The organism is Pseudomonas sp. Leaf58, from assembly GCF_003627215.1.
In the GTDB taxonomy this organism is placed as follows: Bacteria; Pseudomonadota; Gammaproteobacteria; order Pseudomonadales; family Pseudomonadaceae; genus Aquipseudomonas.
In genome coordinates this window covers 3,767,417-3,825,087 of sequence record NZ_CP032677.1, presented here as the reverse complement: position 1 = coordinate 3,825,087, position 57,671 = coordinate 3,767,417, and the positions used below count along the sequence as shown (strand labels likewise).

The following is a 57,671-nucleotide window of genomic DNA, read 5'->3' as shown; positions in this document are numbered from 1 at the left end:
ATCGAGGTGGGCGAGCAGAAAGCCGGCTATGCCGATTTCATCTGGGACGGCACCAACAACAGTGGCGAGAAAGTCGACCCGGGCACCTATACCTTCACCGCCAGCACCACCGTGGATGGCCAGTCGGTGCAGATGAACACGCTGTTGCCGGCCAAGGTAACCAGCGTCAGCTTCAGCGCTGCCGGGGAAATGGTGCTCAACCTTGCCGGCGTTGGCAAAGTGTCCCTCTCCGACGTGCAAACCATCGGTATCTAAGGCCCGCTAAAGCGGCAAAAGGAGCGAATTCATGTCTTTCAATATCGGCCTTAGCGGTCTGTACGCGGCAAACAAACAACTGGATGTCACTGGCAACAACATCGCCAACGTCAATACCACCGGCTTCAAGTCGTCGCGTGCCGAGTTCGCCGATGTCTACGCCGGCTCCAACCGCCTGGGCGTAGGCAAGAACCAAGTGGGTAACGGTGTGCGCCTGGCCGCCATTTCCCAGCAGTTCAACCAGGGTGATGTCAATACCACCGGTAATGTGCTGGACATGGGTATCCAGGGGCAGGGCTTCTTCGTGCTGTCGGACAACGGCACGAAAGTCTATACCCGTGCGGGTGCCTTCCAGGCCAGTAAAGACAACTATGTAATCACCTCTGATAACCTGCGGCTGCAAGGCTATGCCGCTGATGCGAATGGCAAGATCCAGAAGAGCGGCCTGACCGACCTGAAGATCGATACCTCGGCCTTGCAGCCCAAGCCAACCTCGCTGATCGATCAGGGTATCAACCTGAACTCGTCGGCTAAGTCGATTCCATTCCAGGTGTACGACAACACCAAGCCGCCGAGCATGGCTGCATTCAACCCGGCGGACCCGAGCACCTACCAGCGTGCGACCACCAGTACCGTCAATGATGTCGACGGTAACCCGCACACCCTGCAGCAGTTCTACCGCAAGACCGACACCAACGAGTGGACCATGTACTCCCTGATCGACGGGCGCAACCCGTTCGAGCCGGGCAGCACTACGCCGCTTGCCGGCAAGATCGAATACAGCAGCGATGGCACCATCAGTTCCATGGTGGCGGACACCGCCGGTGTTCCCAGCGGTGCATCGTACACCGTGAAAAACGGTGGCTTCAGCATCGATGGCTGGGTGCCTGCTGCTCAGGACCCTACCTCGGGTGACTGGGTGGCCAGCGGTGTTGCCGGTACCGTCCAGGACCAGGGCGTGACCTCGCCGGCGCTGGTGGCGAACAAGTCGTTCGACCCGTCCGACGATAGCACCTATACCCGTTCGTTCCCGACCAAGGTGTATGACAGCCAGGGTAACGAGCACACCATGGAGCAGTTCTACCGCAAGACCGGGACCAACGAGTGGACCATGTACACGCTGGTCGATGGGCGCAACCCGTTCAACCCGGGCAGCACCGAGCCACTGACGGGCACCATTGCGTTCAACAGTGATGGTTCGGTCAACTCGATGACGGCAGACAATACCGGTCACCCCGCCGGCACCTCGTTCACCGTCGTCAACAATACCTTCAGCATGGTCGGCTGGGTGCCGGCGGCCGAAGATGCATCGGGTAACTGGAGTGCCAATGGTGCGGTGGGTGATGCCGCTGGCATGAAAATGTCGATGGCCAGCACCACCTCCTACAACACCGAAACCGCGCGCATGTCGCAGTCCCAGGACGGTTATGCCACCGGTACCCTGTCCAATCTGAGCATCGACTCGACCGGTATCTTGTTCGCGACCTTCAGCAACGGCCAATCGCGTGCGATCGGTCAGGTTGCCCTGGCCAGCTTCGCCAACGAGCAAGGCTTGCAGCAAGTTGGTGGTACCCGCTGGACCGAGACCTACAACTCGGGCATCCCTGGCATCGATTCGCCGAAGACCGGCACCTTGGGGGCCATCGAGTCCAACTCGCTGGAAGGCTCGAACGTCAACTTGACGCAGGAGCTGGTGGAGTTGATCAAGGCGCAAAGCAACTACCAGGCGAACGCCAAGACCATTTCGACCGAAAGCACCATCATGCAGACCATCATCCAGATGGCTTAATGGTCGCTGGCTGGCGGTAAGCAGGCGAACCCCTTTCTTGTGAAGGGGTTCGTCGTTTTTGCAGGAGAGGTCATGCGCAAGCTGATAGTCGCATTGCTGGCTATGTTCTGCCTGTACCAAGTGCAGGCAGGCCCTGCGCCTTGGTGGCGTTGGGAGAGCAAAGTGGACGGGCGCCTGGTGTGTTCGCAATGGTCGCCGGGCGAGGGGTGGAAGCGCTTTGCCGGGCCTTACAACAATGCCCGTTGTCGCGATCATCTGTAGCCGATCACCTGGCCCTGTGGGGGCGGGCATGCCCGCGAAGCATCCAGTGCGGTGCCTGGCACCGGCTGCGCCGGTGTTCGCGGGCGCGCCCGCTCCCACAGAGGGCGGCTAAATCAGGTGAATCCCGCGAAGCAAGCTAAGAGGCTGGCAGCCCTTTTGCCGCCAGCGGCAATACGGCGCCGGATATCCGGCGTCTGGCCTGCTGGAGGTTTCCTCAAGGCCCTGTATTCAAGGGCTTTTCACGGGTTTTTACAAGTTGGTTCGGAACTTGCTTCCTAGCCCACATAGCAACGGCGAGCGGCAAACGACCGCCAGTGCAATGGAGGATGACTGTGGACAAGATGCTTTATGTGGCCATGACCGGCGCCAGCCAGAACGCGCTAGCGCAGAAGGCACACGCCAACAACCTGGCGAACATTTCCACCAACGGTTTTCAGCGTGACCTGGAGCAGGCGCGCTCGATGCCGGTGTTCGGCGACAGCTTTCCGGCGCGTGCCTTTGCCATGACCGAGCGCCCGGCCACCGACTTCAGCGAAGGCCCAATGGTGGAAACTGGCCGCGAACTCGACGTGGCAGTGACCGGCAAAGGCTTCATCGCCGTGCAGGCACCCGATGGCAGCGAAGCTTATGTGCGCACCGGTAGCCTGAACATCGATGCCCTGGGTGTGCTGCGTGCTGGCAACGGTATGCCGGTAATGGGTAACGGCGGCCCCATTGCGATCCCGCCCGAGCAAAAAGTCGAAGTCGGCGCCGACGGTACCATCAGCATCCGCTCCATGGGTGAAGACCCGCGGGTGATGGCCGAAGTCGATCGCATCAAGCTGGTCAACCCAGATACCAAAGGCCTGACCAAGGGCCTGGACGGCCTGGTCCACACCGGCAATGGCCAACCGGCCCCCGCCGACGTCAACGTGCGGGTGGTGTCGGGCTTTCTGGAGGGCAGTAACGTCAATGCCGTGGAAGAAATGACTTCGGTGCTGGCGCTGTCCCGTCAGTTCGAACTGCACGTAAAAATGATGAACGCGGCCAAGGAAGGCGATGAAGCCATGGCGCGTGTTTTGCAAATCGGCTAACCACATTTGAACGGGTGCCGTAAATCAGGCGCACGAGGAGAACACTAAATGCTTCCGGCTCTTTGGGTCGCTAAAACCGGCCTGTCCGCCCAGGACACCAACCTGACGGTCATCTCCAACAACCTGGCCAACGTCTCGACCACCGGCTTCAAGCGTGATCGCGCCGAATTCCAGGACCTGTTGTACCAGATCAAGCGCCAGCCAGGCGCGCAGTCCACCCAGGACAGCGAGCTGCCTTCGGGCCTGCAGGTCGGTACCGGTGTGCGTATCGTCGGCACCCAGAAAAACTTCCAGACCGGCAGCCTGCAGACCACGGAAAACCCGTTGGACATGGCGGTCAACGGCCGTGGTTTCTTCCAGGTGCTGCAGCCGGATGGCACCGTCTCGTACACCCGTGACGGTACCTTCCACCTGAACTCCGATGGCCAGATCGTCACCGCCAACGGTTTCGCCCTGGAGCCGGCGGTGGTGGTGCCGAACGATGCGCAAACCTTCACTGTCGGCCAGGACGGCACCGTGTCGATCACCACCGCCGGCAACCCGGCTGCACAGGTGATCGGCAACATCCAGACCGCCGACTTCATCAACCCGGCCGGCCTGCAAGCCATCGGCGACAACCTGTTCCTGGAAACCGCCGCCAGTGGTGCGCCGCAAGTCGGCACCCCGGGCCTGAACGGCTTTGGTACCACCCTGCAGCAGACCCTGGAAAACTCCAACGTCAGCACCGTGGAAGAGTTGGTCAACATGATCACCACCCAGCGTGCCTACGAGATGAACTCCAAGGTCATCTCCACCGCCGACCAGATGCTGTCGTTCGTTACCCAGCAGCTCTAAGCCCGTAGCCCTGTAACACCCGTAGCCGTGAGGTAAGCGTCATGAAGCGTCTGTTGTCCGTTTTCGCCCTGGGGGGGGCGGTGTTGCTGGCAGGTTGCGTCGCGCCGACGCCCAAGCCTAACGACCCGTACTATGCGCCGGTACTGCCGCGCACCCCGTTGCCGGCAGCGGCCAACAACGGTTCGATTTACCAGTCTGGTTTCGAGCAGAACCTGTACAGCGACCGCAAGGCGTTCCGGGTGGGTGACATCATCACCATCACCCTCAACGAGCGCACATCGGCCAGCAAGAACGCCGGTTCGCAGATCCAGAAGAACAGCAAGGCCGACATCGGCCTGACCTCGCTGTTCGGCACCACGCCGAATACCAATAACCCGTTCGGCAGTGGTGACCTGTCGCTGGAAGCCGGCTACAGCGGCGAGCGCGCCACCAAGGGCGACAGCAAGGCGACCCAGGGCAACACCCTGACCGGTTCTATCACGGTGACCGTGGCCGAGGTGCTGCCCAACGGCATCATCGCCGTGCGCGGCGAGAAATGGCTGACCCTGAACACCGGCGAAGAGCTGGTGCGCATTGCCGGCATGATCCGCGCCGACGACATCGCCACCGACAATACCGTGCCGTCCACCCGCGTGGCCGACGCGCGCATCACCTATTCCGGTACCGGCTCGTTCGCCGATGCCAGCCAGCCCGGGTGGCTGGACCGCTTCTTCATCAGCCCGCTTTGGCCTTTCTGAGTACGAATGACCATGTTCAACGTGAGGCAGCTGATTGCCGCAACCCTGCTCCTGTCCTGTGCCTTCGGGGCCCAGGCTGAGCGCCTGAAGGATATCGCCAGCATTTCTGGCGTGCGCTCCAACCAGCTGATCGGTTACGGCCTGGTGGTGGGGCTCAACGGCACGGGTGACCAGACCACCCAAACGCCGTTCACCCTGCAAACCTTCAACAACATGCTGTCGCAGTTCGGCATCAAGGTGCCAGCCGGCTCCGGCAACGTGCAGTTGAAGAACGTTGCGGCGGTGTCGGTGCATGCCGACCTGCCAGCGTTCGCCAAGCCAGGCCAGGTGGTGGACATTACCGTGTCTTCGATCGGTAACTCCAAGAGCCTGCGCGGCGGCAGCCTGCTGATGACCCCGCTCAAAGGTATCGACGGCAACGTCTATGCCGTGGCCCAGGGCAACCTGGTGGTGGGCGGCTTCGATGCCGAGGGCCGTGACGGCTCGAAGATCACCGTCAACGTTCCGTCGGCCGGGCGCATCCCTGGCGGTGCGTCTGTCGAACGTGCGGTGCCGAGCGGCTTCAACCAGGGCAACAGCCTGACCCTGAACCTCAATCGCCCCGACTTCACCACCGCCAAGCGCATTGTCGACAAGGTCAACGACCTGCTTGGCCCAGGTGTGGCCCAGGCGGTGGATGGCGGTTCGGTGCGGGTCACCGCGCCAATGGACCCGAGCCAGCGCGTGGACTACCTGTCGATTCTCGAAAACCTCGAAATCGATCCAGGCCAGGCGGTGGCCAAGGTCATCATCAACTCGCGTACCGGTACCATCGTCATTGGCCAGAACGTCAAGGTGTCGCCGGCGGCGGTGACCCACGGCAGCCTGACCGTGACTATCACCGAAGACCCGATCGTCAGCCAGCCGGGGCCGTTCTCCAACGGCGAAACGGCCGTGGTGCCGCGTTCGCGGGTTAACGCCGAGCAGGAAGCCAAGCCGATGTTCAAATTCGGCCCGGGCACCACGCTGGATGAAATCGTCCGCGCGGTGAACCAGGTGGGCGCAGCGCCCAGTGACCTAATGGCCATCCTTGAAGCCCTGAAACAGGCCGGCGCCTTGCAGGCCGACCTGATCGTGATTTAAGGACGGCGCCGATGAACAGCAAGAGCTTGGTTTCTGGTAGCGCCGACAGCGGCGCCTACACCGACCTCAATCGCCTGAGCTCGCTCAAGCATGGTGATCGCGACAGCGACGCTAACGTACGTAAGGTGGCTCAGGAGTTCGAGTCGCTATTCATCAGCGAAATGCTCAAGGCTTCGCGCAAGGCCAGCGATGTGCTGGCCGCCGACAACCCAATGAACACCGAGACGGTCAAGCAATACCGTGACATGTACGACCAGCAGCTGGCCGTGAGCATGTCCCGCGAGGGTGGTGGTATCGGGCTGCAGGATGTGCTGGTGCGTCAGCTGTCGAAGAACAAGGGTACGCCGGCCAACACCAGCCCGTTTCCGCGTAGCGAGGGCAATGCCCCGGCGCTGTGGGGCAACAAGGTGGCCGAGCCGGTGCAGGCCAACCAGGCGGGCACCACCCGCAACGACGTCGCCGCGCTCAATTCGCGGCGCCTGGCGCTGCCGAGCCGGCTTACCGACCGCCTGCTGGCCGGCATCGTGCCGTCGGCGGCGACCAGCAACAGCGCTGCGGTGCCGGCCCGTGACGGCCAACAAGTGGCCAAGGCTTTCGCTGTGCCGGACAACGGCCTGCGCATCCTCGGGCGCGCCGTGGCCCAGCCACCCTTGGCACCGAAAAAGGCCTTTGCCGACAGCGACGAATTCGTTGCCACCATGCTGCCGATGGCCGAGCAGGCGGCCAAGCGCATTGGTATCGACCCACGTTACTTGGTGGCGCAGGCCGCCCTGGAAACCGGTTGGGGCAAATCGGTCATGCGCAACAGCGATGGCAGCAGCAGCCACAACCTGTTTGGTATCAAAGCGACCGGCAACTGGGCGGGTGGCGAGGCGCGGGCGATCACCAGCGAGTTCCGCGATGGCCAGTTCGTCAAGGAGACGGCGGCGTTCCGCGCTTACGATTCCTACCAGGACAGCTTCCACGACCTGGTCAGTCTGTTGCAGAACAATTCGCGCTATCAAGATGCGGTGCAGGCCGCCGATAAACCAGAACAGTTCGTGCAAGAGTTGCAAAAGGCCGGGTACGCCACCGACCCGAATTACGCCAGCAAGATCTCGCAGATCGCAAGACAGATGAAGTCGTACGAGCACTACGCAATGCTCGGTACCGCAACGAAACTTTAAGGGCATGGAACCATGGCGAGTCTGATCAACATTGGTATGTCGGGGCTTGGTGCCGCGCAATCGGGGATGTACACCCTCGGTAACAACATCGCCAACGCCGATGTCGAAAGCTACTCGCGCCAGCAAAACGTGCAGAAGACCAAGGGCGGCCAGCAGGTCGGCCAGGTGTTCATTGGCAGTGGCACCACCCTGGCAGACGTGCGCCGGGTGTACAACGCGTTCATCGAGAACCAGCTGCGCACCACCACTTCGCTGAGCAGCGAGACGTCCTCGTACCTGAATCAGATCACGCCGTTGGACACCTCGCTGTCGAGCAGCGACACCGGCATCACAGCGGCACTGAAAACCTTTTTCACCGCCATGCAGGATGCGGCTGCTAAACCGGCTGATGACTCTTCGCGGCAATTGCTGCTGTCCAGCGCACAGTCGCTGGCCAAGCGCTTCAATACCTTGTCATCCCAGCTCAACCAGCAGTTGAGCAACATCAACAGCAACATGGTGGGGATTGCCGATCAGGTCAACAACCTGACCAACACCATCGCCGAGCTGAACACCCAGATCACGCGCTTGGGTGCTACTGGCGGGCAGCCCAACGACCTGCTTGACCAGCGCGACGGCGCGGTACGCGAGCTGAACAAGCTGATCGGCACCGATGTGGTCGAGCGGGAAGGCAACTACGACATCTACCTCAAGAACGGGCAGGCGCTGGTGCTGGGCAAGACCACCCAGACCCTGGGCGTGGAGCCCAGCGCGGCTGACCCGACCCGTGCGAGCCTTATGCTCAACCGTGGCTCGACCAAGATGGACGTTACCAGCAGTGCCACCGGTGGCGAGCTCGGTGGCCTGATTCGCTACCGCAGCGAAACCCTAGACCCGGCGCTCAATGAGTTGGGCCGTGTCGCCCTGGCGGTGGCCGATGCCATCAACAGCCAACTGGCCCAAGGCATCGACAAGGACGGTAACTTCGGCGCCACGCTGTTCGGCGACATCAACAGCGCCAAGGCCCTTAGCGAGCGCAGTATCGCCAAGTCGAGCAACAGCGCTGGCTCTGGCAACCTGGACGTCACCATCAAAGACCCGGGCAAGCTGGCTACCAGCGACTACCAGGTAACCTTCACCAGCGCCACGGGCTACAGTGTGCGCAAGCTGCCCGAAGGCACCGAGATGGGCCGCTACGACCTGAGCGACGATCCGGCGCCGGTGATTGACGGCTTCACCTTGTCGCTCAATGGCGGCAACTTGAGTGCCGGCGACAGCTTCAAGATCACCCCAACTCGCAATGCTGCTGCGGGTATCGAGACCGTCCTGACCGACCCCAAGCGCTTGGCGCTGTCTGCCCCACTGACCGCTACCAGTGGTTCGGGCAACAAGGGTACCGGTGTGATCACCCAGCCGACGCTGACATCGAAGCTGGACATTTACGATGCCACCCAGCGTTCGCAGCTGCAGGCAGGCCTGAAGTATTCGACGCCGGTCAAGCTGGTGTTCGGTGACGACACCGCATCGCCTCAGGCCTACAAGATGTATGACGCCAAGGGCACGGAAATCGGTAGCGGCACCATCGTGCCGGGGCAGGACAACAAGCTGCAATTGTCGGTGCCGATGGTGGATGGCAACGGTAACTCGCTGGGCGGCAATTTCACCTTTGAAATGAGCGTAGCTGGCGCGCCGCAAAACGGTGACAGCTATACCGTGGCGCTGACCGGCGCAGGCTCGTCGGACAACCGCAACGCCCAGTCGGTGATCGACCTGCAGACCAAGCCTACGATTGAAATGGGCGCGAACGGCAAAGGCATCAGCTTTACCGATGCTTACGCCAAGCTGGTGTCCAACGTCGGCGGCAAGGCCGGCCAGGCGCAGATGGACAGCGATGCTACCAACGCACTGCACACGTCGGCGCTGGACAGCCGTAACGGCCTGTCGGGCGTGTCGGTCGACGAAGAGGTCGGCAACCTAGTCAAGTTCCAGCAGTACTACACCGCGTCGTCGCAGATCATCAAGGCGGCCCAGGAAACCTTTGCAACCTTGATCCAGAGTCTTTAAGGAGCCTTAGATCGTGAGCGTACGCATCTCTACTTCGCAGTTTTACAACACCAACCAGGCTAACTATCAGAGCAACTTTGCCAAGACGGTGAAGAGCCAGCAGGAGTCTAGCGATGGCATCCGCGTGCGCTCCGGCAAGGACGACCCGGTGGGCGCGGCGCGTTTGCTGCAACTTGAACAGCAGCAGAGCATGCTGAAGCAATATGCCTCCAATACCGTGAATGTGCGTAATGCGCTGGGGACTGCGGAAAGTACGCTGACATCGATTGGCAACGTCTTGCAGCGAGTCAACGAGCTTGCCATCAGCTCTGGTAACGGTGCCTTCACCGACGCTGATCGCAAGGCGAACGCTGATGAGCTCGCGGCGTTGGAAAACCAGCTGTTCAACCTGATGAACAGCCGGGACGAGAGCGGCAAGTACATCTTCTCCGGCTCCAAGGGCGATACACCTCCGTACGTGCGTAATGCCGACGGCACCTACAGCTACCAGGGCGATCAAGGTAAGCTGAACCTGCAAGTTGGCGACATGCTCAGCCTGGCGGCCAACGAAACCGGTTATGACGCTTTCGAGCAGGCGCTCAATACCAGTCGCACCCAGACCCAGTTGACCGCACCGGCAGCCGACGATGGCCGTGTGAACCTGTCCAATGGCCAGGTTTCCGGCAGCTCGACTTACAATGATCGGTTCCGTAATGGCGAGCCGTATACGGTCGAATTTCTCAGTAGCACCGAATACAAGATCACCGACACCGACGGCAATGACGTCACGCTCGAGGCCAGCCAGGGCGGCAAGTTCGACCCCAATGGCGATAACAGCACCATAAGCTTTCGCGGTGTCGAGCTGCGCTTGGATATCTCCTTCAAGGACGGCGACAAGGGCAACGAAGATGCTGCTATCGCAGGGCATACGTTCAACCTTAGCTCCACGCCTGATGAGGTTTCCGGTACGCGCAGCCCCGGTAATGCCTCGTCCGAGCACATTAAGGGCGCCACCATCACCGACCCAGACGCCTACAAGGCTGCCTTCCCATCGGGTGGCGCCGTGCTTAAATTTACCAGCAGCACGGCGTTCGAACTGTATGCGTCGCCAGTTACTGCCGACAGCCGGCCGGTAGCCGAAGGTACACTAGGGGGGGCTGGTGGTACGACAGCGACGGCCGCCGGTGTCAGTTTCGAGCTGTCGGGAGCACCGAGCGCAGGGGATTCGTTCGGGGTGAAGGTCGATACGCATCAGACACAAAACCCCCTGGACACCATCAGTAAGCTGCGTACGGCATTGAGCATGCCAATCGACAGCGATCCGGTTGCGCGACAGAACTTCTTGGCTGCGCTGGATTCGGCTACTGGGAACGTCGCCAGCGCTATCAGCCAGGTGGCCTCGTCTGTCAGCGCTATTGGTGGCCGAGGGCAGGCGTTAGATGTGCAGGCCGAAACCAACGAAGCACTGGGCGTCGAGAATACCAAGACGCAAAGTTCGATCCGCGAAAGTGACCCCGCCGAAGTCATGTTGCGCCTGCAAATGCAGACCAACATGCTGCAGGCTTCATTGCAAGCCTATGCCAAGGTTGCCGGCTTGTCGTTGGTCAACTACATCTGACCGAGGCTCCTTCAAGGGGCGGCTCGCGCGATGATGCCGCCTACTTTTTCTCGCGGAGCAACGCTGATGGGGCGTGGCTGAAAAGTCCTGGTCAGATCGACTAAATCGTTAAGTGAGCACTCGTGAACGCACATCCCCTCGTCACTATCGCCATTCCAGCGTTCAATGCCGATTTCTTCCCCGGTACACTGAGCAGTGCTTTGGCACAGGATTATCCGAATCTGGAAATCGTGGTTTGCGATGACAGTGCGGGCTCCGAGATCGAAGCAGCCTGCCAGTCGCTCGGGCAAACCTCATCGGTGCCGCTTCGCTATGTGCGCAATCCTAAGCGTCTAGGTTTTGCCTGCAACTTGGTAGCTTGCCTGGAGCATTCCCAGGGGGAGTTGATCAAGTTTCTGTGTGACGATGATACGTTATTCCCCTCGTGCATCAGCGAGCAGGCCAGGGCGTTAGGCAGCTCACAGCAGATCAGCATGGTTATCTGCCAGCGTCTGTTGTGTGCCGCGGATGACGTCTTGTTGCCATCGCGCGCACTGAACTTTGTCATTTCCTTGTGTAGCGCAGTGCTCAATGGCAATGATTTATTGGAAAGTATTACCGACGGTGCCGTTAACCTGTTTGGAGGGATCAGCCATGCGCTATTGCGGCGCGAGCAGGTTGCGGATTGTCTGCCGACTCTAGTGCAGGAGGGGCGAGGATTTGCGGCGCGTGTTGACTTGGCGCTCTATGCCTGTCTGCTACGTCGAGGGCACCTGTGTAGCCTGGAGCAGGTATTAAGTCTGGAGCGTGTTCATCCGGGGCGGCTAAGTCATCAGAGTGCAATGGTCGAGGCTTTCAAGGCTGAAACCGAATGGCTGTTGCAAATGCTCAGGGAGCGATCGAGTGAGCCCGCTCCAGCTGATGGGTGGGTACGTTTCCTGCCCTTGGCTAGCTTCCTGGATGACCCGCTGCAAAAGTGGGATGAGTATGATCTTCAGCGTTTCTTCACGGCACAAATCGCCAATTTCAGCCAGCAGGTTGGCGTCTCGAGCCTGAGCTTCACTGAGCTGTACGCCGAGTGGTTGGATTGCCGCAAATTGTCGCCTGGGCAGGAGCGATTGCTCCCAAAGCGTATTGGGCAGTGGCCAAGTCAACCTCGCATCGCGATGGTCGTGTTTTGCGATGCGGGTGACGAAAAGGCCTTGGACAATACCCTGGCCAGCCTGGATCAGCAATCATATCGGGCTGGAGTGGTTCTTGTACTGGCTCCGGAAAGTTTCCAACTCGCCCCACAACGTGGTGCTCGATATGTGGTGCGGCTGGGTACCGGCCTCGAGGCGCTCAACCAGTGGCTTGCCAGTGAACAGCAATTTGACTGGGTGTTCCTTGCGAGAGCGGGTGATCACCTGCACCCACACGCTTGTGTAATCATGGCCGAACGCATGGCTCTGCGGGCCGAAACCCTTTGTCTGTACATTGATGAAGGGACCAATGACAACCTTGCGCCATCGGCACCGATTTTCAAACCGGACTTCAACCTCGATCTGATGCGCAGTTTGCCCTACGTTGGGCGGTTGTTGGCATTTAATGCCTCGGCGGTACGTGAACTGGGTGGTTTCGATACAAGCTTTGCTGGTCTGGCGCCTCACGACTTGCTATGGCGTCTGGTCGAAACGCATGGCCTGCAGGTGGTGGAGCACATCGCCGAAGTATTGGTGCAATGCCGTCGTGGGTATGCCGAATGGCTGGGTGAAGCAAGTGGGCATGACCAGGCCTCTCGTGTCGTGCAAGCGCACCTTGGGCGCTCGGGCGTCAATGCGCAGGTGGAGGGCATCGAGGGCAGTTTGATGACCCGCGTGACCTATCTGCATGCCCAGCCTGCCAGTGTCTCGATCGTCATTCATGCCGGTAGCGATCTGACAGCGCTGATGCGTTGTGTCGAGTCTGTGCTTGAAAACACTGCATACCGCCATTTCGAAATCCTGCTGGTTGCCAATGCCTGTACGGCGACAGATGTGCGTGGCTGGTTGATCGGTTTGGCGAGTCTGGGCAGCGACCAATTGCGGGTCGTCGAAGTTGGTGCCCTGGAGCGAATCCAGAGTATCAATGAGGGGTGCCGCCAGGCGCGCGCTGACTTCTTATTGTTACTGGATGCAGGATGTTTCTTGTTCGATGCCCAGTGGTTGAGCGAACTGATGCACCAAGGGCAGCGTCCGGAAGTTGGCCTGGTTGGCCCTAAACTGTTCGACAGCAATGGTGCGGTTGTATCCACCGGCCTGGTCATCGGCATGCAGTCGGGCGCAAGTAGCGCCTTTCTCGGCTGCCCAGTGGGTGCGGATGGGTACATGAACAGGCTGCGCCTGGTGCAGAACTGGAGTGCGCTAAGTATCGACTGCCTGTTGGTGCGTCGAGAGTTATTCGATGAGTTGAATGGGCTGGATACCGCTAACCTGCAGGAATCCCTGTTTGACGTGGACTTTTGCTTGCGCGCTAGGGCGTTGGGTTACCTTGCGGTTTGGACGCCCTTTTCACTTGTGGCTCGGTTGCCCGTGGTGGCAGCGCAGGAAGTCACCGCACAGGGGCAGCAGGCTGACCGTGACATGCTGTATCAGCGCTGGTTGGCCTGGGTGGCGTTAGACCCCGCCTACAACCGGAACCTGAGCCTGAAGGTGCCGAACTGCAATTTCGACGCTGGGTTGCGCGGTGGGTGGGATCCGTTCATCGCCCGGGCCATGCCGTCGGTTTTGGCACTGCCGAGCACGACCTCGGCCATCGGGCACTATCGAGTCGTCCAACCCTTTGCCGAGCTGGAGCGAGCAGGCTGGATCCAGGGCCGTATCGACTACAGCGCGCCGGGATTGATCGAGCTTGAGCGAGAAAAGCCCGATGTGATGATCCTGCAGTGTCGCTACCTGCCGGCCAATGTGCGCGATATCGATCGGTACAAGCGCTTTTCCTCTGCCCGGCGAATTTATGAGCTGGATGACTACATCATCGACCCGCCAAAAAAGAACGATCATGCGCGCAACATGCCGGCGAACATGCGCGAGCTGGTAGCCGAAGCGATCGGTTTGTGTGATCGCGTGGTGGTCTCCACCGAACCGCTGGCCGACGCATTGTCCAGCATGCACCAAGATATTCGGGTGGTGCCGAACATGCTGGCTGCGCCTCTGTGGACGGGGTTGGTGAGTCAGCGCCAGACCAGTACCCGGCCGAGAGTTGGCTGGGCAGGAGGTACCAGCCACAGAGGAGATCTAGAGTTACTGCTCGATGTGGTGAAGACACTGTCGACAGAGGTCGACTGGGTGTTCTTCGGTATGTGCCCGAACGAACTGAGGCCGTATGTGAAGGAATTCTACTCAGGTATTCCTTTCGCTCTATACCCACAAAAACTGGCCAGCCTCAACCTTGATCTGGCGCTCGCGCCGCTTGAGCAAAATCTTTTCAACGACTGTAAGAGCAACCTCCGCTTGCTGGAATATGGCGCCTGTGGTTTTCCGGTGATCTGTACCGATACCAAGGCGTACGCTGGTTATCTTCCCTGCACGCGGGTGCGCGAGAACACAACCGCGCAGTGGCTCGACGCAATACGCATGCATCTTTCCGACCCGATGGCGAGCTACCGTCAGGGCGACGGTCTTCGCGAGATCGTGCTGCGAGACTATGTCCTCAACGAACATCATTTGCAGCACTGGGCGAATGCCTGGCTGGCCGATTGAACAATGACGCCTGGCGTCGAATGACTACTTTAACAGGTGCACTATGATCGAAACTGCAACCGGGTCGCGCAGTGATGTAACTGTCGTCCTGCTCGGGTACAGCGCGGGTGAGTCGCGTCTTCGCGCAGCTCACTATTATCGTGAGCGCGGCATACCGTGTCTGGAGGCTCAGCCCTGGCCAGCCGGTTCGGCAGCTATGAGCTATACGCAATGGGTGCAGCTGCTCGCGCAGGTCTCCACGCCGCTGGTAACGCTAGCGCTGGATAGCGACTTTGTGTTGGATGATGCCCTGGATCGTGCCGCAGCCTATCTGCAAGGTCAGCCGCAGGTGGGCGCCGTACAAGGTTACGCTCTGGGTTACGTCCCTGGTAACAGCCAGGTGGCTTATCACAAACTGGGCGCTGCGCTCTCAGGCGCGTTGCAGGATGACGCGCATGGGCGTCTGTCGCAGTATGCGCAGAGTGGTCAGCAGGCTTGGCGTGCGATAATGCGCGTTTCGACATTGCAGGCTGCGCTGGCCGTTTTGCCGGCAGATCTGGATTTTGCCGGCCTGTGTGTCGCGCTATCTTACGAGCTGTTGGCTGATGGCGCGATTGTTCGCCTTGATCAGACAGACGTTGTCTGTGAGTACGTGCCTTGCACACTCGCGCCAGCCGCACGCGAAGAACACTTAGTGCAACTGGTTCGGTCCTTGCACCTCTGGCTGCTCGAGCAAAAAGACGCGAGCCTGGACGAAGATGGCTTTGTGGTACTCAACCGCTTCGTCCGTGGAACCTATACCCAGGGAGATGCACCCTTGCTGGTGACCTCCAGCTGGGACAGCATCGTTGGCGATCCACAGCGCGCCTTCGAGCCGCGTCAGTATGTAGAGCTCCCTTATTACACGGGTGCCTTGTTCGCCCAGTTGAGCGCGCTGGAGTTTCTCTGCCATGCGTGGCCGACGGGGCAGCGTCACCAACATTTACTCGAGGGAAGCTGGGTTCGCCAGCGCGAACTGCTGCAGGTGCATCCTAATGACACCGCTGAAAGCCTGGTGCAGCGCTACTGGCAGGCGCTGGGGCTAGGCCTGTTCAGCCTCGAGGTCTGTCAGTTGTTGATGGCAATGCTGCGGGATGATTCTGAAGTTGAACGGGGCCGTGAGCTGGCGGCGTGGATTGACCGCTTGCAGCATGTACCGGCTCCCGGTACGCAGCAACAATTGCAAGGCACGCCATCAGGCAAGGTGCTCGCTCAGATTGCCTGCGCCACACCTAATGCAGCGGGACGTCAACGTGTACAAGCGTATTTGGCTAGACATCCAGCTACGCCACTGGCGTTTGTCGTGCTCGATCTGGAGGATGACGACCAGGCGTTGCAGGCTACTTTCGACAGCCTGCTTGCGTGTGGCCTGCGCAACTTCAAGCTGGTGGTGCTCAAGGGAGGCAAGCCACCAGCGATCACCACTGCTCGCGATGTGCTGCATTTCGTTCAGGTAAACGAAAGTAACTGGCTTGCTCACCTGAACCAGGTGTTGCTCCAACTGCCAAGCGAATGGTTGATGCTGCTCGATGCAGGTGATGTGCTGCTTGCCGGCGGTGTCCAGCGGTTGCTGGTAGAACTCGTCGATACTCCTGCCTGCCAAGCCATTGCTGCCAACGAAGTGCAGCGTGATGCCCAAGGGCGTCTATTGGGGGTGGTGCGCCCAGGGGCTGACTTGGATTTGTTACGCAGTCAGCCAGAGCTGATGTCCAGACACTGGTTGGTGCGTCGGCAGGTTGTAGTCGACCTGGGCGGCTTTAGCGAAACTTATCACCATGCCTTCGAGCTGGACCTATTGCTGCGCCTGGTCGAGGAGCATGGGCTGGGTAGCTTGGCGTACATGGGAGAATACTTGGTCATTGGTGAGCAACCGGGAGCGGCGCTGGCAAAGGAGGCAGCGACCATCCTCAATCGGCACTTGGCGCAACTTGGTTATCGTGGGCATGTCAGCGATGTGAAAGGCGCTGGCCTGACTATCGATTTCCGTCACCCTACGGTTCCTTTAGTTAGCATTTTGCTAGCTTGCGAGACTGACCAGGAGCAACTGCAGAGTTGCCTTACCTCGGTCTTGCAGCGTACTCGCTATCCGCGCTATGAGATCCTCCTGGCCTGCGCGGGCAGTGCTATCGATATCGGGGGCGCCGCGCTGCAGTCTTTCGCCGGGCGCGTGCGGCTGGTGACCGGCGAGGCCGATGCTCCGCGGGAGGTGCTGTTGGACCTGGCGGCGCAGCAGGCTCGCGGCGAGTATCTGGTGGTGTTATCCGAGCGATGCCAAGTTAATTCGCCAGCTTGGATTGAAGCCCTGATGAATGAAGCGCAGCGCCCTGAAGTCGGAGTTGTAGGGGCCTGCCTGTGCGATTTAGAGGGTGTTTTGGTGCATGCCGGTTATGAGTTGGTGGCCGGCCCACAGATCCATGAACCTTGGAAGGGCATGACAATCGAGCAGAGCGTTCAGTCGCGTTGGCCACAGTCTGTGCGGCAATGCCCGGCGATCTCGGATGCCTGTCTGATGGTACGCAAGGATGTCCTCGATCAATGCGGCGGAATCAAGGCTTCTGCCGATTTCGGTATTAGTCTGTCGTTGGCTGTGACGAACGCTGGAATGATGGCGATATGGACGCCTCGGGCCCAGTTATTTGTCCACGACCTGCCCACCCCAACTCTGACAGTGGCGATGGAGTTGGCGAAGACTTGGCCGTTGGCATTTGCTGGACAAGCCCGTTATGTGGCGACCGCCGAAGTGCCGTCAGAGGGCGAACCTAGTTGGCTTGCTCAGGTGGTTTAGTGGTTTAGCTGGCTTGGAAATTGCAAAAGCCGGGTTAAAGCCCGGCTTTTTCTTGCCCGATGGCGATTTATTGACAGGCCGCAAAGCACACTCCTGCGCTGCGCTCATGAGGTTCGGGATGCAAAAAAAAGTGGCTGTAGTCCAGTCAAACTATATCCCTTGGAAGGGCTATTTCGATCTGATTCGCAGTGTTGACGCGTTTGTTCTCTATGACGATGTTCAGTACACCCGGCGCGACTGGCGCAATCGCAACAAGATCAAGACTGCCCAGGGAGAGCACTGGTTGACCATCCCGGTGAAGAACCGTGGGCGATACGAGCAGTTGATCAATGAAGTGCAAATCAGTGAGCCCGACTGGGCAGCCAAGCACTGGAAGACCATCGAAATGAGTTATCGGCGAGCAGCTTGCTTTACCCAGATGGAGGCACCGATTCGTGCCCTCTACGAGCAGGCAGCCAGCATCGATAGTCTTTCTCGTATCAACGAGCTTTTCATCAGCGGTCTGTGCACCCTGCTCGACATTCATACGCCGCTATATCGCTCGGAGGACCTGGGGCACAGCGAGGGTAAGAATGAACGGCTGATCCAGCTATGCCAGGCACTAGAGGCCACCGAGTATCTATCGGGGCCTGCGGCCAGTTGCTATCTGGATGAAGCGGCCTTTGCTGCTGCTGGGGTCAATGTGTCGTACATGAGTTATGCGGGTTATCCCGAGCACCCTCAATTGTTCGGCGAGTTCCAACATGCTGTCAGTGTTGTCGACCTGTTGTTCAACACAGGTAGCGATGCGTCAACTTTTCTGAGGCGATGTCCATGAGCACGAATATCTTGCAAGACGTGGCGGATTACTACTCATCGCGCATCCGTGCACATGGTGCCACCCCTGAGGGGGTGGACTGGAACGGTAGTGCATCGCAGCAGCTACGGTTTGCCCAGTTGCTCAAACTGGTGCCTGTCAATGAGCAGCAGGAAGGGTTTAGCCTGATTGATGTCGGATGTGGTTACGGCGCACTGTTGGCGTGGTTGCAGGCGCGTGGAGTGACGGTTGATTACCATGGATACGACGTGTCGGAGCAGATGATCGCAGCAGCTCGTCAGCAGCATCCAGCCAGCGCCACAGTGTGTTTCGAGGTGGCAGAAAGTGCCTCGCGGCAGGCGGATTATGCGGTGGCCAGTGGCATTTTCAATGTGTGTCAGGCGACCCCGCGTGCAACCTGGGAGGCCTATATCGCTGACGTACTGCGCACGATGGATGCCTGTAGTCGCAAGGGCTTCGCGTTCAATTGCCTGACCTCCTATTCAGACCCTCCTTTCATGCGTGATTACCTCTATTACGGTGATCCCTGCTTCTACTTTGATCTGTGCAAAACAACGTACTCCCGGGAGGTGGCACTCTTGCATGATTATGGTTTGTACGAGTTCACCTTGCTTGTGCGCAAGGCTTCTTGACGAACTGTCCGTTCACTCTGCCTTTAGGAGAGCACCATGCTCAAAAGCGGTTCCACCTCCGTCACCCAGTCCAGCGATAGTCAGCTCGAAGCCCGCGAGCAGCTCTGGCAGGCTTTCCATAACGCGCCGCTGGATGATGCCGAAAAGGAGCGCAATCTTGGTTTATTCATCCGCTCTGCATCGTTAGCACGGATGCTGGCGATTTCCGATCTTTATCGTGAGATTGTCCGTTTGCCTGGCTCGATATTCGACTTCGGCACGTGGCGTGGGCAGAACGCTGTGCTTTGTGAAAACCTTAGGGCGATATTTGAACCGTTCAACAAACAACGCCGGATTGCTGCGTTCGATACTTTTGCCGGTTACAAATCTCATTCCGGCGATGGGCAGGTTGCCAACGCGCATTTCCAGGATGGTTGCTATGACACGGGTAATGGCTATGCGGATTACCTGCGTCACCTGTTGACCCTTCACGAAGGCATCAATGCCCTACCTCAGGTACCGGGCGGGCATCAGGTTGTAGAAGGGGATATCAAGGACACCTTGCCACAGTTCATCGAGCAGCAACGCAACCTACTGGTCGCCCTCGCTTTCTTCGATATGAACTTGGAGGGGCCGACTCGATTTGCGCTGGAACAGATTCTTCCACGCTGTGTGCCTGGTGCGTTGCTGGTGTTCTTCCAATTGCAGCGCGACTTCCTGCCGGGCGAAGGCTATGCCTATGTCGCCGAGATACTTGGAAGGGTGCGTCACGAGATTAAACGCTCGGAAACCTACCCGTCACTGTGCATCGTCAAGTTGCTGTAAGGAGCACCCATGTTTCTGATCATTGGCAATGGCATGGTCGCCTTGGCTATCGCGGCAGGCTTGTCGCGAAGCGTCCCAGGTGAACGCATCCAAGTGGTTGGCCCGGTAACACGTCCTTACAGCGCCTCCATGGCCGCGGCGGCCATGCTCAACTCCTTCGCCGAACTCGAGCCGGGCGCACTCGATCAACCGCGTGACCGTCTGAAATTCGAATTGAGCCAGGCATCGGCCCGTCTGTGGGGAAGCTTCGTCGAAGAGTTCGAGATTCCCGCCGGATATTATCGCCTGGGTACCGTGTTGGTGAATAACAACGCATCCAACCGTTTTGAGGATGCCGCGTTCGATGCGATCGCCGGTTACCTTGATGAATTTGCTGAGCCCTATGAGCGTGTCGACCCGCGCTTGGAGCCCGCTTATGTACCAGGGGCAAACTATCGCACGCGTCAGGCGCTGTTCTTGCCGCGCGAAGGTGTGCTCAATCCGGACGGTGTGATCCATGCGCTGCAGGCCACGCTGGAAAAACGTGGTGTGCGTTTTGTCGACGGCGTGGTGAAAACGTTGGACAAGGTCAATGGGCGTACCCGTGGTGTTGTTCTGGAAGACGGACGCGTTCTTGGCGCCGAGCGTGTCGTGCTGGCTAATGGCAGCATGGCCACGCGGCTGTGGAACGAGGAAGGCTGCATTCGGGTCATCAATGGTGTGGGTGCGACTGTGGTGTTGAAGAACCACGGTATCAAAGGGCGGTACGTACTGCGCACTCCCAACCGGGGCGGTGCCTGCGGGATCTACCATGCACCCTATCAGGACGACCAGTTCGTCGTCGGGGCCACCAACCTGGTGACGACCGCTGATGAACACTTCCCGCGGGCAGAGTCGGTGGCGGCGTTGATCAATGGTGCGATTAACCAAGTCAACCATTTGCACCGCTCCAGTGGCTTCATCCGCTACAACTTCGGTTATCGCCCGCTGAGCCTTGATGGCTACCCGGTTATCGGCCAGCTTAATGACAATACTTTCATTGCCTCCGGTACACGCAGGGATGGCTACCATTTTGCGCCATGGTTGGCTGACAACCTGGCTGCTTTGCTATTGGACAAGTCGGTTTCGGCGCAGGCCCAGGACTATTTGCACTTCACTCGACCGCAGCGCACTGCATGGCTGGATCAGTCGGTGGAGGTCTGCTGTCGCAAGTATGCGGCGGTCAAATGCTCCGCATTGTCGCAGCATGGCTTCGATGCCGGTCATACCGATGCCGATCAGGCATTGGAGCAGTACTACTACCAGCGTGCGCGTGCCTTCTTCGACAAGCATGGGCTCGAGCAAGCCGTTCAGGTTGATTTCCTAGACGCGCTGTTGGGTGGTTACCTTTCCTTGTCGGACTTTGCCTGAAGCTCGAACCCGGAGACACGAACGTGAGCAAGCAGATCATTCCTTTCAATAAGCCTTTTGTCGTTGGCAAAGAGCTGTTCTATATCGCGCAGGCGGTGATGAATGGCGGTATCGCCGGCGACGGGCAATTCACGCGCTTATGCCAGGAATGGCTGGAGGCCAACCTCGGATGTTCCAAGGCACTGCTGACGCACTCGTGTACAGCGGCCCTTGAGATGGCGGCGATCCTAGCGGACATCGGGCCGGGCGATGAGGTCATCATGCCGTCGTTCACCTTCGTGTCCACCGCAAACGCCTTTGTTTTGCGTGGCGCAGTACCGGTTTTCCTGGATATACGTAAGGATACTTTGAACCTGGACGAGCGCCTGGTGGAGGCGGCAATCACCGAGAAGACCAAGGCTATCGTCGCCGTACATTACGCAGGTCAACCTTGCGACATGGACGTCCTGCTGCGCCTGTGCGACAAACATGGTCTGATCCTCATTGAGGACGCTGCCCAAGCGATCCTCGCGCGGGAGAAAACCCGCGCGTTGGGCACCATAGGCCACCTAGGGTGTTTGAGTTTTCACGAAACAAAAAACGTGATTAGCGGTGAGGGTGGGGCTCTGCTTATCAACGACCCCAGGTTGATCGAGCGGGCTGAAATAATCTGGCAGAAAGGTACCAACCGCAAAGCCTTTTCTCGCGGAGAAGTGAGCAAGTACACCTGGGTCGACGTAGGTTCTTCATTCCTGCCCAGCGAGTTGACGGCGGCTTTCCTGTATGCCCAGCTGGAGCAGGGGGAAAGCATTAATACTCATCGGCGCTCGTTGTACGAGTCCTATTACCATCAGCTGGCGCCCCTGGAAGCGGACGGTTGTTTCACTTTGCCTGTTGCTCGGGGAGGCAAACCTGCCAATGCGCATATTTTCTACCTGCTGATGCGCAATAACGAAGAGCGCGGCGAACTGATTGAGTTTCTCAGGGAGCGGGGTATTTATGCGGTATTCCATTATGTTCCCTTGCATGATTCGCCTGCTGGGCTGCGCTACTCGCGCAGCGTTGGTGATTTGTCCGTCACGCAAGAAGTTTCTGCACGCTTGGTGCGCTTGCCACTTTACTCCGACATGAGCATCCGCCAGGTCGCTGAGGTGTGCGCAGCTATCTTCCAGTTCTTCGCGGGTGCGCGGAACGCTTAACCGCCCTTGGCCCGGCGATTGATCAGCTGCTTTCTGGAGTTCTCCACCTCATGTCAAATTCCGTTCAGCTTGGCGCCGGCCTGGAGCAGCCCTTGCAGCGCCTGCGACTGATGTATGCCCGACCGGAACACCCGTATTACATTATGGCGCCGGATTACCGCGAGACATCATCGGGGATCACCTCGCTCCATTACCTCTGTCATCTGCTCAACCTTAATGGGCGAGAGGCCTTTATCTGTGGCGGTAAGGTGGTGAACCCAGAGCTGAAGACGCCGTTGCTGGATGACGAGGCCCGCCAGCGTCACAGCCTGGCAGGTCGGGTGCCAATTGCAGTCTATCCAGAAGTCACTGCGGGCAATCCGTTCAACTGTTCGGTTGTGGCGCGCTTCCTATTGAACTTCGAGGGGTTCATCAGCGGTCGTGGCATGGAGGCGGCTCCGAGCGATCTGCTGTTCTACTCAGGCAAATTGATCGCCGAAGATCATGGTCGCCCCGACGGTGATTTGCTGTGCCTGCCCACAATAGATGTTGACCTTTTCTGTGCCGGGCAGCGGCAAAATCAGCGTGAAGGACGTTACCTCTACCAGAATCGCTATCCTCTCGACGCCATTGACTACTCAATACTGCCAGTTGATGTGCGCCTGCTGAGCATGGCCAATGCCCTGACGTTACCGGAGTTAGCGCAACTGCTTCAGCAGGCAGAGGTTATGTACACCCATGAATGGTCGATGACCTGTGTAATTGCTGTGCTCTGCGGGTGCCCGGTCATTTTCATTCCCGGGCACGGCATCGATCAGGCATTTCTCGACGCCAGCTTCGTCGGCAGCGCTGGTTTTGCCATGCTGGATCGCGAGGATGCCTTGGCCCATGCCCAGGCCGGCCTGGAAGGCGCGTTGCAACGTTACGTCGAGCGAACGTCGCCGTTCTGGGGGCAATTGGACGTTTTTATCGCCAAGACTCAGGCAGCTGCCCGTCGTGAGGCCGTGGGCAATCGGTTGGGGGTGCGCGAGTGGCTGCGGCAACGTTATCCGAGACCGCAGCAGATGCGGTTGATCCAAGATCGCCTGGTGGGGGCAGCTGCGGTGCGTTTTGCTGTTCTGGTGGTCGACCACGGTGACCCCGTGGCGCTGGCAATCACCTTGGATAGCCTAAGTCGCGGCCTGTACCCGGATGTGAAGGTGTACGTGTTGGGGCAGGAAAATCCGGGGGCGGGCGCTGTCCAGTGGGTGAAGTGCGACCCTGTGCGGCCTGAAGTTGCGATCAGTGCTTGTCTGTACCAGAGCACCGGTGACTGGTTTATGTTAGCGAGCGCCGGCAGCGAATTTACCGCTAGTGGCTTTTTACTGACAGCAATGGAGTTAACCCAGGCTTCCCCGGATTGTCTTGCTGTCTATGCGGATGAAGCCTTGTGCCAGATGCAGGGGGTGGTCGACACCGCATTACGGCCGGACCTGAACCTAGACATGTTGCTGGCTTTCCCTGGCTATCTGTCGCGGCATTGGTTGTACCGTTATGATGCCTGGCGCCAGCTTGGGGGGTTCAACCACGCGGCTGGCCGTGCGTTCGAGCTCGAATTCCAGCTGCGTTTGATCGGCAATTGGGGGCCGGGGTGTGTTGTTCACGTCAGCGAGCCATTGCTGATTGGTAACGCCCTTCAGTTGCAGGCGTGTGCTGATGAACGTGCAGTCATCGAAGCATATTTGCGGGGCTGTGGATATGCAGCTGCTCGAGCGCTGCCGTTGATGGCGGCGCCGGGTCGTTACCGTATCGACTATGCGCACCATCATCAGGCTTCGGTCAGTGTCGTCATCTTCCTAGAAGGGCAGTTGCTGCACTTCCAGCGCTGCCTGGAGAGTGTGCTAGCACAGACGACATATACCAATTTTGAGGTGTTGCTGGTTGAGCCGGGCAGTGATGACCCTGTGTTGCTGGATTGGCTTGCGATGGTTGGGCAGATGGGGGAAGAGCGCTTTAATATCTTGCGCTTTGAGCCCGGCTACACACGGGCGGCCATGTGTAACGCGGCGGTGGAAGAGGCTCGGGGCGAATACCTCCTGTGGCTGGATGCCGGGAGTGTCGTGCTTGACGGCGATTGGTTGCAATCGTTGCTCAATCATGCACAGCGCCCGGAGGTGGGGGCCGTTGGGTGCAAGCTGCTGTCCAGGGATAGCACTATTCGCCAAGCGGCCCTGGTGCTAGGGCTCGGCGGTGGGGTTGGGCGGGCCTTCGAGAGTCGGTCCCTGCAGGATTCCGGTTACATGGGACGCCTTGGGCTGGAGCAGAGTTGCTCGGCAGTTGGCGGTGAGTGCCTCATGGTGCGCCGCTCGCTGTTCATTGAATGCGGTGGCTTCGACATTGCGCCTCTATTCTCTCGCTGGATAGCCGAAGACCTGTGCCTCAGGCTGCTTAGTGCGGGTTATCTGAACGTCTGGACGCCCCATGCTCGGCTGTTGCTTGACGGCCCGCAGGGCGAGCAGGTGAGTGTCGACGAGGAGGACGCTTTGTATGCGCGCTGGTTGCCGCAGTTGGCGCGAGACCCAGCGTACAACGTCAATTTCTCGCTGAGTGCTGGCGAAGCGTTTGCCGTCCAAGGGGGGGGGATGAGTTGGCGGCCATTGAAAGGGCTGGTCCCTACCGTGCTTATCTGCGCGGCCGATCAGGAAAGTGCGGCAGGTTCGCGCCTGCTGTTGCCTTTGGAGGCTTTGCGCGAGGCAGGCCATATCGATGGCGCGGTGACTGCCGGAATCCTGTCGCCGGTGGAGATAGAACGCTTCAACCCTTCAAGTATCGTCCTGCAGCGCCCGCTGGATGACTCAGGGTTGTTGGCGTTGCGGCGCCTGCGCGCTTTCTCGCAGGCATTTAAGGTCTATGATCTGGACCGCTATCCGCAGGCCAGTGGTAATGGGCAGGTGTGTTCTGTCGAGGATCTGGAGCAGCGCATCCGGTTCGGCGTAATGCACGCTGACAGGGTGCTGGTTGCAACTGCGGCGCTGGCTGAGTTGGTAAGCGCCCAGCACGATGATGTGCGGGTGCTTGACAATGTGTTGCACGTTTCGTGGGGGCGTTTGCAGGGGGCTCGGCGCGTGGGGGAAAAGCCACGAGTGGGATGGTTGGGCTGCCATGATGCGTACTTGCTCACCGAGGTTGTGGCGATGTTGGCGGGTGAAGTTGACTGGGTGGTATTGGGTGATTGCCCCGCCGCCTTGCGGCCCTACCTCAAGGAGCATCACGCCGCCGTGGAGCCGCATTGTTTGGGGGGGCATCTGGCCGCTTTGAATCTGGACATCGCCTTGGTGCCAATGGCTGAAACCCTGGTCAATGCCTGCTCCGGCGATATGCGGGTGCTTCAGCATGCAGCTTGCGGGCAGCCGGTTATCTGCAGTCGGGTTGCAGGCTTTGCCGGCGGCGATGCCTTGCCGTTATCGCGGGTGAGTAACCAGGCCGCCGACTGGGTGCGGGCTATCCGCCTGCATCTGGAGGATCTTGATGCTTCTGCTGCGCTGGGCGACGCCCAGCAAGCGATCGTGCGTAGCGAATGGCTGCTGGAAGGGCACAGGCTGGATGACTGGCGGCGTGCTTGGCTAGCGGGGTGATCCACCGGCGTATGGACGGCTGCTCGTCAACAACGAAGGCGCTATGGAAAGCGCCTTTGTCATTTGGTGCGGGTCTGCATGGATCGAACGGAATCGGCAGGCCTGGGGGCGTCAGGAGAAACTGATATTGTGCCGCTGGCTTCCGTAAACCACGCGCGCCGCAGTGATTAGTTGATAGGGAATTTCGACGTACGGCACATCCGAATTGGTCAGGGCCATGTCCATTAGCTCGACAAGCACGGAGTTCTTGCGAGCGAGAATCACGTCCGACCAGTCGGTGTTGGTCATTGCAATTGGAATGAAGTCTGAGCGCTTGATGAAGCTCCCCAGGGCTTCGAGCACGCCTAGGTTCTGCTTGGTCCCGTTCGGGCTATGGCAGCAATCGTTGAGCATGATGAAACCATTGTCGGCCACTAGATCCTGGTAGTACATCAGGTCGCGCAGAATGTATTCGTACTGGTGATTGGCATCGATGTAGACCAGGTCGAACTTGCCGATGTCGGTTTCCTGTCGAATTTTGTTGATGGCGCCAATAGTTTCCGAGCGGATGATTGTCACCTCGGGCAAGTGCGCAAAGCGCGCCTGGCACTCCTCGTACAGCTTGTCCCATGTCTGCTGGTCGTGCAGGGAACCCCCATAGTAATAGGCATAGGTGTCGACCGGCACGACCCACGGTGGCAGCTCGTCGAAGGGGCTATAGGCATCGTTGGCAGCCTTGCTCCAACTGTCGATTAGGACCATTTTTTCCGGCGCCAGGGCGGAATGGATCTTCAGTGCATTCTCACCGCGCAGAACGCCCAGTTCAGCGATCACCGGTCGTTTTTCCATGACTTGAAAGATCGCACCCAGTAGGTGGTATAAGTTTTCTCGATAGGTGTGGCAAACCTTCATTGAGGTGTCCTTATCGGTGGTGAAGGTCCTGCTGGAAGGGCGGGACACTGTAGGGGGGTGAGGGTGTCTTTCCTGTTTACGGTTGAGCGAGCAAGATATGTGCCTAAAATTTTTTGGCGCTAGCAACAAATGGGGGTTGCGCGGCTGACCGCGTGATTTGTGAACCCCGGGCTATGTGGTGCATGATGGAGTGACTTGGCAGTCAAAACGTGCATCTCTAATCTATTGAGTCAGCGGGCAGCCATGTCGCCGCGTCGTGCAAGGTGAAGGCCTTGGCCGCAAAGCCCGTGAATTTTCGCCATTTCCATCGGGAAGCCACAATGATTGGCATCAAAAGCATCGCCAGTTACGTACCTGTAGAGGGTGTCGACAACTACGCCCAAGGTGCGAAGTTCGGCAAGGATCAGGATTTCATCTTCGGCAAGATCGGTTCGACCTTTCTGCCGCGCAAGGAAGTTGGCCAGGAAACCTCCGACATGGGCGTCGAGGCCGCCCGGATGTTGTTCGCTGCCAATCCGGCGCTTGATCCGGCCTCTATCGATGTGGTGATCGTCGTCACCCAGAATGGTGATGCCGAAGGCTTGCCGCACACCGCCGCAATCGTTCAGCACAAGTTGGGGTTGTCGACTGCGGTCGCCGCCTTCGATATTTCGCTGGGCTGCTCCGGTTATGTTTATGGGCTGTATGCCATGAAGGGCTTCATGGATGCTGCCGGGCTGAAGAATGGCCTGCTGATTACCGCGGACCCCTATTCAAAGATTGTCGATCCCGAGGATCGCAACACCACCATGCTGTTCGGTGATGCCGCAACTGCCACATGGATGGGCGAGGGGGCCGCTTGGCAGCTGGGTAAATCGCTGTTCGGCAGCGATGGCGCGGGTGCGGAGCATCTGCGCACCACCGATGGCAAATTCTTCATGAATGGCCGTCAAGTCTACAACTTTGCCTTGGTCAAGGTGCCGGCGCATCTGCAGCAGCTGCTCGAGGCAAGTGAGCTGAAGGCAGAGGATGTCGACCTGTACTGCTTGCATCAGGGCAGCGCGGCTATCGTGGATGCGGTTTCGCAACGCTTCGATGAAGGGCGGCATCGCGAAAAGTTTGTGAAGGATATGGTTGAGACTGGCAATACAGTGTCGTCAAGCATTCCGCTGTTGTTGGAGAAGCATGTGATCGGCTCGCAATGCAAGCGCGTCGCGCTCAGCGGGTTCGGTGTTGGCCTGTCATGGGGTTCGGCGATTATCGAGCGTAATGGCTGAGTGACAGAAGCGAGTAAAGGAAAAGCGCTGCCCTAACCGGCCGGCGCTTTTTCGGTTTAAGGGGGGAGGGTTTTTTGGCGTCAAACCCTTGATTCCATTGAGGTGGCAGGATGCCAGTAAAAAAAATCTGAAATCGCCCTAAAGCAAACTGCCCTGACGACGATAAACATTACGAAGGTTCTCTGTGCCACACCCGGCGAATTGCCAAGGCCGGAAGCCGTAGTACCAATCCAACGAGGAATTCGTCATGGCTTTGACTGTAAATACCAACACCACCTCTCTGGGCGTTCAGAAGAACCTGAACCGTGCTTCCGACGCGCTGAGCACCTCGATGACTCGTCTGTCTTCTGGCCTGAAAATCAACAGCGCCAAAGACGACGCCGCGGGTCTGCAGATCGCTACCCGTATGACCTCGCAGATCCGTGGTCAGACCATGGCTATCAAAAACGCCAACGACGGTATCTCCATCGCCCAGACCGCTGAAGGCGCAATGCAAGAGCAGAGCAACATTCTGCAGCGTATGCGTGAGCTGGCGGTTCAGTCGCGAAACGACTCTAACAGCAAGCTGGACCGTGACGCTCTGGACAAAGAATTCCAGTCGATGCTGGCAGAGATCGACCGTATTGCCGACAGCACCCAGCTGAACGGTAAGACACTGCTGGACGGCTCCGCTGGCGTGATGACCTTCCAGGTCGGCTCCAACGCGGGTGGGGCGAACCAGATCACCGTCAGCCTGAGCGCTGCAATGAAGACCACGGGTGCCAACGCTGCCCTGACCGGTCTGGCCGGCAAGAGCATCACTGGTGCCGATACCACCTCCGCTGCAGCTACCTTCAGTGCCGCCGTAAGCGCCATCGACGATGCTCTGCAGGCAATCAACACCTCGCGTGCCGACCTGGGTGCTCAGCAGAACCGTCTGACCAGCACCATCAACAACCTGCAAAACATTAACGAAAACGCCGAAGCTGCCCGTGGTCGTGTACAAGATACCGACTTCGCTGCTGAAACTGCCCAGCTGACCAAGCAGCAGACCCTGCAGCAAGCTTCGACTTCGGTTCTGGCCCAGGCCAACCAGCTGCCATCGGCAGTGCTGAAGCTTCTGGGCTAATCTGCCTAGTTGCTAGCGGGGAAGTGCCCTTGCGGCGCTTCCCCGTTTTTACATTGCGAGGTGGTGGGCATGGACATGAGCGTCAAGCTGAACCTGTCTTATCCGGCCGCACGTTCGGCCGAGCAGGTTGCCGAAAAACCGGTTACCCGGTCAACGGAACGAGTAAAACTCGAAGAAGACAAAAAAGACCTTAACGCTGCGCAGGATGCCGACAAGGTTAAAAGTGCCGTCTCGGAAATCGAAAAATTCATGAAGGCGTCGCAGCGCAACCTGGAATTTTCCACGGATGAAGAGTCCGGCAAGATCGTTGTCAAGGTCATCGCTACTGACAGTGGAGAGTTGATTCGGCAGTTGCCTTCAGAGGAGGCCCTGCGGATTGCCCGCAGCCTGAGCGATGTCAATAGTGTTTTGTTCAACGCCAAGGTATGACTGGCGCGGAGCATCAATGAAGTGAAGTGTGGCGGCCCTGCCGGAGCGGGGGTGACGCGTTGACGAGAGGGACAACAGTATGGCAAGCCCAATTTCTTCTGGTATAGGCCTAGGGTCTGGTCTCAACATTAACGAGATCGTGTCTGTCCTGGTCAATGCCGATACTGCAGCCAAGAAGGCGCAAATCACTCGCCAGACTGCGAACAATACTGCGTACATCTCCGGGGTTGGTGCGCTACGCAGTGCACTTACGGCCTTCACCACGGCCATGAGCAAACTCAACGACAAGACTACGCCCTCCTTCAATGCCTACGCGGCGACGTCTGCGAGCGAAAGTATCGTCAAGGCTACCGCAAGCAATACCGCGGTGGCGGGTACTTACAGTATCGAGGTGAAAAACCTGGCAACCAGTTCCAAAGTGGCGAGCCAGGCGTTCGAGGATGGCGCTAGTGCGACCATTCCCGCCGGTGATTTGGTCATTAGTCAGGGCGGCAAGGACTACACCATCAAGGTGGGAGCCGATGCTACGCTGCAAACGGTGCGTGACCAGATTAACAAAGAGCTGGGGGGCAGTGGTTTTTCCGCCAACATCATCACGGGCGAGGACGGTGCTCGCCTAGTGCTCGGTTCTACTACCACGGGTGCCGACTCTGATATTTCTGTGGCCGGGCTGGGGCTGGATATCAACGGCACGGAATCGATGGCGGACAAGGGCGCGGGTTACATTACAGATGTAGCCAAGGATGCGCTGGTCATGATTGATGGTCTCGAGGTAAAAAGTGCCTCGAACACCGTCAAGGATGCCATTAGTGGTATCCAGCTTGAGCTTAACGGGGTCAGTGCGACCGATGTCACCACCAAGGTGACGGTGGCGGCTAACAATGATGGCTTGAAAACCTCTGTTCAGAGTTTTGTTGATGCCTACAACACGTTGCAGAAAGCGATCACTTCGCTGACAAGCACCGGCAAGGATGCAAATGGCAATATGGTGTTGGGTTCGCTGACCAACGACCCTACCACTCGCTCGCTGCTGGCCGACGTGCGGGGAGTGTTGGCGGAAGCGGGGGGAGGGGATCGCCTGACTACGCTGAGCCAGTTGGGCGTCAATACCATGAAAGATGGCACCCTTGAGTTCAATGCCACCAAGTTCTCTGCTGCGATGGACGACAAGAAGCTGGGTGGCGAGGTACAGAATCTATTTACCGGTAGCAATGGCATCTTCGAGCGCATGAACAAGGCCATTGACCCATACAACGCTACCGATGGTAGTCTGGCGGCGCGCAAGGCCAACCTGGATAAAGTCGCCAAGAATCTAAGTGATCAGCAGGCTGCCTTGGAGCGTCGCACGGCGTCGCTCACTGAATCGCTCACCAAGAAATATGTGGCCCTCGACACGGCTTTGGGCAAGATGAAAGCCCAGGCTGATCAGATTACCTCGATCTTTGAAGCGATCAACGCCCAGGCCAAGAAGTCCTGATCGCTTGAAGCTGCCAGAGCCCGGCGGTATCCACTGGATGCCCCGGGCTTTACTTCATCCCTAAAGTTTTTTGACGTGCAGGCGATACAGCAGGTACAAGCAACTTTTTCACCGCAGCAACGAGGCAGATCCATGAACCCGATGTTGGCCCTTCGGCAGTACCAGAAAGTCAACGGCGCGGCGCAGACGTCCGAAGCCAGCCCGCACCGTCTGGTGCAGATGCTCATGCAGGGTGGCCTCGATCGCATGGCGCAGGCCAAAGGCGCCATAGCGCGCAATGACATCGCGCAGCGAGGCATTCTCATCGGCAAGGCCATCGACATCATCGGCGGCCTGCGTGAGGGCCTTGATCTCGAAAACCATGCCGAGAGTCTGGCTGAGCTGGACAGCCTCTACATGTACATGAGCCGCCGCCTGATCGAAGCCAACGTCACGGGCGACCCTGCCATCATCGACGAGGTCGCGCGCCTGCTGATCACCGTGAAGGAAGGTTGGGACGCAATCGGCGATCAGGAGTCGGCTTCCTGATAAAGGAGGATGACATGAGCGAAGTAATCGCCCGTATCGAGCAAACCCGCGAAATGCTCCTGGCAGCGCTGGCCGAGCGTGACTGGGCAGCGGTAGGGGAGTTGGACCTGGAATGCCGCTTGCGCATCGGTGACATGGTCACCGGGGCGAAAGGCAATGAGGCCGATGTCAGTGCCAGCCTCGAGCAATTGTTGGCCGTTTACCGCCAATTAATTGAGGTTGCAAGTGGCGAGCGTCAATCTGTGGTCGATGAAATGACGAAAATCCGTCAGGCGCAGAGCGCGGCAAAGGTATACCATTTGTTCACCTGACCACAGATGTTGCAAAACCCATGCGCCATTAATTTGACTGACAGGTGTTTTTTGACTTTACTAGTGGCTGTTTTCGAATTTCAGACGTCCGAACACTGACCATTCAGTCGGAATGATGTCGAGCACGCCCCGCAGGGCGCCGATATGACTAGGGAAGTTGCTATTGCATGTGGCGTGAAACCAAAATTCTGCTGATCGATGACGACAGCGCACGCCGCCGCGACTTGGCGGTGGTGCTGAATTTCCTCGGCGAAGAAAACATCGCTTGTTCGAGCCAGGACTGGCAGCACATGGTCGAGCCATTGTCCTCGAGTCGTGAGGTGCTGTGCGTGCTCATCGGTGCTGTCAGCGCTCCGGGCAGTCTCCTGGGGCTCGTTAAGACAGTGGCTGGGTGGGATGAGTTCCTTCCGGTTTTGCTTTTAGGTGAAATTTCTTCTGCCGAGCTGCCGGAAGACCTTCGCCGTCGGGTGCTTTCCAACCTGGAAATGCCGCCAAGCTACAGCCAGCTGCTGGATTCGCTGCACCGTGCCCAGGTTTACCGCGAAATGTACGACCAGGCGCGCGAGCGCGGGCGCCAGCGCGAGCCCAACCTGTTCCGTAGCCTGGTTGGCACCAGCCGTGCTATCCAGCACGTGCGGCAGATGATGCAACAAGTCGCCGATACCGACGCCAGCGTGCTGATTTTGGGTGAGTCCGGCACCGGCAAGGAAGTGGTGGCGCGCAACCTGCACTACCATTCCAAGCGCCGCGAAGCGCCGTTCGTGCCGGTCAACTGTGGCGCGATCCCGGCAGAGTTGTTGGAAAGCGAACTGTTCGGCCACGAGAAAGGCGCCTTTACCGGGGCGATCACCAGCCGTGCCGGGCGTTTCGAGTTGGCCAATGGCGGCACGCTGTTCCTCGACGAAATCGGCGACATGCCGCTGCCGATGCAGGTCAAGCTGCTGCGGGTGCTGCAAGAGCGTACCTTCGAGCGTGTGGGCAGCAACAAGACCCAGAGCATTGATGTACGCATCATCGCCGCCACCCATAAAAACCTCGAGACCATGATCGAGGACGGCACCTTCCGCGAAGACCTGTACTACCGCCTGAACGTGTTCCCCATCGAGATGGCGCCGTTGCGTGAGCGGGTAGAAGACATTCCGCTGCTGATGAACGAACTGATCTCGCGCATGGAGCACGAGAAGCGCGGCTCCATTCGTTTCAACTCGGCCTCGATCATGTCGCTGTGCCGTCACGGCTGGCCGGGCAACGTGCGCGAGCTGGCCAACCTGGTCGAGCGCATGGCGATCATGCACCCGTACGGGGTGATTGGCGTGTCCGAGCTGCCGAAGAAATTCCGCTACGTCGATGACGAAGACGAGCAGATGGTCGACAGCCTGCGCAGTGACCTGGAAGAGCGTGTGGCAATCAACGGCCACGCGCCCAACTTCAGCAGCCACGCCATGCTGCCGCCGGAAGGGCTGGACCTGAAGGACTACCTGGGTAGCCTGGAGCAGGGCCTGATCCAGCAGGCGCTGGACGATGCCAACGGTATCGTTGCCCGTGCGGCTGAACGTTTGCGCATTCGTCGTACCACACTGGTCGAGAAGATGCGTAAGTACGGCATGAGCCGCCAGGGCGGCGAGGAACAGGCCGAAGATTGACGCTTATCGGTCGCCTGTGGCGGCCTCTTCGCGGGCATGCCCGCTACCACACCCATGTAGGAGCGGGTTTACCCGCGAAGAGGCCGGTTCACCCAGCACAAAATCCCCATCTCCGGCACGGCTATTGCTACACCGCTGGCAACACACCGTTTTTATGACGGTCAGCCACGCGAGAGAGCACGATGCCCCAGGCCGCCCACCTATCCCGAGCCCCTGATCCGCAGGGGCAAACCCCGGTCGAGCAGGAAAGCCGCCAGGGTGTCGAGCAAGCCTTCGCCCTGTTCAATCAGGTGTCCAGCCAGCTGAGCCAGTCCTACAGCCTGCTCGAGGCCCGGGTCAGCGAACTGAAGGGCGAGCTGGCGGTGGTCAGTGCCCAGCGTATCGACGAGCTGAGCGAAAAAGAGCGCCTGGCCAATCGCCTGCAAAACCTGCTGGCCCTGCTGCCCGGCGGGGTCATCGTGATCGACGGCCAGGGCCTGGTGCGCGAAGCCAACCCGGCCGCCTGCGAACTGCTTGGCGAGCCGCTGATCGGTCAATTGTGGCGCCAGGTGATCGCCCGCAGCTTCGCCCCACGCAAGGACGACGGTCACGAAGTCTCGCTGCGTGACGGTCGCCGGCTGTCCATCGCCACCCGCTCTCTGGATGCCGAGCCCGGCCAGTTGGTGTTGCTCAACGACTTGACTGAAACCCGTCGCCTGCAAGACCAGCTGGCCCGCCACGAGCGCCTGTCGTCGCTGGGGCGCATGGTTGCCTCGCTGGCCCACCAGATCCGCACGCCGCTGTCGGCCGCCATGCTCTACGCCAGCCACCTGGCCGATAGCCAGCAAGCGCTGAGCGAGGAAACCCGACAGCGCTTTGCCGGGACCTTGAAGGAGCGCTTGCACGAGCTGGAACACCAGGTGCGCGACATGCTGGTATTCGCCCGTGGCGAGCTGCCGCTGGGTGACCGGACAACCCCGAAAGCCTTGTTCCAGGCCTTGCAGCAGGCAGCCCAGGCGCATGTGCAGGGGCACGCCGTGCGCTGGCAGTGCGACAGCCATCTGGGCGAGTTGCTGTGTAACCGCGACACGCTGGTCGGCGCCTTGCTCAACCTGGTCGAGAATGCCATCCAGGCCAGCGACGGCCCGGCGCGGCTAAAGGTGCACCTGTTCCGCCGCGAGCGTACCTTGCACTTGTGCGTCAGCGATGCCGGCAGTGGTATCGAGGCGCATTTGCTTGGCCGCCTGGGCGAGCCGTTTCTTACTACCAAGGCCACCGGCACAGGCCTGGGTCTGGCCGTGGTCAAGGCCGTGGTGCGCGCGCACCAGGGTACCCTCAGCCTGCGCTCGAAGGTCGGCCGGGGTACCTGCGTGCGGGTGGCGCTGCCGTTGATCGACGGGCAATTGGCGGAGAGCATGTAGTGGCCATCAAGGTGTTGCTGGTCGAGGACGACCGAGTATTGCGTCAAGCGCTGGGCGATACCCTGGAGATCGGTGGTTTCGCTTACCGAGCGGTGGGCAGTGCCGAAGAGGCCCTGGCGGCGGTGCTGGATGACGCCTATAGCCTGGTGGTCAGCGATGTGAACATGCCTGGTATGGATGGGCACCAACTGCTGGCTCAGTTACGCCGCCAGCAGCCGCAACTGCCGGTGCTATTGATGACGGCGCATGCTGCCGTGGAGCGTGCCGTCGAGGCCATGCGCCAGGGTGCCGCCGACTACTTGGTCAAACCGTTCGAGCCCAAGGCGTTGCTCAACCTGGTTGAGCGGCATGCTGCTGGGCGCTTGAGTGGCGATGAAGGCCCAGTGGCCTGCGAGCCGGCCAGCCGGCAGTTGCTGGAGCTGGCTGCCCGGGTGGCGCGCAGTGACTCGACGGTGCTGATTTCTGGTGAGTCCGGTACCGGTAAAGAGGTGCTGGCGCGCTACATTCATCAGCAGTCGCCACGGGCGGCGCAGCCTTTCGTGGCGATCAACTGCGCGGCCATCCCCGACAACATGCTTGAGGCCACCCTGTTCGGTCATGAGAAGGGCGCCTTCACCGGTGCTATCGCCGCCCAGGCTGGCAAGTTCGAGCAGGCCGAAGGTGGCACCCTGCTGCTCGACGAAATCTCGGAAATGCCCATGGCCTTGCAGGCCAAACTGCTGCGCGTGCTGCAAGAGCGCGAGGTGGAGCGGGTAGGTGGGCGCAAGCCCATCAGCCTGGATATCCGCGTGCTGGCCACCACCAACCGCGACCTGGCGGGTGAAGTGGCTGCCGGGCGTTTCCGTGAAGACCTGTATTACCGCCTGTCGGTATTCCCGCTGGCCTGGCGCCCGCTGCGTGAGCGGCCGGGGGATATTCTGCAGTTGGCCGAGCGCCTGTTGGCGCGCCATGTGGCCAAGATGAAGCACGCCCCGGTGCGCCTGTCACCGCAGGCGCGGGCCTGCCTGCAGGGGCATGCCTGGCCGGGCAACGTGCGTGAACTGGACAATGCCTTGCAGCGGGCGTTGATCCTGCAGCAGGGCGGGGTGATCGAGGCGGCGGATTTCTGTCTGGCAGGCGCCATTCCATTGTCGGCGGGCTCCACGCCAGCTCCGGAACTGGCGGTTGAAGCCAGCGGCCTGGGTGATGACATGCGCCGGCACGAGTACCAGATGATCATCGACACCCTGCGCGCCGAGCGTGGTCGCCGCAAAGAGGCCGCCGAACGCCTGGGCATCAGCCCGCGTACCTTGCGCTACAAGCTGGCGCAGATGCGTGATGCCGGGTTTGACGTCGAAGCCAGCCTGTTCGGCTGACGAGCGACTCATCCTGCTGCGCGCCCGCAGGGGCTAGGTGGCCCCGTGAAAGGGGGGGCGAAGGCTGGCACCTTTGTTGCTTAGGTAGGCTATTCGCCGCATGAGTGTCAAAAAAATGCGGCCGCAGGAGAGAGAAGGGTCATGAGCCAAGGTGTTGAATTCAATCGTCTGATGTTGGACATGCGGGCCATGCAGGCCGATGCCATGTCGCTGCCAAAGGTGTCCGCGGCCCCTGAGCTGGCGCCAGGGCAAAGTACCTTTGCCGACATGCTCGGCCAGGCCATCGGCAAGGTGCATGAAACTCAGCAGGCTTCCACCCAGCTGGCCAACGCCTTTGAAATCGGCAAGAGCGGCGTCGACCTGACTGACGTGATGATCGCTTCGCAAAAAGCCAGCGTTTCGATGCAGGCCATGACTCAGGTGCGCAACAAGCTGGTCCAGGCGTATCAGGACATCATGCAGATGCCGGTTTGAGGACGGATGTAAACCATGGCTGAAGCAGTCGTCGACAACGCCCCCGCCAAGACTGGCTCGCCAGCGGCCAAACCGCCGCTGTTTGGCCTGTCGTTCCTGGAAAACATATCGCAGATGCCCATGCTGCGTCAGATCGGCCTCATGGTCGGCCTGGCGGCCAGCGTGGCGATCGGCTTCGCTGTGGTGCTGTGGTCGCAACAACCCGATTACCGCCCGCTGTACGGCAGCCTGGCGGGCATGGACACCAAGCAGGTCATGGACACCCTGGCCGCTGCCGACATTCCCTACAACGTCGAGCCCAACTCTGGCGCTCTGCTGGTCAAGGCCGACGACCTCTCCCGTGCGCGCCTGAAGCTGGCCGCCGCCGGCGTGGCGCCGAGCGATGGCAATGTCGGCTTCGAACTGCTCGACAAGGAGCAGGGCCTGGGCACCAGCCAGTTCATGGAAGCCACCCGTTACCGCCGCAGCCTGGAAGGCGAGCTGGCGCGCACCGTATCCAGCCTGAACAACGTCAAGGCCGCGCGTGTTCACTTGGCTATCCCGAAAAGTTCGGTGTTCGTGCGTGACGAACGCAAGCCCAGCGCCTCGGTACTGGTCGAGCTGTACCCGGGCCGCGCTCTGGAAGCCGGGCAGGTGATGGCCATCATCAACCTGGTGGCCACTAGCGTGCCCGAACTGGACAAGTCCCAGGTCACCGTGGTCGACCAGAAGGGCAACCTGCTGTCCGAACAAGTCCAGGACACGACCCTGACCCAGGCGGGCAAGCAGTTCGACTACAGCCGCCGGGTGGAGGGCATGCTTACCCAGCGTGTGCACAACATCCTGCAGCCGGTGCTGGGCAATGACCGCTACAAGGCCGAAGTGTCTGCCGACCTGGACTTCAGCGCGGTGGAGTCGACCTCCGAGCAGTTCAACCCCGACCAGCCGGCGCTGCGCAGCGAGCAGTCGGTCGACGAACAACGGGCCAGCAGCCAGGGCCCGCAGGGCGTGCCAGGAGCGCTGAGCAACCAGCCACCAGGCCCTGCGTCGGCACCGCAGACCACCGGCGCTTCCGCCACCCCGGCCGCGGCCATCCAGCCTGGCCAGCCGCTGGTGGATGCCAACGGCCAGCAGATCATGGACCCGGCCACCGGCCAGCCAATGCTCGCGCCGTACCCGTCGGACAAGCGCCAGCAAAGTACCAAGAACTTCGAGCTGGACCGCTCCATCAGCCACACCCGCCAGCAACAGGGGCGCATGACCCGCCTGTCGGTGGCGGTGGTGGTGGACGACCAGGTCAAGATCGACCCGGCCACCGGCGACACCACGCGTGCACCCTGGGGTACCGAGGACCTGGCGCGCTTCACCCGCCTGGTGCAGGACGCGGTCGGCTTCGATGCCAGCCGTGGCGACAGCGTGACGGTGATCAACGTACCGTTCGCCGCCGACCGTGGCGAAGAAATCGCCGACATCGCCTTCTACCAGCAACCGTGGTTCTGGGACATCGTCAAGCAGGTGCTGGGCGTACTGTTCATCCTGGTGCTGGTGTTCGGCGTGCTGCGGCCAGTGCTGAACAACATTACCGGGGGCGGCAAGCAGGCTGCCTCGGATAGCGACATGGAGCTGGGCGGCATGATGGGGCTGGATGGCGAACTGGCCAACGACCGCGTCAGCCTGGGTGGCCCGACAAGCATTCTGCTGCCTAGCCCCAGCGAGGGTTACGAGGCACAGCTCAACGCAATCAAAGGCCTGGTGGCCGAAGACCCGGGCCGCGTAGCCCAGGTCGTGAAAGACTGGATCAACGCCGATGAGTGATAACCGAGCCGTTACCGCCAAGCTGAGCCGCGTCGACAAGGCGGCGATCCTTCTGCTCTCGCTGGGCGAGACCGATGCGGCCCAGGTGCTGCGGCACATGGGCCCCAAGGAAGTGCAGCGGGTGGGTGTGGCCATGGCGCAGATGGGCAATGTGCACCGTGATCAGGTGGAGCAGGTGATGAGCGAGTTCGTCGACATCGTCGGCGATCAGACCAGCCTGGGTGTGGGCTCTGACGACTACATCCGCAAGATGCTCAACCAGGCCCTGGGTGAGGACAAGGCCAATGGCCTGGTCGACCGCATTCTGCTGGGTGGCAACACCAGCGGCCTGGACAGCCTCAAGTGGATGGAGCCGCGCGCGGTAGCCGATGTGATCCGCTACGAGCACCCGCAGATCCAGGCCATCGTGGTCGCCTACCTTGACCCTGACCAGGCCGGTGAAGTGCTGAGCAACTTCGACCACAAGGTGCGCCTGGATATCGTCTTGCGGGTGTCGTCGCTGAACACCGTGCAGCCGGCGGCGCTGAAGGAGCTGAACCAGATCCTCGAGAAGCAGTTCTCGGGCAACTCCAACGCCGCGCGTACCACCCTGGGTGGCATCAAGCGTGCCGCCGACATCATGAACTTCCTCGACAGCTCGGTGGAAGGTGCACTGATGGATGCGATCCGCGAGATCGACAGCGACCTGTCGGAGCAGATCGAAGACCTGATGTTCGTCTTCAACAACCTGGCCGACGTCGACGACCGCGGCATCCAGGCGCTGCTGCGCGAAGTGTCGTCCGACGTGCTGGTGGTGTCGCTCAAGGGTGCCGACGAGCGGGTCAAGGACAAGATCTTCAAGAACATGTCCAAACGTGCCTCGGAGCTGCTGCGCGACGACCTGGAGGCCAAGGGGCCGGTACGGGTCAGCGACGTGGAAACGGCGCAGAAGGAAATCCTCACCATCGCCCGCCGCATGGCCGAGGCCGGCGAGATCGTGCTCGGCGGCAAGGGCGCCGAGGAAATGATCTAAGGTTTTCGCGATTTACTGGCCGACGCTGGCCCTTGTAGGCGCGGGCTTGCCCGCGAAGGCGTCGGGCCTGGCGATAGAGGTTGTCGCTGCCGACGCATTCGCGGGTAAACCCGCCCCTACAGGGACCGTGTCGGCTGAACATGGCTTGAGTACCTGAAAACATGTCCACCAAAGAACATCACCCCAGCGACCTGATCCGCGCCCGCGACCTCGAGGGCGTGGACGTGTGGACGCTGCCCAGCTTTGACCCAGCACCGGAGCCCCAGCCCGAGCCGGAGCCGGAGGTGGTCGAGGAAGAAATCGAGGAGGTGCCGCTGGAAGAAGTCCAGCCGCTGACCCTGGAAGAGCTTGAGGCTATCCGCCAGGAAGCCTACAACGAAGGCTTCGCCACCGGTGAGCGCGAGGGCTTCCACAGCACCCAGCTGAAGGTCCGCCAGGAGGCCGAAGAGGCCCTGAAGGCCAAGCTGGACAGCCTCGAACAGCTGATGGCCCACTTGATGGAGCCGATCGCTGAACAAGACACGCAAATCGAGAAAACCTTGGTCCACTTGGTGGCGCACATGACCCGCCAGGTGATCGGTCGCGAGCTGCGTAACGACTCCAGCCAGATCACGCAGGTGCTGCGCGAGGCACTCAAGCTGCTGCCCATGGGTGCGGACAATATCCGCATCCACCTCAACCCGCAGGATTTCGAGCAGGCCAAGGCCTTGCGCGAACGCCATGAGGAAAGCTGGCGGCTGCTTGAGGACAGTGCGCTGCTGCCTGGCGGCTGTCGCATCGAGACCGCTCACAGCCGCATCGACGCGACCATGGAAACACGCATCGAGAAAGCCGTGGCGCAGTTGTTCGACCAGCTACACGACCAGTCACTGCACCCGGCGGCAGCGGATATGTCCGTCGAGCTGGGCAGCTCGGTAGAGCCTCCTGATGAAGCTTGAGCGCACCAGCTTCGGTAAACGCCTGGGTAGTTATGCCGAGGCGATCGAGTTGCCCGCCCAACCCGTGGTCGAGGGGCGCCTGCTGCGCATGGTCGGCCTCACCCTGGAGGCCGAGGGCCTGCGTGCCGCAGTGGGCAGCCGCTGCCTGGTGATCAACGACGACAGCTACCACCCGGTGCAGGTCGAAGCCGAAGTCATGGGCTTTGCCGGGCCCAGGGTGTTCCTCATGCCGGTGGGCAGCATTGTCGGCATTGCCCCGGGTGCCCGGGTAGTGCCGCTGGATGACAGCGGTCGCCTGCCCATGGGTATGAGCATGCTAGGCCGGGTACTCGACGGTGCCGGCCGTGCCTTGGATGGCAAGGGCGGGATGAAGGCCGAGGACTGGGTGCCGATGGACGGCCCGGTGATCAACCCGCTCAACCGCGACCCTATCAGCAAGCCGCTGGATGTGGGTATCCGCAGCATCAATAGCCTGCTGACTGTGGGGCGCGGCCAGCGCTTGGGCCTGTTCGCGGGCACTGGTGTGGGTAAGTCGGTGTTGCTGGGCATGATGACTCGTTTCACCGAAGCCGAGATCATCGTGGTCGGCCTGATCGGTGAGCGGGGCCGCGAGGTGAAGGAGTTCATCGAGCATATCCTGGGTGAGGAGGGCCTCAAGCGTTCGGTCGTGGTGGCCTCGCCAGCCGACGATGCGCCGCTGATGCGCCTGCGCGCCGCCATGTATTGCACGCGCATTGCCGAGTACTTCCGCGACAAGGGCAAGAACGTGCTGTTGCTGATGGACTCGCTGACCCGTTTCGCCCAGGCCCAGCGGGAAATTGCCCTGGCCATCGGCGAGCCGCCGGCCACCCGGGGCTACCCGCCGTCAGTGTTCGCCAAGCTGCCCAAGTTGGTAGAGCGGGCGGGCAACGGCGGGCCCGGCGGTGGTTCGATCACCGCGTTCTACACCGTGCTGTCTGAAGGCGACGACCAGCAAGACCCGATTGCCGACGCGGCGCGCGGCGTGCTCGACGGCCACTTCGTGCTGTCGCGTCGGCTTGCCGAAGAAGGCCATTACCCGGCCATCGACATCGAAGCCTCGATCAGCCGGGTCATGCCCCAGGTGGTCGATGCCGATCATTTGCGCCAGGCACAAAAGTTCAAGCAGCTGTGGTCGCGCCTGTCGCAAAGTCGCGACTTGATCAGCGTGGGGGCTTATGTGGCCGGCGGTGACCCGGAGACCGACCTGGCCATCGCCCTGCAGTCGAAACTGGTGGGTTTGTTGCGCCAGGGGCTGGACGAGAACGTAGGCCTGGCGCAAAGCCGCGAACAGTTGGGGGCTATTTTCACGCCCCCGGCGGGCGGTTGATAGGCTATGAGCCAGCCTGGACGCGCCGCGCGCCTGGCGCCGGTAGTGGCGATGGCCGAGCAGGCCGAGCGCACGGCGGCGCAGCGCCTGGGGCATTTCCAGCAGCAGGTGGCCACGGCCCAGGCCAAGCTGGCCGAACTCGAACGGTTTCGTGAGGATTACCAGCTGCAGTGGATTAACCGCGGCGGGCAGGGGGTCAATGGCAGCTGGCTGGTGAATTACCAGCGCTTTCTCGGGCAGTTGGAAACGGCCATGACCCAGCAGCGCCAGAGCCTGGTCTGGCACCAGAACAACCTCAACAACGCGCGCGGCACCTGGCAGCAAGCCTATGCCCGGGTGGAGGGCTTGCGCAAGCTGGTGCAGCGCTACCAGGACGAAGCCCGGCGGGCCGAAGACAAGCGCGAACAGCGTTTGCTCGATGAGCTGTCGCAGCGTCTGCCACGGCAGAATCATCTTTAACCGGTACCGGCGATAGGGCCGCTACAGGTATGGCCTTGCTACACCTGCGACGGCCTGCTAAACCTTTAGGGTGTTGCACCCGCCATCATCGAAGGAATCGCTAGCATGGCAGTCGAGACTGATTTTTCGCAGGACGGGAAAAAGCTGACCATCAAGATCAAGGGGCGCTTCGATTTCGGCAAGCACCAGGAATTTCGCGACGCTTACGAACGCCAGCCCAGTCGGCCCGATTCGGTGGTCGTCGACCTGAAAGACACCACCTACCTCGACAGTTCCGCGCTGGGCATGCTGTTGTTGCTGCGTGACCACGCCGGCGGCGATGAGTCGGATGTGCGGGTGGTGCATGCGAGCTCTGACGTGCGCAAGATCCTCGCCATCTCCAATTTCGAAAAACTTTTCGATATCAGTTGAGCGCCGACATGCCGGCCGAACAGGCGTTGACCGTGCTGGTCGCCGAAGACGGTGCCGCCGACCGCCTGCTGTTGGCGCAGATCGTGCGGCGTCAGGGCCATCAGGTATTTACTGCAGAGAACGGCGAACAGGCGGTAACGCTGTTCGTCGAGCGGCGCCCGCAGCTGGTGCTGATGGACGCATTGATGCCGGTGATGGACGGTTTCGAGGCGGCGCGGCAGATCAAGGCCCTGGCTGGCGAGGCGTTGGTACCGATCATTTTCCTGACCTCGCTGAACGAGGAGGAAGGCCTGGTGCGCTGCCTGGAGGCTGGGGGCGATGATTTCATGGCCAAGCCCTACAGTGCGGTGATCCTCGCCGCCAAGATCCGCGCCATGGACCGCTTGCGCCGGCTGCAGGCCACCGTCCTGGAGCAGCGCGACCAGATTACCCGGCACCACCATCACCTGCTCAACGAACAGCGGGTGGCCAAGGCGGTATTCGACAAGGTGGCCCACTCCGGTTGCCTGGCCGCGCCCAACATCCGCTACTTGCAATCGCCCTACGCGCTGTTCAATGGCGACTTGATGCTGGCCGCCTTCACCCCGGCCGGTGACATGCGTGTGCTGCTGGGGGACTTCACCGGTCACGGCCTGCCGGCAGCGGTGGGCGCTATGCCGCTGGCCGAAGTGTTCTACGGCATGACCGCCAAAGGCTACGGCATGGCGCAGATCCTGCGCGAGATGAACGGCAAGCTCAAACGCATCCTGCCGGTGGACATGTTCTGCTGCGCGCTGCTGCTAAACCTCAGCATGCAGCGCGGTTCGGTGGAGGTGTGGAACGGCGGCATGCCCGACGGCTATCGCCTGTCAGTGCATGGCCAGGTGCTGTCGGTGCTGAGTTCGCGGCATCTGCCGCTGGGCATTCTGGCCGCCGAGCGCTTCGATGACAGCACCGAGGTGTTGCCGCTGGCGCCCGGCGAGCGTTTGCTGCTGTTATCAGACGGTGTGCTCGATACGGCCGACGACCAGGAATGCCTGTTCGGCGTGCAGCGCCTGCGCACAGTGTTGGCTGCCAACCGTGACCCGACGCGGCTGTTCGATGAAGTGATGCAGGCCTTGGAGCGCTTTGGCGGGCGCCCGCGCGATGACATCAGCCTGTGCGACATTCGTATGTTCAGCGCCGAGGAGCGGGTAGCGGCGCCAATGATCTACGCTGATAACGGCCGTTCCAGCCCGTTGGACTGGTCGCTGGGGTTCGAGGTGCGTGGCGAAAGCCTCAAGCGCTTTAACCCAGTGCCTTACCTGGTGCAGTTGTTGCAGGAAATCCACGGTCTGCGCACGCACACCGGCAACCTGCACAGCGTGCTCAGCGAGCTGTATTCCAATGCTTTGGAGCACGGCGTGCTGGGCCTGGATTCGCAGCTCAAGCGCGATGGGCAGGGTTTTGCCGACTATTATCAGGAGCGCGCCCGGCGCCTTGGGGTGCTGGGCGACGGTTACGTGCGCATCGACTTCAAGGTTGAACCGCATGTCGACGGCGGGCGTCTGATCATTGAGGTGCGCGACAGTGGCGCCGGATTCGATGTGCAACAGGTGCTAGCGCGGCCGTCGTTGGAGCAGGGGCTGAGCGGGCGTGGCCTGAAGCTGGTACAGCGGCTGGCCAGCAAGGCGCGCTGGCATGAGGGTGGGCATTGCGCCCAGGTGGAGTTCGTCTGGTGAGCCACGCGCTGGCTCGGGCATAATCTGGCTTGATCAAGGAGTGAGCAAGTGACTGACATGCATATTGACCACAAGGTACTCAGTGACCTGCGTGAGGTCATGGAGGAGGGATACCTGCAGTTGGTGCAGACCTTCCTCGAGGATTCCGAGCGGCGCTTGGGCCAGTTGCACGCGGCCCAAAGCGCGCAAGAGCTCGGTTCGGCCGCCCATAGTTTCAAAGGCAGTAGCAGCAATATGGGGGCGTTGGCCTTGGCCGGCTTGTGCCAGCAACTGGAAGACCGCGCACGGCGGCCGCCGTTGTATGGTATCGAAGACCTGATTAACCGTATCGACCAGGAATACCTGGAGGTACAGCGCTTTTATCGGGATGAACAGCAGCGCATTTCTGCAGGCTGATGCGCGACTTGGCGCGAGTCTTGCCTGTCTCTGGCCGAATGTTTTTTCAGTTTCTGGCGCGGAGACCGCTCAATGCCTGTCGCATCCAATCCTTTGTTGCAAGCCAACGCCATTGCCAACACGTCGCGTTCGGCTGGCGTACAGGCGGACAAACCCCTGCAGGCGCTGGGCGACAAGGGCGACGGCTTTGGCCAGGTGATGGCCAAGCAAGGGCGCGACAAGGCGAGTGGGCAGGACGACAGGGCGGCCCCAGCCAAGCCCAAGGACAAGCCTGTAGCAGCGCAAGGCGGCAAGCACGACACGGCTGACAAGCCTGCAGTTGCCGATGACGGCAATACGTTGCCAGCTGATGCCCAAGGCACAGCCGATACCGGGCTGCGCGATGCCAGCCTGGTGGCCGGCCAGGTCACCGACGCACAGCCCGGTGCGCAACTGATCCAGGCCCAGGCCGAAGCGGTGGCGCCTGTGTTGCAGGCGGCGCAAGCCAGTGGCGAACTCATGGCGGAAGCGGCGGCGGAAGAAGCCTTCGACCCCGACGCCGACCCCTTGGCCGGCCTGCCGACCCTGCGCCTGGCGCTGGAGCAAAGCGCCCAGGCCAAGGGTGCCACCTCGGCGCACGCCCTTGACCCGTCCCAGGCCCAGGGTGAGGAGGGGCAGGCCGCCGTCAATACCTTGGCGGGGCTGATCGAGAATACTGACGGTGAGGCGGGTGAACCGGGCGACAAAGCCTTTGGCGCATTGCTCGAAGATGGCCTGAAGGACACCAAGGGCGCCAGCAGCGACACGCGCATCGATGACTTCGCCAACCGCCTGGCCAACCTGACCCAGGCTGCCACGGCCAAGACCGCGAATGCCGTGCCGGCCACCGCCAGCCCGTTGCACCAGCCGTTACCGATGAGCCAGAACGCCTGGGCCGAGGGCTTGGTCAACCGGGTCATGTACCTGTCCAGCCAGAACCTCAAATCGGCGGACATCCAGCTGGAACCGGCAGAGCTGGGCCGCCTGGACATTCGCGTCAATGTTGCGACGGACCAATCGACCCAGGTGACGTTCATCAGCGGCCATGCTGGCGTGCGTGATGCCCTCGACAGCCAACTGCACCGCTTGCGCGAGCTGTTCGCCCAGCAGGGGCTGGCACAGCCGGACGTCAATGTGGCTGACCAGTCGCGGGGGCAGCAACAGCAGCCGGGGCAGGAGCAGGCGCAGGGCAGCCACCTGTCTGGGGTGGCGGCGCGCCGCGCGGAGCAGGCTGGCGGTGAGGTTGTCGACAGCAGCCAGCCTGTGCAGCAGCAGGTGGTTATCGGCGACAGTGCGGTCGATTATTACGCCTGATAACAGGTCGGGCTGTACCGGCCTCTTCGCGGGTAAACCCGCTCCTACAGCTTTCGAATCTTGTGTTGTACCTGTAGGCGCAGGCTTGCCCGCGAAGAAGGCCGCGCAGTTGTCCCGCTGAAATCTCCCTTCTGCCCAATCTGGCATAACACTTGCTCAAGCCAAGCCATCCTCCCTTGAACCCCCGATGGACGACGGATTATTGGCATGGCGAAGAGCGAAGCAGTCAAAGACCCCGCCACTAAAGGCAAACTCAAGCTGATCATCCTGGCGGTCGTGGGCCTGTTGCTGGCGATCGGCCTTTCGGTGGGCGCTACCTGGTTCATCATGCACAAGGGCGAGCCGGCCCCGGCCGCCGATGCTGCGGCCAGCAACGTTAAACCCGCGGCTATCTACGAGGCGCTGACCCCAGCCTTCGTGGTCAACTTTAACCAGAACGGCCGCCAACGCTACATGCAGGTGAGCATCACCCTGCAAGCGCGCAACCCGGTCGACCTGGCTGCCCTCAAGGTGCACATGCCAGTGATCCGCAACAACCTGGTGATGATGTTCTCCGGGCAAGGCTTCGACACCCTGGCCAGTAGCCCGGTGGGCCAGGAGATGCTGCGCCAGAAGGCCACCGCAGTGGTTCAGGAAGTGGCCCAGAAGGAACTCGGCAAGCCGGTCGTCGACCAGTTGCTGTTCACCAATTTCGTATTGCAGTAGGAGTCCGCAATGGCCGTACAGGACCTGCTGTCCCAGGATGAGATCGATGCCCTGTTGCATGGCGTCGACGACGGGCTGGTGCAGACCGAGAGTGCATCTGAGCCTGGCAGTATCAAAAGCTACGACCTGACCAGCCAGGACCGTATCGTGCGGGGTCGCATGCCGACCCTGGAAATGATCAACGAGCGCTTCGCCCGCTACACCCGTATCAGCATGTTCAACCTGTTGCGCCGTTCTGCCGACGTCGCGGTAGGGGGGGTGCAGGTGATGAAGTTCGGCGAATACGTGCACTCGCTGTATGTTCCCACCAGCCTCAACCTGGTGAAGATCAAGCCGCTGCGCGGCACCTCGCTGTTCATCCTCGACGCCAAGTTGGTGTTCAAGTTGGTGGACAACTTCTTTGGCGGCGATGGCCGCCACGCCAAGATCGAAGGCCGCGAGTTCACCCCGACCGAGCTGCGCGTGGTGCGCATGGTGCTGGACCAATGCTTCGTCGACCTCAAAGAAGCCTGGCAGGCGATCATGCCGGTGTCCTTCGAATACATGAACTCCGAGGTCAACCCGGCCATGGCCAACATCGTCGGCCCCAGTGAGGCGGTGGTGGTGTCTACCTTCCACATCGAACTGGACGGTGGTGGCGGCGACCTGCACATAACCATGCCGTACTCGATGATCGAGCCGGTACGGGAAATGCTCGATGCCGGCTTCCAGTCCGACCTGGACGACCAGGACGAGCGCTGGGTCAAGGCCCTGCGCGAGGACGTCCTGGATGTGGCTGTGCCGATGACCGCCACGGTCGCCCGGCGCCAGTTGAAGCTGCGCGACATCCTGCACATGCAGCCTGGCGATGTGATCCCGGTGGAGCTGCCCGAGCACCTGGTGCTGCGCGCCAATGGCGTGCCGGCGTTCAAGGCGCGGCTGGGCTCGCACAAGGGCAACCTGGCCCTGCAGATCATCGACCCGATCGAACGCCGCTGACGGCGTGCCGGTCGCTCATAACGAATTGAATGCCTGTCGAGGAAACCATGGCTAACGAAAACGAGATCACCTCCCCGGACGACCAGGCGCTGGCCGATGAGTGGGCTGCAGCACTGGAAGAAACCGGTGCAGCCGGCCAGGCCGACATCGATGCCCTGCTGGGCGGTGACACTGGCGGCAGCGCTGGTGGCTCTGGCCGCTTGCCGATGGAGGAGTTCGCCAGCTCGCCCAAGCCCAACGAAAACGTCAGCCTCGAAGGCCCGAACCTGGATGTGATCCTGGACATCCCGGTGAACATTTCCATGGAAGTGGGCAGCACCGAGATCAATATCCGCAACCTGCTGCAGCTCAACCAGGGTTCGGTAATCGAGCTCGATCGCCTGGCCGGTGAGCCGCTCGACGTGCTGGTCAACGGTACGCTTATCGCCCATGGCGAAGTGGTCGTGGTCAACGAGAAGTTCGGCATCCGCCTGACCGACGTGATCAGCCCCAGCGAACGTATCAAGAAGCTGCGCTGAGTGAAGGGCACGATGCGCGCCAGCGCGGCGTTCGCGGCGCTACTTGCCAGCCAGGCCTGCCTGGCGGCGGCTACACCGGCAGCGACCCCCGCAGCTGCACCGGGCAGCCTGGGCGGGCAGTTGGCGCAGATGGTCTTGGGCCTGCTGCTGGTGGTTGGCCTGATCTTCTTCCTGGCCTGGCTGCTGCGGCGCATGCAGGGGGCCGCCGTGAAGGGGGGGCAGGTGATCGAGATCGTCGGCAGCCTGGCCATCGGCCCGCGTGACCGCCTGCTGTTGGTGCAGGTGGGCAAGGAGCAGATCCTGATCGGCCACACCCCCGGCAGTATCGAGGCCCTGCATGTGCTGGCCGAGCCCGTGCAAGTACCGGCTAGCGCCCGCCAGGCGACACCGGAGTTTGCCCAGCGGCTGATGGAGCTGATGGGCAAAAACCCTAAGGACAACAAGTGATGAACGGCGCGTTGCGTACGTTGTTGACTCTGGCGTTGCTGTTGGCTGCGCCATTGGCCCTGGCCGCCGACCCGCTGTCGATCCCGGCCATTACCCTGTCCAATAACGCGGACGGGCAGCAGGAATATTCGGTCAGCCTGCAAATCCTGTTGATCATGACGGCGCTGAGCTTCATTCCGGCGTTCGTCATCCTGATGACCAGCTTCACCCGCATCATCATCGTGTTCTCGATATTGCGTCAGGCCCTGGGCCTGCAGCAGACGCCGTCGAACCAGATCCTCACCGGCATGGCGCTGTTCCTGACCATGTTCATCATGGCGCCGGTGTTCGACCGGGTGAACCAGAACGCTCTGCAGCCGTACCTGAACGAGCAACTGACCGCCCAGCAGGCCATCGACAAAGCCCAGGGGCCGCTCAAGGACTTCATGCTGGCGCAGACCCGGCAGAGCGACTTGGACCTGTTTATGCGCCTGTCCAAGCGCACCGATATCGCTGGCCCCGACCAGGTCCCGCTGACGATTTTGGTGCCGGCTTTCGTCACTTCCGAGCTGAAGACTGCGTTCCAGATCGGCTTCATGATCTTCATCCCGTTCCTGATCATCGACATGGTGGTGGCTAGCGTGCTCATGGCCATGGGTATGATGATGCTGTCGCCGCTGATCATCTCGCTGCCATTCAAGATCATGCTGTTCGTACTGGTGGATGGTTGGGCGCTGATCATGGGTACCCTCGCCAGCAGTTTCGGCGGTGTCTGACGCCGCCAAGGAGTGCCACCGATGACACCTGAAGTCGCTGTCGACCTGTTCCGTGATGCCCTGTGGCTGACCACCCTGTTGGTAGCCGTGCTGGTGGTGCCGAGCCTGCTGGTGGGCTTGATGGTGGCCATGTTCCAGGCCGCCACGCAGATCAACGAACAGACCCTGAGCTTTCTGCCACGCCTGCTGGTGATGCTGATCACGCTGATCGTCGCCGGGCCTTGGCTGGTGCAAAAGTTCATGGAGTACATCACAGGCCTTTACACCAGCATCCCGCATTTGATCGGTTGAGGCAGCCATGCTGGAACTGACCGATACGCAAATCGGCACCTGGGTTGCCACCTTCATCCTACCGTTGTTCAGGGTGACTGCGGTGCTGATGACCATGCCTATCTTTGGCACACGCATGCTGCCAGCGCGGGTGCGCTTGTACGTGGCGGTGGCCATCACTGTGGTGATCGTGCCGGCGCTGCCGCCGTTGCCCGAGTTCGACCCATTGAGCCTGCGCGGCGTATTGCTGTGTGCCGAACAGGTCATCGTCGGGGCGTTGTTTGGGTTTTCATTGCAGTTGTTGTTCCAGGCTTTTGTGATCGCTGGTCAAATCATCGCGGTGCAGATGGGGATGGCCTTCGCCTCGATGGTCGACCCGGCCAATGGCGTGAACGTCGCGGTGATCAGCCAGTTCATGACCATGCTGGTGAGCGTGTTGTTCCTGCTGATGAACGGTCATCTGGTGGTGTTCGAGGTGTTGAGCGAAAGCTTCACCACCTTGCCGGTGGGCAGCGCGCTGGTGGTAGGCCATTTCTGGGCGATAGCGGGGCGTCTGGGTTGGGTCTTCGGCGCCGGCTTGCTGTTGATCCTGCCGGCGATCGCATCGCTGCTGGTGGTGAACATTGCTTTTGGCGTGATGACCCGCGCCGCGCCGCAGCTGAACATCTTCTCCATTGGTTTCCCGCTGATTCTGGTCATGGGCATGTTCATTTTCTGGGTCGGCTTGGCCGATATACTTGCCCATTACCAGGCATTGGCCAGCGAAGCGTTGCAATGGTTGCGTGAGCTGGCGAGGGCGCGCTGAGCATGGCAGAAAGCGAGAGCGGTCAGGACAAAACAGAAGAGCCCACCGAGAAACGCAAGCGCACGGCGCGTGAGAAGGGCGAAATCGCCCGCTCCAAGGAGCTCAATACGGTTGCGGTCACCCTTGCGGGCGCCGGCGCCCTGCTGGCATTTGGTGGTCACCTGGCCGAGACCTTGCTGGCGGTGATGCGCCTGAACTTCAGCCTGACCCGCGACATGATCGTCGATGAGCGGGCCATGGGGGCTTTCTTGCTCGCGTCGGGCAAGATGGCCATCTGGGCCGTGCAGCCGGTGCTCATTCTGCTGTTCGTGGTCGCTTTCATCGGGCCCATCGCTTTGGGCGGTTTCCTGTTCTCCGGCAGCCTGCTGCAACCAAAATTCAGCCGCATGAACCCGTTGTCGGGTATCAAGCGAATGTTTTCGATGAACGCCCTGACCGAGTTGCTGAAGGCGCTGGCAAAGTTTTTCGTGATCCTGATAGTGGCGGTGGTGGTGCTGGCCCATGATCGCCAGGCGCTGCTGTCGATTGCCAATGAGCCGCTGGAGCAGGCCATCATCCACAGTGTGCAGGTGGTGGGCTGGAGTGCGTTGTGGATGGCCGCTGGGTTGCTGCTGATCGCGGCGGCGGACGTGCCGTTCCAGCTGTACCAGACGCACAAGAAAATGAAGATGACCAAGCAGGAAGTGCGCGACGAGTACAAGGACAGCGAAGGCAAGCCTGAGGTTAAGCAGCGTATTCGCCAGTTGCAGCGTGAGGTGTCGCAGCGGCGCATGATGGCCGCCGTGCCTGAGGCTGATGTGATCATCACCAACCCGACGCATTATGCGGTGGCTTTGCAGTACGACCCTGAGAAAGGCGGGGTGGCGCCATTGCTGCTGGCCAAGGGCACCGACTTCATTGCCTTGAAAATTCGCGAGATAGGCGTGGAGCACAAGGTGCAGATCCTTGAATCGCCAGCGCTGGCGCGGGCGATCTATTACTCCACCGAGCTTGAGCAGGAAATCCCTGCCGGCTTGTACCTGGCGGTGGCGCAGGTGCTGGCCTATGTGTTCCAGATCCGCCAGTACCGGGCGGGCAAGGGCAAGCGGCCGGAGCCGCTGAAAGACGACCTGCCGATCCCGTCGGACTTGCGCCGCGACAGTTGACAGGTGCTCGTCGCACCACATTCAGCGCCTGTGAGGTCGAGCGCCGCCCGCGCGGCGCTTCGCGGCGCAAGGCCGCTCCCACATCTGTTTCGGGCCAATCACTCCTGTGCCAGGCGGGTTGCAGCCTTGGTGCATGGCTGGAAATGGATGAAGAGCAGCTTTGCCCCTCGATATCGAAGTGAACAAACAGGCGGACAGAAGAGAACTCACAGGAGTGATTGGCCCGAAACAGATGTGGGAGCGGCCTTGCGCCGCGAAGCGCCGCGCGGGCGGCGCTCGATCTAACAGGCGGTAAAAACCTCAAGGCGAACACCCCGGCTCACACCAGATCCACAAAGTTGGAAGGCTTCTTGCAAAGCCAGCGCCAGACGCCCCTTGTGCGTCAAAGTTTTGCATGAAGAGGACTCGCGGTGGATCGCACTCAGTTAATCAGCAACGCCCGTAACAACCTGGCCGGGCTCGGCCGGGGCAACCTGGGTGTGCCGCTGTTGCTGCTGGTGATGTTGGCAATGATGATGTTGCCGATACCGCCGTTCCTGCTCGACGTGTTCTTCACCTTCAACATTGCCCTGTCGATCGTGGTGCTGCTGGTCTGCGTGTACGCCCTGCGCCCGCTCGACTTCGCCGCGTTCCCCACCATCCTGCTGGTGGCCACGCTGCTGCGTCTGGCCCTGAACGTGGCCTCCACCCGGGTGGTGATGCTGCATGGCCAGGAAGGCCACGGCGCAGCCGGTAAGGTGATCCAGGCCTTCGGCGAGGTGGTGATCGGTGGTAACTACGTGGTCGGTGCCGTGGTGTTCGCCATCCTCATGATCATCAACTTCGTGGTGGTGACCAAGGGCGCCGGGCGTATCTCGGAAGTGAGCGCGCGTTTCACCCTCGACGCCATGCCTGGCAAGCAAATGGCCATCGACGCCGACCTCAACGCCGGCCTGATCGACCAGGCCCAGGCCAAGCACCGGCGTGCCGAGGTGGCACAGGAGGCCGAGTTCTACGGCTCGATGGACGGTGCCAGCAAATTCGTCCGCGGTGACGCCATTGCCGGCCTGCTGATCCTGTTCATCAACCTGATCGGCGGCATGCTGATCGGCATGCTGCAGCACGGCATGAGCTTCGGCGATGCCGGCAAGGTGTACGCCCTGTTGACCATCGGTGACGGTTTGGTGGCGCAATTGCCATCACTGCTGCTGTCCACCGCCGCCGCGATCATGGTTACCCGTGCCTCGGGTTCCGAGGACATGGGCAAGCTGATCAACCGGCAGATGTTCGATTCGCCCAAGGCGCTGGCGGTGTCCGGTGCGCTGATGATCGTCATGGGCCTGGTGCCGGGCATGCCGCACGTGGCCTTCCTCGGCCTGGGCCTGCTGGCCTGTGGCGGCGCCTACCTGGTGTGGAAGAAGCAGCAGAAGACCAAGGTGCAGGCGCAGCAAGAAGCACAGCGCCAGCAGGACCTGCTGCCCTCGCCACAGCGCGCGATGGAGACCAAGGAGTTGGGCTGGGACGACGTCACGCCGATCGACATGATCGGCCTGGAAGTCGGCTACCGGTTGATCCCGCTGGTCGACCGCAACCAGGGCGGCCAGTTGCTGGCGCGAATCAAGGGGGTGCGCAAGAAGCTCTCGCAGGACCTGGGCTTCCTCATGCCTACCGTGCACATCCGCGACAACCTCGACCTGCAGCCCAGCGCCTACCGCCTGACCCTGATGGGGGTGATCCTGGCCGAGGCCGAGATTTACCCGGACCGGGAGCTGGCAATCAACCCAGGGCAAGTGTTCGGCACCCTTAACGGCATTGCCGCGCGCGACCCGGCGTTTGGCCTGGAGGCCGTGTGGATCGATGTCGGCCAGCGCGCTCAGGCGCAGTCGCTGGGCTACACCGTGGTCGATGCCAGTACCGTGGTGGCCACCCACCTCAACCAAATCTTGCAGAAGCACTGCCATGAACTGATCGGCCACGAAGAGGTTCAGCAATTGCTGCAGGTGTTGGGCAAGGCATCGCCTAAACTTGCCGAAGAGCTGGTGCCGGGTGTCATTTCCTTGTCGGGCCTGCTCAAGGTGCTGCAAGCGCTGTTGTCGGAGCAGGTGCCAGTGCGTGATATTCGCAGTATCGCCGAGGCGATCGCGAACAATGCCGGCAAGAGTCAAGATACCGCCGCGCTGGTAGCGGCAGTGCGCGTCGGATTGTGTCGCGCCATCGTGCAAAGCATTGTCGGTGTTGAGTCGGAGCTGCCAGTGATTACCCTGGAGCCAAGGTTGGAACAGATTTTGCTCAATAGTCTGCAAAGGGCCGGGCAAGGTCAGGAAGACGGTGTTCTTCTGGAGCCGAGCATGGCCGAAAAGCTGCAGCGTTCGTTGATCGAAGCGGCCCAGCGCCAGGAAATGCAGGGCCAACCGGCTATTCTCCTGGTCGCCGGCCCGATCCGCGCCATGCTGTCGCGTTTCGGGCGCCTGGCTGTACCGAATTTGCATGTTCTGGCGTATCAGGAAATACCTGACAACAAGCAAGTCACCATCGTTGCCACCGTGGGCCCTAATGGCTGAGGTAGGGGATAATGCAAGTTAAGCGATTTTTCGCCGCCGATATGCGTCAGGCCATGAAGCTGGTCCGTGATGAGCTGGGCGCCGACGCCGCCATCATCGGCAACCGCCGCATTGCTGGCGGTGTCGAGCTGACGGCGGCGCTGGACTACAAGCTGTCCGCCCTGGCCCCGCGGGTGCCCAATGCCGAGCTGGAAGAAGAGCTGCGCAAGACCCATACGCGCATCGCCACTGCCCAGGCCGAGCTGGACCATCGCCCGGACAGCAGCGACAACAACCGCCAATTGTTCGCCGGGCAGCCGCTGACCGCTGCCGAGCCGCTGATCGAGCCGCACGTCGATGCCCCGCAGGCCGCCGCTGCAGCCCCGGCGCAGGCGCCGGTCGACCCGCGCCTGTTCGATGCCATGCGCACCGAGCTGTCGGGCCTGCGCGAGCTGCTGGAAGTGCAGCTCGGTTCGTTGGCCTGGTCCCAACTGCAGGGCAGCAAGCCGCAGCAGGCCACGCTCTGGCGCCGCCTGCAGCGCATCGGCCTGTCCGGCCCGATCGCGCGCGAGCTACTGGACCTGACCGCCGAAATCGAAGAGCCACGCCAGGCCTGGCGCATGCTGCTGGCGCACCTGGCGCGGATGATCGAAATCCCCGAGGTCGAGCCGATCGAAGAGGGCGGTGTGATTGCCATGGTCGGCCCGGCCGGCATGGGCAAAACCACCACCCTGGCCAAGCTGGCCGCCCGCTATGTGCTCAAGTACGGCGCGCAGAACCTGGCGCTGGTGAGCATGGACAGCTTCCGCATCGGTGCCCAGGAGCAGCTCAAGACCTTGGGCCGCATCCTCAATGTGCCGGTGACTTATGTCGACCCGGGGCAGTCGCTGGCGGCGGCGCTGGAGCCGCTGCTGCGCAAGCGCGTGGTGCTGATCGATACCGCCGGTCTGCAGGCCAGTGACCCGGCCCTGCGCATGCAACTGGAAACCCTGGCCGGGCGTGGCATTGCCGCGAAGAACTACCTGGTACTGGCCACCACCAGCCAGAAGCAGGTGCTGACCGCCGCCTACCACAGCTACAAGCGCTGTGGCCTGGCCGGTTGCATCCTGACCAAACTCGATGAAACGGCAAGCCTTGGCGATGTGCTGAGCCTTGCCATCAGTCATGAACTGCCAGTGGCCTATCTGACCGATGGGCCGCGCATTCCGGACGACCTGCACCTGCCGCGGGGGCACCAGCTGATTACCCGTGCGGTCAATGTGCAGCAGCAGGACGAGCCCAGCGAAGAGGCCATGGCCGACATGTTCGCTGATCTCTATCACAACCCAAGGCGAGCGGGTTGATGATGAAGTGTGTGCAAGGTAGCTATGCCAAAGGGTACGCAGAATTGCCCTACGTGTGGCCTGAGTCCCAGCGAGACAAGGTAAAGAACAGACATGGGTAGCATGCATCCCGTACAGGTTATCGCCGTGACCGGTGGCAAAGGTGGCGTCGGCAAAACTAACGTTTCAGTGAACCTGTCCCTGGCGTTGGCTGAGCTTGGCCGCAGAGTCATGCTGCTCGACGCCGACCTGGGCTTGGCCAACGTCGACGTGTTGCTGGGCCTTACCCCCAAACGCACCCTGGCCGATGTCATCGAAGGGCGCTGCGAACTGCGCGACGTGATGCTGCAGGGCCCTGGTGGTGTGCGCATCGTGCCGGCGGCCTCGGGCACCCAGAGCATGGTGCACCTGGCCCCGGCCCAGCATGCCGGCCTGATCCAGGCATTCAGCGAAGTCGGTGACAACCTCGACGTGCTGGTGATCGACACCGCTGCCGGTATTGGTGACTCGGTAGTCAGCTTCGTCCGTGCTGCCCAGGAAGTGCTGCTGGTGGTGTGCGACGAACCCACCTCGATCACCGACGCCTACGCCCTGATCAAGCTGCTCAACCGCGACTACGGCATGAACCGCTTCCGGGTACTGGCCAACATGGCGCAAAGCCCGCAGGAAGGGCGCAACCTGTTCGCCAAGCTGACCAAGGTCACCGACCGCTTCCTCGACGTTGCCCTGCAGTACGTGGGCGCAGTGCCTTATGACGAATGTGTGCGCAAGGCCGTGCAGAAGCAGCGCGCGGTCTACGAAGCCTTCCCCCGCTCCAAGTGTGCGCTGGCCTTCAAGGCGATTGCCCAGAAGGTCGACAGCTGGCCGCTGCCGGCCAACCCGCGTGGCCACCTGGAGTTCTTTGTCGAGCGCCTGGTGCAGCCCACCAGCGCGGGTCCCGTGCTATGAGTGCGAGCGGTTTCAAGATGTACAGCCGGGCATCGAAAGACGCCCAGTACGAGCTGATCGAACGCTACGCCCCGCTGGTCAAGCGCATCGCCTACCACCTGCTGGCGCGTCTGCCGGCCAACGTGCAGGTCGAAGACCTGATCCAGGCCGGCATGATTGGCCTGCTGGAAGTGGCCAACAAATACGACGCCAGCAAGGGCGCCAGTTTCGAAACCTATGCCGGCATCCGCATTCGCGGGGCCATGCTCGACGAAGTGCGCAAGGGCGATTGGGCACCCCGTTCGGTGCACCGTAATACCCGCATGGTCAGCGATGCGATGCGTGCCGTTGAAGCCAGAACCGGTCGCGACGCTAAAGATCATGAAGTTGCTGCCGAACTCCAATTGAGTCTCGATGATTACTACGGGATCTTGAACGATACCCTGGGCAGCCGCCTGTTCAGTTTCGACGACCTGCTGCAGGACGGCGAGCACGAAGGGCTGCATGAGGATGGTGCCAGTGGCCAGGTCGAGCCTGCACGAGGCCTGGAGGACGAGCGCTTCCAGGTTGCCCTGACCGAGGCCATCGCCAACCTGCCGGAGCGTGAACGCCTGGTACTGGCGCTGTACTACGACGAAGAGCTGAACCTTAAGGAAATCGGCGAGGTGCTTGGGGTCAGTGAGTCGCGGGTCAGCCAGCTGCACAGCCAGTGCGCCGCGCGCCTGCGCAGCCGCCTGGGAGAATGGCGGGCGCGTTGAGCCCGCTATCGTTGCAGTCGTTTTCCACGTGCGTTTTCCATGTTGCACCGAATTGATTGAATGCGCGCTCGGGGCCGAGCGCGTTTGAGACTGCTTGGAGGTCTACTTGAACAAAGATATGAAAATCCTCATCGTTGACGACTTTTCGACGATGCGGCGGATCATCAAGAACCTGTTGCGTGACCTTGGCTTCACCAACACGGACGAAGCCGACGACGGCACCACGGCGTTGCCGATGCTGGAAAACGGCCACTACGACTTCCTGGTGACCGACTGGAACATGCCTGGCATGTCCGGCATCGACCTGCTGCGTAAAGTGCGTGCCAGCGACAAGCTGAAAACCATGCCGGTCCTGATGGTGACTGCCGAAGCCAAGCGTGACCAGATCATTGAAGCGGCCCAGGCCGGCGTCAATGGTTACGTGGTCAAGCCGTTCACCGCCCAGGTGCTCAAAGAAAAGATCGAGAAG

General features: G+C 60.8%; 51 protein-coding genes (2 of these 51 running past the window's edge). 50 read left to right on the top strand and 1 reads right to left on the bottom strand.

The window, feature by feature from the left end:
* From flgD to DV532_RS17685, 18 genes are all read left to right on the top strand, one after another.
* Nucleotides 1-255: the 3' end of a flagellar hook assembly protein FlgD gene (gene flgD, locus DV532_RS17775; protein WP_056805101.1), read on the top strand. The gene continues 450 nt to the left of window position 1, outside the view; only the last 255 of its 705 coding nucleotides appear in the window; the start codon falls outside the window, past its left edge; the stop codon is at nt 253-255.
* A gap of 31 nt (nt 256-286) precedes the next feature.
* Nucleotides 287-2,044, top strand: coding sequence for a flagellar hook-basal body complex protein (locus DV532_RS17770; RefSeq protein ID WP_056805106.1), 1,758 nt, complete (start codon nt 287-289; stop codon nt 2,042-2,044).
* A 72-nt stretch (nt 2,045-2,116) separates the two neighbouring features.
* Nucleotides 2,117-2,305, top strand: coding sequence for a hypothetical protein (locus DV532_RS17765; RefSeq protein WP_056805109.1), 189 nt, complete (start codon nt 2,117-2,119; stop codon nt 2,303-2,305).
* 332 nt (nt 2,306-2,637) lie between these two features.
* Nucleotides 2,638-3,378 (top strand): flagellar basal-body rod protein FlgF, encoded by a 741-nt coding sequence (gene flgF / locus DV532_RS17755; protein WP_056805111.1) that lies wholly within the window; start codon nt 2,638-2,640, stop codon nt 3,376-3,378.
* A 48-nt stretch (nt 3,379-3,426) separates the two neighbouring features.
* On the top strand, nt 3,427-4,212 hold the full coding sequence (gene flgG, locus DV532_RS17750; protein ID WP_012315556.1) for a flagellar basal-body rod protein FlgG: 786 nt from the start codon (nt 3,427-3,429) through the stop codon (nt 4,210-4,212).
* 41 nt (nt 4,213-4,253) lie between these two features.
* Nucleotides 4,254-4,949: a flagellar basal body L-ring protein FlgH gene (gene flgH, locus DV532_RS17745; protein WP_056805113.1), complete on the top strand. Its 696-nt coding sequence runs from the start codon at nt 4,254-4,256 to the stop codon at nt 4,947-4,949.
* 12 nt (nt 4,950-4,961) lie between these two features.
* Nucleotides 4,962-6,071 (top strand): flagellar basal body P-ring protein FlgI, encoded by a 1,110-nt coding sequence (locus DV532_RS17740; protein WP_056805421.1) that lies wholly within the window; start codon nt 4,962-4,964, stop codon nt 6,069-6,071.
* Between the two features lie 11 nt (nt 6,072-6,082).
* Complete coding sequence (gene flgJ / locus DV532_RS17735; RefSeq protein WP_056805116.1) at nt 6,083-7,237, top strand: flagellar assembly peptidoglycan hydrolase FlgJ; 1,155 nt, start codon at nt 6,083-6,085, stop codon at nt 7,235-7,237.
* A gap of 12 nt (nt 7,238-7,249) precedes the next feature.
* Nucleotides 7,250-9,280, top strand: coding sequence for a flagellar hook-associated protein FlgK (gene flgK / locus DV532_RS17730; RefSeq protein ID WP_056805118.1), 2,031 nt, complete (start codon nt 7,250-7,252; stop codon nt 9,278-9,280).
* Between the two features lie 13 nt (nt 9,281-9,293).
* Entirely contained in the window at nt 9,294-10,877 is a 1,584-nt protein-coding gene (locus DV532_RS17725) for a flagellar hook-associated protein 3 (RefSeq protein ID WP_056805122.1), read from the top strand.
* Nucleotides 10,878-10,999: 122 nt separating this feature from the next.
* The gene (locus DV532_RS17720; RefSeq protein ID WP_056805125.1) at nt 11,000-14,575 is read left to right on the top strand and encodes a glycosyltransferase; all 3,576 of its coding nucleotides are present in this window, start codon (nt 11,000-11,002) and stop codon (nt 14,573-14,575) included.
* 196 nt (nt 14,576-14,771) lie between these two features.
* Nucleotides 14,772-17,378 (top strand): glycosyltransferase, encoded by a 2,607-nt coding sequence (locus tag DV532_RS17715; protein ID WP_236707550.1) that lies wholly within the window; start codon nt 14,772-14,774, stop codon nt 17,376-17,378.
* A gap of 13 nt (nt 17,379-17,391) precedes the next feature.
* Nucleotides 17,392-18,195 (top strand): WbqC family protein, encoded by an 804-nt coding sequence (locus tag DV532_RS17710; protein WP_236707551.1) that lies wholly within the window; start codon nt 17,392-17,394, stop codon nt 18,193-18,195.
* Nucleotides 18,192-18,827: a class I SAM-dependent methyltransferase gene (locus tag DV532_RS17705; RefSeq protein WP_056805134.1), complete on the top strand. Its 636-nt coding sequence runs from the start codon at nt 18,192-18,194 to the stop codon at nt 18,825-18,827. The genes DV532_RS17710 and DV532_RS17705 overlap by 4 nt, the downstream gene beginning before the upstream one ends.
* Before the next feature lie 36 nt (nt 18,828-18,863).
* The gene (locus DV532_RS17700) at nt 18,864-19,631 is read left to right on the top strand and encodes a hypothetical protein (protein WP_056805137.1); all 768 of its coding nucleotides are present in this window, start codon (nt 18,864-18,866) and stop codon (nt 19,629-19,631) included.
* A 9-nt stretch (nt 19,632-19,640) separates the two neighbouring features.
* Complete coding sequence (locus tag DV532_RS17695) at nt 19,641-21,020, top strand: FAD-binding oxidoreductase (RefSeq protein ID WP_056805140.1); 1,380 nt, start codon at nt 19,641-19,643, stop codon at nt 21,018-21,020.
* A gap of 23 nt (nt 21,021-21,043) precedes the next feature.
* Nucleotides 21,044-22,198, top strand: coding sequence for a dTDP-4-amino-4,6-dideoxygalactose transaminase (gene rffA, locus DV532_RS17690; RefSeq protein ID WP_082477129.1), 1,155 nt, complete (start codon nt 21,044-21,046; stop codon nt 22,196-22,198).
* Entirely contained in the window at nt 22,153-25,791 is a 3,639-nt protein-coding gene (locus DV532_RS17685; RefSeq protein WP_177339545.1) for a glycosyltransferase, read from the top strand. Before rffA ends, DV532_RS17685 begins: the two co-directional genes overlap by 46 nt.
* Before the next feature lie 111 nt (nt 25,792-25,902).
* Here DV532_RS17685 and DV532_RS17680 read toward each other — a convergent pair whose 3' ends face one another.
* Entirely contained in the window at nt 25,903-26,604 is a 702-nt protein-coding gene (locus DV532_RS17680) for a class I SAM-dependent methyltransferase (RefSeq protein ID WP_236707552.1), read from the bottom strand.
* Between the two features lie 398 nt (nt 26,605-27,002).
* On the opposite strand from DV532_RS17680, the gene DV532_RS17675 reads away from it, so the two are divergent.
* The 32 genes from DV532_RS17675 to DV532_RS17520 form a co-directional block, all read left to right on the top strand.
* Complete coding sequence (locus DV532_RS17675) at nt 27,003-27,938, top strand: ketoacyl-ACP synthase III (RefSeq protein ID WP_056805150.1); 936 nt, start codon at nt 27,003-27,005, stop codon at nt 27,936-27,938.
* A gap of 247 nt (nt 27,939-28,185) precedes the next feature.
* The gene (locus DV532_RS17670; protein WP_056805154.1) at nt 28,186-29,046 is read left to right on the top strand and encodes a flagellin domain-containing protein; all 861 of its coding nucleotides are present in this window, start codon (nt 28,186-28,188) and stop codon (nt 29,044-29,046) included.
* A 69-nt stretch (nt 29,047-29,115) separates the two neighbouring features.
* Nucleotides 29,116-29,475 (top strand): flagellar protein FlaG, encoded by a 360-nt coding sequence (locus DV532_RS17665; protein ID WP_056805157.1) that lies wholly within the window; start codon nt 29,116-29,118, stop codon nt 29,473-29,475.
* Nucleotides 29,476-29,554: 79 nt separating this feature from the next.
* Nucleotides 29,555-30,952 (top strand): flagellar filament capping protein FliD, encoded by a 1,398-nt coding sequence (gene fliD / locus DV532_RS17660; protein ID WP_056805160.1) that lies wholly within the window; start codon nt 29,555-29,557, stop codon nt 30,950-30,952.
* Nucleotides 30,953-31,084: 132 nt separating this feature from the next.
* Nucleotides 31,085-31,480 (top strand): flagellar export chaperone FliS, encoded by a 396-nt coding sequence (fliS, locus tag DV532_RS17655; RefSeq protein WP_056805163.1) that lies wholly within the window; start codon nt 31,085-31,087, stop codon nt 31,478-31,480.
* 14 nt (nt 31,481-31,494) lie between these two features.
* Nucleotides 31,495-31,791, top strand: a complete 297-nt coding sequence (locus DV532_RS17650; RefSeq protein WP_056805166.1) for a hypothetical protein — start codon at nt 31,495-31,497, stop codon at nt 31,789-31,791.
* A gap of 167 nt (nt 31,792-31,958) precedes the next feature.
* Entirely contained in the window at nt 31,959-33,434 is a 1,476-nt protein-coding gene (fleQ, locus tag DV532_RS17645; RefSeq protein WP_056805175.1) for a transcriptional regulator FleQ, read from the top strand.
* A gap of 182 nt (nt 33,435-33,616) precedes the next feature.
* Nucleotides 33,617-34,834: a PAS domain-containing sensor histidine kinase gene (locus DV532_RS17640; RefSeq protein WP_056805178.1), complete on the top strand. Its 1,218-nt coding sequence runs from the start codon at nt 33,617-33,619 to the stop codon at nt 34,832-34,834.
* Nucleotides 34,834-36,189 carry a sigma-54 dependent transcriptional regulator gene (locus tag DV532_RS17635; protein WP_056805179.1) on the top strand — a complete coding sequence of 452 codons (1,356 nt, stop codon included), beginning with the start codon at nt 34,834-34,836 and terminating at the stop codon, nt 36,187-36,189. Before DV532_RS17640 ends, DV532_RS17635 begins: the two co-directional genes overlap by 1 nt.
* A 141-nt stretch (nt 36,190-36,330) precedes the next feature.
* Nucleotides 36,331-36,663, top strand: coding sequence for a flagellar hook-basal body complex protein FliE (fliE, locus tag DV532_RS17630; protein ID WP_056805180.1), 333 nt, complete (start codon nt 36,331-36,333; stop codon nt 36,661-36,663).
* Nucleotides 36,664-36,678: 15 nt separating this feature from the next.
* Nucleotides 36,679-38,457 (top strand): flagellar basal-body MS-ring/collar protein FliF, encoded by a 1,779-nt coding sequence (gene fliF, locus DV532_RS17625; protein ID WP_056805183.1) that lies wholly within the window; start codon nt 36,679-36,681, stop codon nt 38,455-38,457.
* A complete protein-coding gene (gene fliG / locus DV532_RS17620; protein ID WP_056805186.1) occupies nt 38,450-39,469 on the top strand; it encodes a flagellar motor switch protein FliG in 1,020 nt (339 codons plus the stop codon). Before fliF ends, fliG begins: the two co-directional genes overlap by 8 nt.
* A 161-nt stretch (nt 39,470-39,630) precedes the next feature.
* Nucleotides 39,631-40,407, top strand: a complete 777-nt coding sequence (gene fliH, locus DV532_RS17615) for a flagellar assembly protein FliH (RefSeq protein ID WP_056805187.1) — start codon at nt 39,631-39,633, stop codon at nt 40,405-40,407.
* The gene (gene fliI, locus DV532_RS17610) at nt 40,397-41,755 is read left to right on the top strand and encodes a flagellar protein export ATPase FliI (RefSeq protein ID WP_056805195.1); all 1,359 of its coding nucleotides are present in this window, start codon (nt 40,397-40,399) and stop codon (nt 41,753-41,755) included. Before fliH ends, fliI begins: the two co-directional genes overlap by 11 nt.
* Before the next feature lie 6 nt (nt 41,756-41,761).
* Nucleotides 41,762-42,214: a flagellar export protein FliJ gene (gene fliJ / locus DV532_RS17605; RefSeq protein WP_056805197.1), complete on the top strand. Its 453-nt coding sequence runs from the start codon at nt 41,762-41,764 to the stop codon at nt 42,212-42,214.
* 105 nt (nt 42,215-42,319) lie between these two features.
* On the top strand, nt 42,320-42,625 hold the full coding sequence (locus tag DV532_RS17600) for an STAS domain-containing protein (protein ID WP_013973600.1): 306 nt from the start codon (nt 42,320-42,322) through the stop codon (nt 42,623-42,625).
* Between the two features lie 8 nt (nt 42,626-42,633).
* Complete coding sequence (locus DV532_RS17595; protein WP_056805200.1) at nt 42,634-44,325, top strand: fused response regulator/phosphatase; 1,692 nt, start codon at nt 42,634-42,636, stop codon at nt 44,323-44,325.
* 48 nt (nt 44,326-44,373) lie between these two features.
* Nucleotides 44,374-44,721 (top strand): Hpt domain-containing protein, encoded by a 348-nt coding sequence (locus tag DV532_RS17590; protein ID WP_056805202.1) that lies wholly within the window; start codon nt 44,374-44,376, stop codon nt 44,719-44,721.
* Between the two features lie 72 nt (nt 44,722-44,793).
* Nucleotides 44,794-46,053, top strand: coding sequence for a flagellar hook-length control protein FliK (locus tag DV532_RS17585; protein WP_056805204.1), 1,260 nt, complete (start codon nt 44,794-44,796; stop codon nt 46,051-46,053).
* Between the two features lie 207 nt (nt 46,054-46,260).
* Nucleotides 46,261-46,758 carry a flagellar basal body-associated protein FliL gene (fliL, locus tag DV532_RS17580; RefSeq protein WP_056805207.1) on the top strand — a complete coding sequence of 166 codons (498 nt, stop codon included), beginning with the start codon at nt 46,261-46,263 and terminating at the stop codon, nt 46,756-46,758.
* A 9-nt stretch (nt 46,759-46,767) separates the two neighbouring features.
* Nucleotides 46,768-47,736 (top strand): flagellar motor switch protein FliM, encoded by a 969-nt coding sequence (gene fliM, locus DV532_RS17575; protein ID WP_056805210.1) that lies wholly within the window; start codon nt 46,768-46,770, stop codon nt 47,734-47,736.
* 47 nt (nt 47,737-47,783) lie between these two features.
* Entirely contained in the window at nt 47,784-48,254 is a 471-nt protein-coding gene (gene fliN, locus DV532_RS17570; RefSeq protein WP_056805424.1) for a flagellar motor switch protein FliN, read from the top strand.
* Nucleotides 48,255-48,266: 12 nt separating this feature from the next.
* The gene (gene fliO, locus DV532_RS17565; protein ID WP_056805427.1) at nt 48,267-48,701 is read left to right on the top strand and encodes a flagellar biosynthetic protein FliO; all 435 of its coding nucleotides are present in this window, start codon (nt 48,267-48,269) and stop codon (nt 48,699-48,701) included.
* Entirely contained in the window at nt 48,701-49,456 is a 756-nt protein-coding gene (gene fliP / locus DV532_RS17560) for a flagellar type III secretion system pore protein FliP (protein WP_056805213.1), read from the top strand. Before fliO ends, fliP begins: the two co-directional genes overlap by 1 nt.
* A gap of 21 nt (nt 49,457-49,477) precedes the next feature.
* Nucleotides 49,478-49,747 carry a flagellar biosynthesis protein FliQ gene (gene fliQ, locus DV532_RS17555; RefSeq protein ID WP_056805215.1) on the top strand — a complete coding sequence of 90 codons (270 nt, stop codon included), beginning with the start codon at nt 49,478-49,480 and terminating at the stop codon, nt 49,745-49,747.
* A gap of 7 nt (nt 49,748-49,754) precedes the next feature.
* A complete protein-coding gene (fliR, locus tag DV532_RS17550; protein WP_056805231.1) occupies nt 49,755-50,531 on the top strand; it encodes a flagellar biosynthetic protein FliR in 777 nt (258 codons plus the stop codon).
* A 2-nt stretch (nt 50,532-50,533) separates the two neighbouring features.
* Nucleotides 50,534-51,676: a flagellar biosynthesis protein FlhB gene (flhB, locus tag DV532_RS17545; RefSeq protein ID WP_056805234.1), complete on the top strand. Its 1,143-nt coding sequence runs from the start codon at nt 50,534-50,536 to the stop codon at nt 51,674-51,676.
* 410 nt (nt 51,677-52,086) lie between these two features.
* A complete protein-coding gene (gene flhA / locus DV532_RS17540) occupies nt 52,087-54,216 on the top strand; it encodes a flagellar biosynthesis protein FlhA (RefSeq protein WP_056805237.1) in 2,130 nt (709 codons plus the stop codon).
* An 11-nt stretch (nt 54,217-54,227) separates the two neighbouring features.
* Entirely contained in the window at nt 54,228-55,538 is a 1,311-nt protein-coding gene (gene flhF, locus DV532_RS17535; RefSeq protein WP_056805240.1) for a flagellar biosynthesis protein FlhF, read from the top strand.
* 93 nt (nt 55,539-55,631) lie between these two features.
* Nucleotides 55,632-56,465, top strand: coding sequence for a flagellar synthesis regulator FleN (gene fleN, locus DV532_RS17530; RefSeq protein ID WP_039612698.1), 834 nt, complete (start codon nt 55,632-55,634; stop codon nt 56,463-56,465).
* Entirely contained in the window at nt 56,462-57,202 is a 741-nt protein-coding gene (fliA, locus tag DV532_RS17525) for an RNA polymerase sigma factor FliA (RefSeq protein WP_056805242.1), read from the top strand. The genes fleN and fliA overlap by 4 nt, the downstream gene beginning before the upstream one ends.
* Before the next feature lie 118 nt (nt 57,203-57,320).
* Nucleotides 57,321-57,671 carry the 5' portion of a chemotaxis response regulator CheY gene (locus DV532_RS17520; protein WP_162241140.1) on the top strand. The gene runs 24 nt beyond the window's last position, so 351 of the gene's 375 nt are visible here — the first part of the coding sequence; it begins with the start codon at nt 57,321-57,323; its stop codon lies beyond the right edge, outside the window.

What these genes read in the sequence shown, in the direction of transcription:
- flgH (WP_056805113.1), top strand. Translation starts at nt 4,254, where the DNA reads ATGAAGCGTCTGTTGTCCGTTTTCGCCCTGGGGGGGGCGGTGTTGCTG.
- flgJ (WP_056805116.1), top strand. Translation starts at nt 6,083, where the DNA reads ATGAACAGCAAGAGCTTGGTTTCTGGTAGCGCCGACAGCGGCGCCTAC.
- fliF (WP_056805183.1), top strand. Translation starts at nt 36,679, where the DNA reads ATGGCTGAAGCAGTCGTCGACAACGCCCCCGCCAAGACTGGCTCGCCA.
- fleQ (WP_056805175.1), top strand. Translation starts at nt 31,959, where the DNA reads ATGTGGCGTGAAACCAAAATTCTGCTGATCGATGACGACAGCGCACGC.
- fliA (WP_056805242.1), top strand. Translation starts at nt 56,462, where the DNA reads ATGAGTGCGAGCGGTTTCAAGATGTACAGCCGGGCATCGAAAGACGCC.
- DV532_RS17765 (WP_056805109.1), top strand. Translation starts at nt 2,117, where the DNA reads ATGCGCAAGCTGATAGTCGCATTGCTGGCTATGTTCTGCCTGTACCAA.
- fliD (WP_056805160.1), top strand. Translation starts at nt 29,555, where the DNA reads ATGGCAAGCCCAATTTCTTCTGGTATAGGCCTAGGGTCTGGTCTCAAC.
- fliL (WP_056805207.1), top strand. Translation starts at nt 46,261, where the DNA reads ATGGCGAAGAGCGAAGCAGTCAAAGACCCCGCCACTAAAGGCAAACTC.
- DV532_RS17705 (WP_056805134.1), top strand. Translation starts at nt 18,192, where the DNA reads ATGAGCACGAATATCTTGCAAGACGTGGCGGATTACTACTCATCGCGC.
- fliS (WP_056805163.1), top strand. Translation starts at nt 31,085, where the DNA reads ATGAACCCGATGTTGGCCCTTCGGCAGTACCAGAAAGTCAACGGCGCG.
- fliM (WP_056805210.1), top strand. Translation starts at nt 46,768, where the DNA reads ATGGCCGTACAGGACCTGCTGTCCCAGGATGAGATCGATGCCCTGTTG.
- DV532_RS17650 (WP_056805166.1), top strand. Translation starts at nt 31,495, where the DNA reads ATGAGCGAAGTAATCGCCCGTATCGAGCAAACCCGCGAAATGCTCCTG.
- DV532_RS17670 (WP_056805154.1), top strand. Translation starts at nt 28,186, where the DNA reads ATGGCTTTGACTGTAAATACCAACACCACCTCTCTGGGCGTTCAGAAG.
- fliI (WP_056805195.1), top strand. Translation starts at nt 40,397, where the DNA reads ATGAAGCTTGAGCGCACCAGCTTCGGTAAACGCCTGGGTAGTTATGCC.
- DV532_RS17600 (WP_013973600.1), top strand. Translation starts at nt 42,320, where the DNA reads ATGGCAGTCGAGACTGATTTTTCGCAGGACGGGAAAAAGCTGACCATC.
- DV532_RS17675 (WP_056805150.1), top strand. Translation starts at nt 27,003, where the DNA reads ATGATTGGCATCAAAAGCATCGCCAGTTACGTACCTGTAGAGGGTGTC.
- fliP (WP_056805213.1), top strand. Translation starts at nt 48,701, where the DNA reads ATGAACGGCGCGTTGCGTACGTTGTTGACTCTGGCGTTGCTGTTGGCT.
- DV532_RS17770 (WP_056805106.1), top strand. Translation starts at nt 287, where the DNA reads ATGTCTTTCAATATCGGCCTTAGCGGTCTGTACGCGGCAAACAAACAA.
- flhF (WP_056805240.1), top strand. Translation starts at nt 54,228, where the DNA reads ATGCAAGTTAAGCGATTTTTCGCCGCCGATATGCGTCAGGCCATGAAG.
- flgG (WP_012315556.1), top strand. Translation starts at nt 3,427, where the DNA reads ATGCTTCCGGCTCTTTGGGTCGCTAAAACCGGCCTGTCCGCCCAGGAC.
- fliJ (WP_056805197.1), top strand. Translation starts at nt 41,762, where the DNA reads ATGAGCCAGCCTGGACGCGCCGCGCGCCTGGCGCCGGTAGTGGCGATG.
- flgK (WP_056805118.1), top strand. Translation starts at nt 7,250, where the DNA reads ATGGCGAGTCTGATCAACATTGGTATGTCGGGGCTTGGTGCCGCGCAA.
- fleN (WP_039612698.1), top strand. Translation starts at nt 55,632, where the DNA reads ATGGGTAGCATGCATCCCGTACAGGTTATCGCCGTGACCGGTGGCAAA.
- DV532_RS17640 (WP_056805178.1), top strand. Translation starts at nt 33,617, where the DNA reads ATGCCCCAGGCCGCCCACCTATCCCGAGCCCCTGATCCGCAGGGGCAA.
- fliH (WP_056805187.1), top strand. Translation starts at nt 39,631, where the DNA reads ATGTCCACCAAAGAACATCACCCCAGCGACCTGATCCGCGCCCGCGAC.
- fliN (WP_056805424.1), top strand. Translation starts at nt 47,784, where the DNA reads ATGGCTAACGAAAACGAGATCACCTCCCCGGACGACCAGGCGCTGGCC.
- DV532_RS17700 (WP_056805137.1), top strand. Translation starts at nt 18,864, where the DNA reads ATGCTCAAAAGCGGTTCCACCTCCGTCACCCAGTCCAGCGATAGTCAG.
- fliQ (WP_056805215.1), top strand. Translation starts at nt 49,478, where the DNA reads ATGACACCTGAAGTCGCTGTCGACCTGTTCCGTGATGCCCTGTGGCTG.
- DV532_RS17665 (WP_056805157.1), top strand. Translation starts at nt 29,116, where the DNA reads ATGGACATGAGCGTCAAGCTGAACCTGTCTTATCCGGCCGCACGTTCG.
- DV532_RS17715 (WP_236707550.1), top strand. Translation starts at nt 14,772, where the DNA reads ATGAGCTATACGCAATGGGTGCAGCTGCTCGCGCAGGTCTCCACGCCG.
- fliG (WP_056805186.1), top strand. Translation starts at nt 38,450, where the DNA reads ATGAGTGATAACCGAGCCGTTACCGCCAAGCTGAGCCGCGTCGACAAG.
- DV532_RS17695 (WP_056805140.1), top strand. Translation starts at nt 19,641, where the DNA reads ATGTTTCTGATCATTGGCAATGGCATGGTCGCCTTGGCTATCGCGGCA.
- fliR (WP_056805231.1), top strand. Translation starts at nt 49,755, where the DNA reads ATGCTGGAACTGACCGATACGCAAATCGGCACCTGGGTTGCCACCTTC.
- fliO (WP_056805427.1), top strand. Translation starts at nt 48,267, where the DNA reads ATGCGCGCCAGCGCGGCGTTCGCGGCGCTACTTGCCAGCCAGGCCTGC.
- DV532_RS17595 (WP_056805200.1), top strand. Translation starts at nt 42,634, where the DNA reads ATGCCGGCCGAACAGGCGTTGACCGTGCTGGTCGCCGAAGACGGTGCC.
- DV532_RS17585 (WP_056805204.1), top strand. Translation starts at nt 44,794, where the DNA reads ATGCCTGTCGCATCCAATCCTTTGTTGCAAGCCAACGCCATTGCCAAC.
- fliE (WP_056805180.1), top strand. Translation starts at nt 36,331, where the DNA reads ATGAGCCAAGGTGTTGAATTCAATCGTCTGATGTTGGACATGCGGGCC.
- DV532_RS17740 (WP_056805421.1), top strand. Translation starts at nt 4,962, where the DNA reads ATGTTCAACGTGAGGCAGCTGATTGCCGCAACCCTGCTCCTGTCCTGT.
- flhB (WP_056805234.1), top strand. Translation starts at nt 50,534, where the DNA reads ATGGCAGAAAGCGAGAGCGGTCAGGACAAAACAGAAGAGCCCACCGAG.